The following is a 57671-nucleotide window of genomic DNA, read 5'->3' on the forward strand; positions in this document are numbered from 1 at the left end:
CCGCATCGGCCGGCGGCATTCTGGTCACGCGGCTGATGAAGCGTGGCGTGGCCGGCGTGGTCACGGACGGGGGCTTCCGCGACAGCCCCGACATTGCCAAGCTGGGCTTCCCGGCCTACCACCGCCGCCCGAGCGCGCCGACCAACCTCACGCTGCACCAGGCCATCGACATCAACGTGCCCATCGGCTGCGGCGACGCGCCGGTGTTCCCCGGCGACGTGATCGTGGGCGACGCGGAGGGCGTGATCGTCATTCCGGCCCACATGGCCGACGAGATCGCCGCCGAAGCGACCGAGATGACCGCCTTCGAGGACTTCGTGCAGGAAAAGGTGCTCGAAGGCCGCTCCATCCTCGGCCTGTATCCGCCCACCGAGGAACAAAGCCGCACCGACTTCGCGTCCTGGCGCAGCGCCCGCGGCCGCTGAAGCCCTTTCTCTTTCCCCAATTCCCGAGGAGACAAATCCATGAAATTCATCCGTGGCGCCGCGGCGCTGTTCCTGGCTGCGCTCGCCCCCGTGGCCACCTGGGCCCAGGCCTCCGATTGGCCGGCCGCCAAGCCGATCGTCTACGTCGTGCCCTTCACCGCCGGCGGATCCACCGATATCGTGGCGCGCACGCTGGCCCAGAAGCTGGGCGACAGCCTCAAGCAGTCGGTGGTGGTCGACAACAAGCCCGGCCAGGCCGGCGGCATCGGCGCGGCCTATGTCGCCAAGGCCAAGCCCGACGGCTACACGCTGCTTGGCGGCACCATCAGCACGCACGCCATCAACGCGAGCCTGTACAAGAACCTGCCCTACGACCCAATGAAGGACTTCGAGCCCGTCTCGCTGGTCGCGCGCCTGCCCAACGTGCTGATCGTCAACAGCCAGCTCGGCGTGAACTCGGTGGCCGAACTGGTGGCACTGCTGAAGAAAGACGAGAGCAAGCGCACCTTTGCCTCTTCCGGCGCCGGCACCTCCACCCACCTGGCCGGCGAGATGTTCGGCGACCTCATCGGCGTGAAGCTCACCCACGTGCCGTACAAGGGCACGCCGCCGGCCATGACCGACGTGGCCGCTGGGCTGGTGCCCTTCATGTTCGACCAGGTGACGGCCGCACTGCCGCTGGTGAAGAGCGGCAAGCTCAAGCTGCTGGCCGTGACCACGGGCAAGCGCATCGCCCTGACGCCCGAGCTGCCGACCATGATCGAATCGGGCATTCCCGGCTTCGAGATGTCGTCGTGGCAGGCCGTGTACGCACCCAAGGGCACGCCCAAGCCGATCGTCCAGCGCCTGAATGCCGAAATCGTCAAGGCGCTCAAGCAGCCCGATGTGCAGGCCCGGCTCTCGGACCAGTTGGCGATGGAGATCGTGGGAAGTACGCCGGAAGAACTGCGTGATCACATGGCCAGGGAGATTCCGCGCTGGGCCGCACTGGTGAAGAAATCGGGCGCCGTGGCCGACTGACAGCCCCCTTCCCTCCCCCTCGCGGCGGCCTGCAGCCATGAGCGGGTAGCGCGCGCGGCACTCGCGCACGCCGAGCTGGGCGGGCTCACGCTGGGTACCCGGTTGTGCGCGTAGTCCTCGCTCCGGGCGACGGTTGGCCTGCGCTCACGCAGGTAGTCCGGGTCCTACGGTGTGCCCATCGCCGTCGAACTGGACTTTGCCACCTCTCAGGGCCACTATCAGTCCGTGGCAAGGAGAAGCAAGTTGCAACGTCCTCTGACACCCTTTGGCGCACCTGTTGCGCCCGTGCCGCGAATCGCGCCGGGAAAAAGGTTCACACACACGTTTGATGTGATAAATTCACATTTATAACAATGTGAAACATTTCTAAACGCATCACGATGAACGAGCCTTCGCACGCGCGCAAAACCGGCGGTTTCACCCTGATCGAATTGATGATCACGGTGGCGATCGTGGCCATCCTGGCGGCCATCGCGCTGCCCAGCTACCAGCAGTACGTCATCCGCTCGAAGCGATCGGCGGCACAGGCGCAGATGATGGATATCGCCAACCGGCAGCAGCAGTTCCTGCTGGCGAACCGCAACTATGCCGACAAGGCCGCGCTGACAGCCAGCGGATACGCATTGCCGGCCGAGGTCAGCAGCAACTACAGCTACGACATCACTCTGTCTACAACCGGTGTCCCCGGGTACACGCTGACGCTGACACCGCTCGGCAGCCAGTCGGGCGACGGCGCGCTCACTCTCAACAGCGAAGGCGTGAAGACGCCGCTTGCGAAATGGTGAGAGGCGCCCGCGGCACCCGTCAGGCGCGCAACCAGCGTGGCGTGAGCTTGCTGGAGGTGATGGTCGCCGTCGTCGTGGTGGCCTTCGGGCTGTTCGGCCTCGTGGGACTGCAGGCTCGGCTGCAGGCGTCGGAGATGGAGTCGTACCAGCGCTCGCAGGCACTGGTCATGCTGAACGACATGGCCAACCGCATCGCGATCAATCGCCGGATGGCCTCGAGCTACGTCACCAGTACCCCGCTGGGCAGCGGCAGCACGTGCCCCGCAGCCACCGGCACACGCCAGCAGGTAGACACCGCCGAATGGTGCAACGCGCTGCAGGGCGCGGCCGAAACCTCGGGGAGCAGCAAGCTCGGCACGGTGATCGGCGGGCGCGGCTGCGTGCAGGACATGGGCAACAACGAGTACCTCGTCACCGTCGCATGGCAGGGCCTGGTGCCAATCTCCGCCCCATCCGCCGGCGTGGGCTGCGGCAAGGACCTGTACGACGCCACCGGCACCCGCTGCGTGAACGACCTGTGCCGCAGGACGGTCACCACGCTCGTACGCATCGGAGCCCTTTCATGACGGCCACCGCGTCGCGCCATCGGCAGCGCGGGCTGACGCTGATCGAACTGATGGTGTCGATCACCATCATGCTCATCGTGATGGCAGCCCTGCTCGCGCTGTTCCTCAACGTGAGCGGCACCCAGCGCGAAATGGAACGCGTGAATCGCCAGATCGAAAGCGGGCGGCTCAGCATCTTTGTCCTGGAGAACGAGCTCTCCCACGCCGGGTTCTGGGAAAACTACATGCCCCAGTTCGACGATCTCACGGTCAATGGCGTGCCGGAGCACGTGCCCACCGGCACGCCGCCCGACCCCTGCCTGCCCTACTCCCTGGTCAACTGGACCGACGACTACAAGCGCAAGTTGCTCGATCTGCCGGTGCAGAGCTACGAAACCGTGCCCGCCACCTGCACCGACCTGCTGAAGAACAAGAAGGCCAACACCGACGTCCTGGTGGTGCGGCACGCCGAGACCTGCCTGCCCGGCACGCCCAACTGCGAGGCGGACATCGCCGGCAACCTGTACTTCCAGTCCTCGCTGTGCGGCACGCAGAAGCCCTCGTCGTTCGACCTGTCCACCAGCGGCTTCGGCAACATGTTCATGAAGAACTGCACGACGCCTTCGCCCAAGCGCAAGTTCGTTGCCGACATTTACTACGTGCGCGACTATGCCGAGACAGTGGGCGACGGCGTACCGACGCTGGCGCGCTCGCGTTTCGACTTGGCGGCCGGCGTCCTGGCGCAGCAGCCGCCGGTCCCTCTGATGGAGGGTGTCGAGGGGTTCAGGGTGGAGTTCGGCCTGGACACGATCGGCAAGACCAGCGCCGCCGTGAACTACGCCGCAGCGATCAACTGGGCCGACGCCACCGACCGGATGACCCCTTCCAACCGCGGCGACGGCAGCCCCGATGGCAGTTTCGTGCACTGCAGCGTCGCCGCGCCCTGCACTGCCGACCAACTGGTGAACGTGGTGGCGGTCAAGCTCTATGTGCTCGCGCGCAGCACCGAGGTTTCGCCGGGCCACACCGACACGCGCACCTACAACCTGGGCTCCACCACCCTGGGCCCGTTCAACGACCACTACAAGCGCCACGCGTTCTCCACCACCGTGCGGCTGACCAACGTGACCGGTCGAAGGGAGACGCCATGACCCATACACCGGCCATGCGCCGCCAGCAGGGCGCGGCTCTGCTCATCGGGATGATCATGCTGCTGCTGATCACCCTCACGGTTACCGCGGCGTTCAATCTCAGCAGTTCCGACCTCAAGTCGGTTGGTAACCTGCAGACTCGCAACGAAGCCGTTGCCGCAGCCAACCGCGCCATCGAGGAAGTTGCCAGCAGCCTGCTGGCGCCGGACTCCGACGGCACCCCCTCGCTGACGACGCCCCAGGCTACCGCGAGCCTGGTCGACATCAACAACGACGGCACCCCCGACTACACGGTCTCGGTTGCCCCTCCGGTGTGCGTGCGCGCAACCAAGGCCGTCGACAGCGGCGGCGGCACGGTGACCGGGCCCAGCGGCATCACCGGCGGGGCCTCCAGCAGCGGCTCGGGGCTCTCCACCCTGCCAGATCAATACAACTCGGTCTGGGACATCAGCACCACCGTGACCGACGCCGCCGGCACCCCCATCACCGCCGTGCGCCAAGGAGTGCGAGCGCTGCTCAACAAGGCGCAGTTCGACGCGCTGTGCAATACGACCGGGCCGACACCATGATGACAAAGAAATTCTTCGCGCCGCTGTGCGCCGCCGCCCTGCTGGCCTTGCCTTTGAGCCAGGCGCAAGCCGAGGACATCGACCTTTTCGTGGGCTACAACCAGGCCGCCACCCAGGCGCCCAATGTGTTGTTCGTGCTGGACAACACGGCCAACTGGAACCAGCCGTTCACGGCCGAGATCACTGCACTCGCCAAGGCCTTCGAGAGCTTGCCGTCCAACAAATTCAAGGTCGGCTTGATGATGTTCACCGAGACCGGCGGCGGCAACTCCAACTCCGACGGCGGCTACGTGCGCGCTGCGGTGCGCACGCTGGACGACGGCACCAAGGTCACGTACGGCGCACTCATCCGCAGCCTGGACAAGCTCGCCGACAAGTCCAACGGCGGCAAGGCCGGCAAGACCATGGCCGAGGTCTACCGCTACCTTGCCAGCGGCACCCCAATCGCCGGCAACAACAAGCTGAAGGCCGACTACAGCGGCAGCGTCTACGGCACAGCCGCGTCGAAGGCCGTGTACGCGTTGCCGCGCAACGCGTTGAACGCGGTGAACAGCACCACCTACGTGGGCCCCAGCACCGAAAACTGCATTGGCACGTACGTCATCTACATCAGCAACGGCGCCGCGCAGGACAACACCAGCGACAGTAAGACCTCTTCCGACGCCCTGCTCGCGGCGGGCGGCAGCACCACCCCGATCGTGCTGAGCCCCAGCGGCTCGCAGGACAACACCGCCGACGAATGGGCGCGATTCCTGCAAAGCAGCATGGGCGTCAAGGTCTACGCAGTCGAAGCCGCCAAGGCCACCGGCGGCCAGGGCCCCGGCTGGAGCGCGCTGCTCAAGAGCATGGCCACCCAGAGCAAGGGGGAGTACTACGACATTTCGTCCGATCCCGACCTGGGGGCTTCGCTGGGTGCGGCGCTCGACGACATCTTCAGCAAGATCCAGTCGGTCAACAGCGTGTTTTCTTCGGTGAGCCTGCCGGTGAGCGTGAACACGCAGGGCACCTACCTGAACCAGGTGTTCGTCGGCATGTTCCGCCCTGACCAGGACGCGCTGCCGCGCTGGAACGGCAACCTCAAGCAATACAAGCTGGGCCTGGACAGCAGCAGCCAGCTCGTCCTGCAGGACGCCGCCGGCGCCAACGCGGTGAACAACCAGACCGGCTTCGTCGCGCCCTGCGCGCGCAGCTACTGGACGCCCTTGCCGAGCAACACCGACGCCTACTGGAGCTTCCGCCCCTCCGGCGACTGCCTCGGCAAGGAGGCGGCTGACAGCCCGGACGGCAACGTGGTCGAGAAAGGCGCGCAAGGCTACATGCTGCGCCGCCTCGCGGTGGCCAACCGCAACATGAAGACCTGCGCACCCGGCTCATGCACCGCGCTCACCAGCTTCGCCGATGGCAACGGCAGCATCACCCAGGCGGCCCTGGGCGTTGCGAGCGCCACCGACCGCACCAACCTGATCAACTGGGTCCGCGGCGCAGACAACAAGGGCGACGAACGCACCGACGCCAGTGGCAACCCCCTTACCTCAACCAGCATGCGCCCCTCGGTGCACGGCGACGTGGTGCATTCGCGCCCTGTGGCCATCAACTACGGCACCGATGCTGTGCCTCAGGTGGTGGTTTTCTACGGCGGCAACGACGGCGTGCTGCGCGCCGTCAACGGCAATCGCAGCACGGCCATCGGCTCGGCGGCGGCGGGCGACGAACTGTGGTCCTTCGTGCCGCCAGAGTTCTACGGCAGCCTCAAGCGGCTGTACGACAACAGCACGCGCATCAACTTCCCCGGCCTGCTGGCCACCACCGGCTCCGTGGCACCCAAGCCCTACGGCATGGACGGTGCGGTAGCTGCCTACCGGCAGAGCTCCACCGCCTGGCTGTTCGCGAGCATGCGCCGCGGCGGCCGGCTGATCTATGCCTTCGACGTGTCCAATCCCGCAGCGCCCAGCCTCAAGTGGCGCAAGGGCTGCCCGAACCAGGACAACGACACCGGCTGCGACACAGGCATGAGCGGCATCGGCCAGACCTGGTCGGCGCCCAAGGTCGTCAAGTCGGCCGGCTACGGCGCCGGCAACAGCCCGATGCTGGTGTTCGGCGGCGGCTACGACAAGTGCGAAGACGTCGACACCAACTCGGCCGCCCAGGCTTGCGGCACGGGCACCAAGGGCAACCGCGTCTATGTGCTCGATGCTGCCACCGGCGCGCAGCTCAACAGCTTCGTCACCGACCGCGCGGTGGCGGGCGAAGTCACCATCGTCAGCGACAGCCTTGGCTTGGCACAGATCGCCTACGCGGCCGACCTGGGCGGTAATGTCTACAGGATCACCATCGGCGACGCGACGCCGGGAAGCTGGAGCATGACGAAGATCGCCTCGCTCGGCTGCGATACGGTGAGCACCTGCACGCCGAACCGCAAGTTCATGTTCGGGCCGGACGTGGTCCAGGACAACGGCGTGTACGTGATCCTGCTGGGCTCCGGCGATCGCGAGAAGCCGCTGCGCTACTACAGCGCCGCGCTCAGCGTGGCCAACCGCTTCTACATGCTGGTGGACAAGCCCTCCGACACCGCCTGGCTGAGTTCCGAATCGACAAAATGCAGTAGCACCCCCGTGCTGTGCCATGCCTCCCTGCAGGCCATCACCAGCACGGCAACGCCCACAGCCACCGACCTTGCGAGCAAGAAGGGCTGGTACCTGGCCCTCGCACCCGGCGAGCAGGTGGTGACCGCGTCGGTGACGGCCTACGGCATCACAACCTTCAACACCCACATTCCCACAACGCCGAACACACAGTCCTGCAAAGCCGACCTCGGCACGGCGAATGTCTACAACGTGTCGTATGCCAATGCCGCGCCACCCGACGGCAGCACCGGCCGGTTCCAGAACGTGGTGGGCGGCGGCCTGGCCCCCTCGCCCGTGGTGGGCCGGGTCCAGCTGGACGACGGCAGCATCCGCGACGTGGTGATCGGCGCCAGGCCCGACTCCTTCCTGAGCCCCAAGGGCGCCACCCCGAAGTCGGCGTTCAAGCAGCCCAAGGGCCGGGTCTACTGGTTCATCCAGAAATAGGCGGGCCCGTGATTCCCAAGAGCAGGAGCAACCGCCCCGGCACGGGTTGCCGCCCCCCCCGGCCGCGCGGCTTCACGCTGGTCGAGCTGATGGTCACGCTGGCAGTGATGGTGGTGCTGATCGCCATCGCCGTGCCTTCGTTCGACAGCGTGCGCCTTTCGACACGGCTGAATTCCTACGCCACGGCCCTGGTCGCCAGCGGCCAGCTTGCGCGCAGCGAGGCCATCAAACGCAATGYCGCCGTCACCCTGTGCGTTTCGGCCGACGGCGCCAGCTGCAGCACTTCGGGCCAATGGGAAACCGGATGGATCGTGCTGAGCGGCACGAAGGTGCTGCTGCAGCAGCCCGCCGCTGCCGGCGGCTACCAGCTGCGCGACTCCGGGGGAACGAGTGCCCTTACCTTCCAGGCCACCGGCGTCGGCGCAAGCCCTGCAAGCATCACGATCTGCCGGGCCTCACCCAGCGCCAGCCAGGCCCGCCTCGTCAACATCAGCGCCACGGGCCGGACCAGTGTCAAACGTTTGGCCGACGGCACTTGCGCCGGAAACGGCTAAAAGCGGTCCAAAGATTTCACACGGGTGCTGTTGCGCAGGACAATAGCGCTTACCCGTGGTCGGCAGCCAGCGCTGCCGTCCCTTTTCGAACCGCACCTTCAGGAATAATCGCTCGCCTCCATGGAACACCGGCTGGACTGGGCCCTTGCCGCCTGCGCTCGCATTCTTCGTCCGGTGGTCCGGCTGGCCCTCGCCATGGGGGTCAAGCATCCCCACCTCGAGGAACTGCTGCGCGACCTGCTGATCGAGGAAGCACAGCGAACCTGGCGCAGCCAGGGCGTGCCCAAGCCCAACCTGAGCCAGCTTTCGGTGACCACCGGCCTGAACCGCAAGGCAGTGACCGCCAAGGTCCGGGCCACCGTCGATCCCCTGCCCCACACGGAGCTGTCGGCAGCGGCCAAGACTTTCACGTTGTGGCTGCAGATGCTGACCCAGGACGACTCCTTCCGGCGCCTGCCCATCACCACCGGCAATGCCGCCCCCTCCTTCGAGACCGTGGCGCGCATGAGCAGCCGCGGCAACGTGCACCACCGCACCATCCTCGACGAACTGGTGCGCCTGAACATGGTGACCGAGGAGGAAGGCGTGGTCGAACTCACGACCGACGGCTTCGTGCCCGTGCAGAACCTCCAGTCCATGCTCGCCTTCCTCGGTGACAACGGCCGCGACCATCTGCTGGCGGCCGTCTCAAACACACTGGGCGAGGAGCCCAGGATGCTTGAGCGCGCGGTGTACGCGCGCGGGCTGACGCTGCAGGAATGCGAGCAGATCCAGCGCCTCGCGCGGGAGCGCTGGGCGACCCTGCACCACGAACTGGCGCAGGAAATGACGCGGGCGGTCGACAGCGCCCCCGCCGGTGCCAAGGCGCGCATCCGCGTCGGCATCTACACCTATTACGAAGACGAGAGCGCGCCTGCGCCGCCCCGTCCCCCTGAAAGCGAGCCCACGCGATGAACAACATCAAGAAACCCCGCCGGCTCATGCTCGGTCTTTTGTACGTCGCCCTCGTGGCCCTGCTGCTGTCCTGCGGCGGGGGTGGAGACGGTGCCAGCGGCGGCTCGGTGGCGGGCGTTGGCAGCAGTGCGGCCGGCACGGCGACCGCGGGCGCAGGCGCAGACGCCGCGGCCGGAGCGAGCACCGGAACCGGCACAGGTGCCACCGGCGACGCATCCGGAACCGGCAGCGGCACCGGCGGCGACACGAGCACCGCCAGCAACGGCAGCACCGACGGCTCCGGCGTGGGTTCGGGCGGCACCGGCGTGACTGCCGACGCCGCCGGCATCGGCGCGGCGGACGGCCTGGGCAGCATCATCCTCAACGGGCTGCGCTACAACACTGACAGCGCCGCCATCACCATCGAGGATGCCACCGAACTGCAGATCGGCATCAGCGCACGCGTTGCCGGCAAGGTCGACGCGGACTTCACCAGCGGCGTCGCGACCCAGGTCGTGTCGGCCGCGGAACTGCGCGGTGCGGTCTCGGCCATCGACATCCCCGCCGGCAGCTTCGTCGTGATGGGCACCATCGTGAGCATCGACTCGGCCACCGTCTGGGCCGACGCGAGCGGGCTGGCCGACGTCGTCTCGGGCAGCATCGTGCAGGTGTGGGGCCTGCCCGGTGCGCCGGGCACCCTGCGCGCCACCCGGATTCAGGTCGCTCCAACCCTGAGCGCCCCTCTGGTCACGGGCACCGTGGAGAACATCGATAGCGCGCGCAAGACCTTCATGCTCGGGCAGCTGACGATCGATTTCGGCGCGGCTGCGTTCACGGGCCTGGACGCATCGTCGCTCGCCAACGGGACCATCGTGCGCGTACGGGGCACCGCCGCGCCGTTCGCGAACCTGTTCGTGGCCACGAAGGTGGAGGGCTGGTATGCCGTTCCGGTGAGCAACGGCATCGCTGTCCAGCTGGCGGGCGTCATCACCGACTTCGCTTCGCGCGGCTCGTTCAAGGTTCTGGGCACGCCGGTCGATGCGACCAACGCGCAGATCACGGGCGGACCCGTGGGCTCGCTCGGCAATGGCGTGAAGGTCGAGGTCGACGGCTTCATGTCCGGCGGCGTGCTTGTGGTGAAGAAACTGCGCATCCGCAACATTCCGGGCACCGGCGGCCCGGCCTCGTTCACGCTGATCGGTGCCATTGGCACCTATTTGTCGTCCGCCGATTTCAGGGTGCAAGGCAAGCCCGTGAACGCCGGAGCGCCCGGCGTCGTCTTCGAGAACGGCACCGCCGCGGACCTGGCCAATGGACGGCGCGTTACCGTGGTGGGAGACCGCGTGGTCAACGGCGTGCTGATCGCACAGCGGGTGACGTTCACGCCTTGACCCATCGAGCGCCCGCGACGATGGACGCCCTCTCGATTCACGCCCCGGCCTTCCCGCCTATCGACAAGGCCGGTCGGTTGCTGTACAACAAAACGCCTAAAGTGAAAAAATCACATTTAAGGCGCCAATGCCCTATCTCCGTCGTGACGAACGGCATACATCCAGCCACGGCTTTCCATCCGTGGTTTCGTCACGCGTCCTGAAGGGGTTTGCGGGAGGCGGCGCAGTCCAGGTGCTTCGACGGGGAAACCCGCTCGCATCCCCTCCCCATGTCTCGATGCGCACATCCAGTGCGAACAGGAGCATGTATGCCGCTCACCCTCCTCCTTCGGCTTCTTCACGAGAGATTTCCGGTGACGCTTACAGCCGAGCCGGACATCAGGCACGCCGCGGTTCTGCTTGCGACCGGACTTGTCGAAGCCGAATTCCATCTGGATGACCTTGGCTACCAAAAGTACGAGAGTGCCGTGGTGTTCACCATCACGGACGAAGGGCACGCGGAGATCGCTGGCCTTCGCTCCAGCCGCGCTGCAGCGGCCGACGGTCCGAAGTGGCCCCTCATGCCGCTCGACTACCTGCGCAAGATCGGAAACTCGGTCTTCCCCCTGCGCACCGACGATCCGGCAGAAATCAACTCGGTGGCCGTACTGAATGCTGCCGGCATGGTGGAAGCCACGCTTCCCCCGCCCTGCCGCGCCAGGCAAACCCAGCAGAAGTTCAGGCAGGCAGTCATCCTGCGGGTGACTCCCCTGGGGCAGACAGCGCTGGTCGCGCGGCGGACCTGAATCCGCGCGCTCGACAGCGGCTTCGCTGTTTCGCACGGGAAAGGTACCTGCAATCAGCGAGTTTTTTTGCTGATCGGCGAAGCCGCTCCCCCGGCAGCGGTCTGAAAACCCCTTCAGACCCGCAATTGAAACTATACGTAACAAACGTCACAATGTGACGAAAGGTATCAATTTGCATTGTCTTCGACTACGAAAGTAGTAATGTGAAACCTTCACACACATCGCTTTCCCGCTTTTTCCATGCTCACACGCACCACTGCCCCCGACGTCGACGCGAGCATTGCTGCGGATGCTCTCATGGTGGCCCGCATGCGCCTCGTGCTGTCTTTTGCGGCGCTGCTCGCCGTTGCCGTCGACGCGGGTGACCACCGGCAGCAGGTTTCGGGGGCGGTCTGGTTGGCCTTTTCCGGTTACATCCTGCATAGCCTGCTGGTGTACGGGTGCACCCGCATCGGCCGCCCGTATTTCCAGGGCAAGGCCATCCACTGGTCCGACGTGCTGTGGTTCACGCTGATCGTATTCGTGACCGACGGCGTCCAGAGCCTTTTCTTCCTGTTCTACTTTTTCGCGATCCTGACCTCCTCGTTCCGCTGGGGCTTCGAGGAAGGCGCCCGTGTAACTATTGCATCGGTCGCCTCTTTTGCCGCCTGCGGCCTCGCCACCAGCACTGGCGACGACACGCCGCAGCTGCTGATGCGCGCGACGTTCCTGCTGGCCCTGGGACACATGATCGTGCACTGGGGCGGCTCCAAGCTGGCCCTGCAGCGGCGCCTGGCACTGCTGGGCGATGTCAGCCAGCTGTCCAACCCCCGGTTCGGCGCAGGCCGCACCATCGCCCGCACGATGGAAAAGACGCTGGCCTTCTTCCGGGCGAGCCACTGCATCCTCCTGACGCGCGACACCTCCACCGGCGACTGGATCCTGCGCACGCTGCGCAAGGACGACGCCTGCGAACACGTCAGCGTCGAGACGATCGGGCGCATCGCCGAGTCGCCGCTCATGGCGCTGGCACCGGAGCTCACCGTGGTCAGCAGCCGCATGCCCTGGCCCCTGAACCGCCTGTGGCCACAAAGCCATGCCCTCGAAGCCGGCGCGAGCGGCTGGCGCGTCGAGGACGAGGAAGGCGCGCAGCGCTGCGCCGCCGTGGCCGCCATGCTGGAGGCCCGCAGCTTCATCAGCGCTCCGCTGCCGATGCGGCTGGGCGAGGGCCGGGTCTTCGTGTCATCCGGCGACGGGCTGTTCAACAAGTCCGACGCCCTGTTCCTGGCACACCTCATGGAGCAGATCTTCCCGGTCATCGAGACCATCGAAGTGCTCGACCGGATGGCCTCCGAAGCCGCCTCCGCGGAGCGCTTGAAGATCGCGCTGGACCTGCACGACACGGCCGTGCAGCCCTACATCGGCCTGCGGATGGGCCTGTGCGCACTGCTCAAGAAGGCCACCACCGACAACCCGCTGCGCGAGGATCTCGACAAGCTCGCAAGCGTGGCCGACGGCGTGATCGCGGACCTGCGCCGCTATGCCGGCGCGGTCAAGCACGGTGCGAACAGCCCCTGCGGGCTCGTGCTGCCCCACCTGCATCGCCAGGCCGAGCGCATCAAGGGGCTCTACGGCATAGAGATCGCCGTCGCCGTGGACGGCCAGGTCCTGCTGGACGACCGTATGACTGCGGAAGTCCTGCAAATGGTCGGCGAAGGGCTGAACAACATTTGCAAGCACACCCACGCGCACCACGGCAGCATCCGCCTCGGCTGCAAGAACGGGCGGCTGCACCTGCGCATCGAGAACGAAGCCTGCGAAGAGGGTTTCACGAAATTCCGCCCCCGTTCCATCACCGAACGCGCCGCCGCCCTCGGCGGGCGGGCGCAGGTCCGCCAGTGCATCAGCGGCGGCACCGCGGTGGTGGTGGAAATTCCCATCTGAAAAAAGACAAGACCAGGAGCCCGTCATGCAACCTGCTGCCCATTCCATCGGCGTTCTGCTCGTTGACGACCACAAGACGATGCTGTGGGGCCTGTCCAGGCTGATCGACGGGGAACAACCGCGCATGAAGGTGGTCGGCACCGCCAGCAGCTGCGAAGACGCCGTGGCGACGGCGGCAAGCCTCGCGCCCGATATCGTTGTGCTCGACCTGGACCTGGACGGCCATTGCGCCATCGACATCCTGCCCAGCCTCCTGTCGAACGAGGTGTCGCGCGTCTTCGTGCTCACCGCGGAGCGCGAACAGCGCATGCTCGACCTTGCCGTGCTGCACGGCGCCCGCGGCGTCATGCGCAAGGACGCTTCGGCACAGCAAGTCCTCGAGACCATCGAACGCGTCTACAACGGCGAGCTTTGCGTCGATCCGCAGACCATGGGCCGCGTCTTCTCCCAGTTGACCTCGGCGAAGAAGCCGCCGAAGGCCGACCCCGAAGCCGCCAAGCTGGCCAGCCTGACGCAGAAGGAGCGCGAGATCATCCGCGTCGTGGTGGCGGGCAGCGGCGCCTCGAACAAGGCGCTGGCCGCAAAGCTCTTCGTCACCGAGCACACGCTGCGCAACCATCTCACCTCGATCTACCAGAAGCTCGGCGTGACGAACCGCCTCGAGCTGTACATCCACGCGGTGAAGCATCAGCTCGACGCGACGGCTGTCGCGCACTGAGCGAGCCGCCGCCGCGCCGGGTTGCCCCCGGCACACTCAAGTCGTCCCGTTCAGCATCGGCATGATCATCCGGACGACTCGGATCGCCGCCGGCGTGAGGATCACCAGCGAGATGCACGGAAAGATGCACAGCACCAGCGGCAGCAGCATCTTGGTCGGCACCTTGGCCGCCAACTCTTCAGCGCGGACCTGCCGCTTGTGGCGCAGATCGTCGGAGAACACACGCAGCGATTCGCCGATGCTGGTGCCGAACCGGTCCGATTGGGTCAGCATGGTCGCGAAGGTGCCGATCTCTTCCACGCCTGTGCGCAGCGCCAGGTTGCGCAGCGACTTCTCCCGCGTGCCGCCGGCTCGCATTTCCAGGTTGGTCCAGTGCAGTTCCTGCGCGAGCGCCGCGCTCTTGACCTGGATTTCTTCAGTGACCTTGACCAGGCCGGCGTCAAGCCCCAGCCCCGCTTCGACGCACACGAGCATCAAGTCGGCGGCATCGGGGAAGTTCTCGAATATCTCGCGGCGGCGCGCGCGAATGAGCATGTACAGCACAAGGTTGGGCAGGTAGCACCCGACCAGCGCCGCCACCGCGAGGTACAGCAGCATCTCCGTGCCGTCCGCCGCTCCCGTCGTCCGCATTCCCAGGAACGCGAGCGCTGCAAAGCCCAGCGGCAGCAGCGTCTTCATGCCGAAGTAAACGAGGTAGGCATCCGGGTAGCGGATGCCGGCATTCAGGAAACGCAAGCGCAGCGGCGACAGGTCTACGTCGCTGGTGGGCGAGGACAACTGCGCGAAGGGACCGACGATCCGGACGGCGGTTTCGGTCCAGGCCGACTTGCCGGCCGATGGCGCCACCGCCTGCAGGCGCTGCGCAGTGCGCGTCGGCGACAGCCAGACCGCCAGGCCGCCGATCGCCAGCGACACGGCCAGGAAAACGAGGATGGGAAACAGCATGGTCATGGCCCTTCTCCTTCAAACGCGAATCTTCACGATCTTGCGCAGGAGCACGATGCCCACGAGCATCAGCACCAGCATGTACTTGAGCACCGTCTGTCCGATCGGGTCCGTCCACAGCGGCGCCATGAACTCGGGGTTGAAGACGTTCATGAGCGCCACCATGGCGAACGGCATCAGTCCCAGGATCCAGGCCGACAGGCGCCCTTCCGACGACAGTACCCGCACCCGCGCGAGCAGCTTGAGCCGGTCGCGAATGAGCCGGCTCAGGTTGCCCAGCACCTCGGTCAGGTTGCCGCCGGAATCGCGCTGGATCAGCACCGCCACCACGAAGTAGCGAAGATCGGTGAGCGGCACGCGCTCGCTGAGGTTGGTCAGCGCCTGCTGCAGCGAGACGCCGAAATTCACTTCGTCGGCGACCATGCGGAACTCGCTGGCGATCGGATCGCTCATTTCCTCGCCGATCATCTGCACGCCGCTCGCGAACGAGTGCCCTGCGCGCAGGGCGCGCGTCACCAGGTCCAGCGCGTCCGGCAGCTGCCTTTCCATGCGGGTCAGCCGGCGGCTGCGCTGGCGCTGCAGGTAGATCACTGGAAGCATCGCCGCGCCGATTCCGGCGGCGAGCGCCAGCAGCATTGGTTGGCGCGCCGTCCACGCCGTCACGAAGAACGCGAACACGCCGAGCACGCCGCACACCAGCAGGAAGCTAGAAACTGTCCAGTCCAGCCCCGCCTGCAATATGAAGCGGTCCAACCGGTGCGCCCGCGGCAGCGTCAGCAGCATGCGCTGCATCCACGGCACCTCGCTGAGCATGCGCTCCTTGACCAGGTGGGCCTGCGACGTGCGGTCGATCGCTGCGGAAAACGCCTGCAGCCGCTTCTCGATCTTGCGCGCTTCGGGCCCCTTGTAGGCGCGCCACAGCAGGTACAGACCCTCGATCATGAGCAGCACGGTCACGAAGACCAGCACGGTGACGGTAATGAGGGTGTGCCCCCCCAGGGTGTCGAACATGGCGGCCTCCTATTCGTAATGCTTGCTCGGCTCGAACATGGTGTCGGGCAGGTCCACGCCGTAGGCATGCAGCCGCTCCGCGAATTTCGGCCTGACGCCCGTCGCATGGAAATGGCCACGCACCTGGCCGTCGGGGCCCATGCCGGTCTGGTGGAAGGTAAAGATCTCCTGCATGGTGACCACCTCCCCTTCCATGCCGGTGATCTCCTGGATGCTGGTGACCTTGCGCCGCCCGTCGACCAGCCGCAGGACCTGGACGACCACCGTGATGGCCGAGGCGATCTGCTGGCGCACGGTGCGGTGCGGCAGGTTCAAGTTCGCCATGCCGATCATGTTCTCCAGCCGCGCCAGCGCATCGCGCGGCGTGTTGGCGTGGATGGTGGTGAGCGAGCCTTCGTGACCGGTGTTCATCGCCTGCAGCATGTCGACCGCCTCTGCGCCGCGCACTTCGCCGATGACGATGCGGTCGGGCCGCATGCGCAGCGCATTGCGCACCAGCGCACGCTGCGTGATCTCGCCCTTGCCCTCAATGTTCATTGGCCGCGTCTCCATGCGCGCCACGTGCGGCTGCTGCAGTTGGAGTTCCGCGGCATCCTCGATGGTGATGATGCGTTCGGTCGGCGGAATGAACCCCGAGAGAATGTTCAGCAACGTGGTCTTGCCCGCGCCCGTGCCGCCGGAGATGAGCATGTTCACCTTTGCCTGGGCCAGCCCCTCGAGCATCTGCGCCATCGGCGGCGTCAGCGACTTGAGGTCGTTCACGAGGTTCTCCATGCGCAGCGGGATCTTCGCGAAACGGCGAATCGACATCATCGGCCCGTCGAGCGCCACCGGCGCAATGACCGCATTGACACGCGAGCCGTCGGGCAGCCGCGCATCGACCATCGGGCTGGACTCGTCGATGCGCCGCCCCACCAGCGAGACGATCTTGTCGATGATGCGCAGCAGGTGTTTCTCGTCGGTGAAGCTGACATTGGTCAGCTCCAGCCGGCCCCGGCGCTCCACGTAGACCTTCTCGTGCGAATTGATCAGGATGTCCGAGACCGACGGGTCCGCCATCAGCAGCTCGATCGGCCCGAAACCGAGCATCTCGTGCTGGATGTCGCGGATCAGCGTGCGCCGCTCGATGTCGTTGAGCGCCTCGGGCTCTTCCTGCAGCAGGCGCGTGACCATGGTCGAGATTTCCTGGCGCAGGACTTCTGGCTTCAGGGTTTCGAGCGCGGCCAGGTCGAAGCGCTCCAGCAGCTTCAGGTGCATGCGCTCCTTCAGCAACTTGTAGGCATCCGACGCAAAGGGCGAGGCCGTTAGGTCGGCGGCATGGGCCGCCTGCCCGCGGCCGGGATCGGTCTCGATCGCATTGAGCTGTTCTCTGAATGACATGGGAACCTGCCTTGCTGTTGAAGAATGGATCTGTGATCAGGCGCGGCGGAAGAGCCGCCCGATGAAACCGGGCGCCGCCTCCTGCCGCGGACTGAGCGTGTGGGCGATCTCGGCGAGCCGCTTGGCGAGCGCGCTGCCGCGCGACATCTCCACCAGCGGGACGCCCCGGTTGATGGACGTGTCCACATCCTTGCCGCCGTCCGGCACGATCGAGAGCGTCGCGCCGACCAGCGAGCGCCGCATGTCAGACAGCCCGATCTCGCCGCCGCCTGCGCTGCGGTTCACGAGCAACTCGACCTTGCCGGGCGGGTAGCCCAGCGACTTGAACACCTGCATCAGGCGCGTCACGTTGCGGATATGCGGCAAGCTCGGCTGCAGCACGGGAAAGATGCGGTCCGCACGGTCCAGCACCCGGATCGAGAGCGTGTCGATGCGCGGGCCGAGGTCGAATAGCACAAAGTCGTACATCGGCAGCGCGACCTGCAGAATCGCGTCGATGTGCTCGGCCTTGACGTCCATCGCGCGCGAAAGGTCGTCGGGTGCCGGCAGGATGCTGAAGCCCGGCGCCACGCGCACCACGCTGGCCGTGAGCAGCGACGCGTCGAGGCGACCGATGTCGCGCGCAACGTCCGCCATCGTGGAGGTCGGCCGCATATCGCTGACATACGACAGCGCGTCGCCGAACTGCAGGTTCAGGTCGATCAGCAGCACCGAGCGCTCCCGCGAGAGCTGGTAGCCGATGTTGGTCGAGAGAAAGGTCGAGCCGCTGCCGCCCTTGCAGGGCATGAACGCCACCACCTGGCCGGGGCTGCGCGCCTGCGTGCCGGCCATCTTGAGCGCGATGCGCTCGACGGCGGCTTCGAGCGCGGCGGTGTCGGAAGGCGACGGCAGCACCTCGCGCACGCCCGCGCGCATCGCGTGGATCAGGAACTCCGGGGTCTGCATGGCACACAGCAGCACCACCGCGATCGCCGGGTGCTGCAGCGTGAGCTTTTCCACCAGCACGAGCTCCTGAAGGTCGCAGCACATGCCGTCGACCAGCAGCATCTCGGGCGCTGCCTTCTCGACGACCCACTGCATCCGGCTCTTGCCGCCCTCGAACAGCGACACGTGATGGGAGCGCGCTTCGAGGACCTTGCGCATGTCCTGCAGGTGGTTCGGATTGGGGGAGATGATGGCGATCTTCATGGTCGTGTCCGGTGCGTTGCTAGGAACAGATGGCCGCGCTGTTCGGGTCCTTGCGCATGACCTCGCGCGGCAGGTAGGTCGAGAACCCAGGCATGGGGATCAGCGGCGCGGCGGCGCCCACGATGGGAGAAATCCACTGGTAGTTCAGGCCGGTGACGCTGACGGTGACGCCCTGGCACGTAGCGGCCGTGCAGCCCGAAGGCGCCCACGTCACCGACACGGTGCTGATCTGCGGCAGCAGCGCCTTCATGCGGGCGAGCACCTGGGCCTGGTAGGCGGTGTCGTCGCACACCACCGCATACCGGGCTCCCGCGCGCGTTGCCTCCTGGGCCGCGCTCCACATGAACAGCATGCGCGAGAAGTCGACGATGCCCAGAAGGAGCATCAGGAAGATGAGCAGGCCCAGGGCGAATTCGACGGTCGTCGCGCCTTTGACGTGGTGGTGTCTCATGATGGCGCCCTCATGGTGGCGTTGATTTCGCTGAAGACGATGTTTCCGTTCGCACCGGTGAAGACAACACCCATCACCGAAGGAAACATCGAATGGAAGGTGTAGCTGCTGACGCGCACCGTGACCGTGGTGATGATCGGGTTGGCCCCGGCCGCTTGCCAGGTGCAGCAGCTGCCGGCCGGCACGTTCGCAAGGCTCAGCCCGCGTGCCAGCGGCGTTCCGGTGCCGGCAGTGTTACCGTACACGATCAGATTGCGCGCCTCGGTGACGTGCGTGTTGGGCGTCTGCACCGACAGGTAGCGCACCGCATCGCGGGTTGATTTGACGACCGCGTTGTACTCGTACATCGCACGGCCGAACTCGGTGGTGATGAAGGTCAGCAGCAGCAGCAGCGGCGTGATCAGCGCCAGCTCGATCAGCGCGGCGCCATGCTGGGTGCGATGGGAATTTTTCATGATGCTCGCCTCATCTCACCAGGACCGGAACCAGCGGGCCTGCCGATCCGCCAGCCAATCCGCTGGTGGTACAGGGGCTGCCGACGGCTCCGGCGTTGCCGCGGAATTCCAACTGCACGTTGGTCATCGGAATGCTCAGTGGCTGCAGCATCAGCATGCAGAGGTAGTCGATCACGTGGTTGCCGCCGTCGATGACCGGCACCGTGACGATGCGGCGGTCCAGGCCGTACTGCATGTGGCCTCCGGCAACGTTGCCGGGATTGGCCAGCTTCTGGAAACTGTTGAGCGACAGCCCGGTGATCGATTCGCAACTGTTCGCGCCTTTCACTTTGGTGCCGGTGTCGGCACAGGAAGCAAAGGCGGCCCGCTTGGTCACGAAGTTCTGGCCAGTTCCGGACCCAGGCGCCGGGCCGTTATAGGCATTGAACTGCGCGGGCCAGTTGAGCGAGGTGTAGGCATAGCCGGTGTAGTCGGGCCGATCCACGCTCGGATCGCCGCTGTTCTTGTAGATGCCGAAGCGATAGTTCCAGGTGTCGGCCACCGAGGTCTGCACGCCGGGGGTACCGATCGTGTCGCCCACCTTGGCGCCACAGCGGCCGTTGAGTTCGGCTTCGGTTTCCGAGGCGCTGTTGCTGCCGTCGAGGTTGGCCCAGCCGATCTGGCCGCCCACGGCCGCGTTCTGCGCCATGATCAGCGTCACCCATTCGCCGACAGCAAAGCCGTAGTTCGGCGCCGTGCCGCCCGGCTTTGGCTTCGCCGCGACCGGAATGGGGCACGCGGTCTGTGCACTGGCGCGGGTGGCGACGGCGCTCGCCGCGACACTGCGTGTCGCGGGGTTCCCGGCGGTATCGCCCGAGAAGGCACCCATGGCCTGCAACAGCCACATCTTGATGCTGGGCTGGGTGTGCACGCATTGCGCGTAGACGGCCGCGGTCGGATCGATCGTAGCCGCGTAGGCGCTATCGCGGAACGTGACTTCAGTGGCCACGATCTGGCCCTTCCCGCTCCAGGTGGCCGACTGCATGTTCACCCGGTTCGCGTTGCCGGCCGTCTGGCCGGCGCTCTTGCCCCGCGTGATCGCCGAGCTCGTTTTGTCGAGCTCGCGCGCCGCGGCCAGCGCGCAACTGTCCACCGCCGTCTGCAGTTCGGTCCTGACGACGAACAAGTGACCGAAGTCGAGCGCAATGCCCATGAAGCCCAGCAAGAACAACAGGAACAGCGCGGCAGTGACGATCATCGCGCCACGCTGGCGATGATGACGATGACGACGATGAGTGCAACGGACTTGCATGGTGGGCCTCGCGCGCAGTGACGGTGGTGGTTCGGCACAAAAGGCTCAGGAACAACCCGAACCGTTGAGGCAATTAGTGACGCGGGTAATGAAGGCAGTAAGGCTGCCGTTGGTCACCAGCGGTTGCAACGCGATCACCAGCACGATGGAGACGACGGCAATGATCAGTGCGTACTCGACCACCTGAGCACCGCGCTCTTCCTGCATGAATGACTTGAACATGATGAGAACCTCGCTTCTGTGTTGGGCAGACAGCCTGAATGGCGGGCTGCGAGCCATGGACACGCCGGCCCGCCCCCGCCCTCGCACTGCTTATGGACAGGACACTCCGGTGAGGCAGTTGCTCACATGAGTGATGAAGGTCGAGAAGCTGCCACCGTTGTCGGTGAGCGCTTTCAGCGCAACGATCAGCGCGATAGAGACGACAGCGATGATCAGCGCGTACTCCACGACTTGAGCGCCGCTTTCGTCCTGCAGGAATGACTTGAACATAGTGACTACCTCGATTCTTTGTTGAAGAGGGCAGTGGGAGCGGCGGAAGCGGACATCGGATCGGGCAACAGCCCTGCCCGCCCCGCCCTCTAGCTGCTTATGGGCAGGACACTCCGGTGAGGCAGTTGCTCACATGAGTGATGAAGGTCGAGAAACTGCCACCGTTGTTGGTGAGCGCCTTCAGCGCAACGATCAGCGCGATCGAGACGACCGCGATGATCAGTGCGTACTCGACGACCTGTGCGCCGTCATCGTCGCGGAGAAAGCGACCAGTGGATTGGCCGATGGCCTGGAGAAAGTTTTTCATGGTTCTTTCCTTTCAAGGTTTGAACAGTTGGAAATCAGATTTGAAAAATGCGTGCTGGGGAAAAAAGTTCGTTGCAATTCGTGGCGTTCTCCTTTCCATGTGAAGGCTCGTGTGGAATGAATCCGCGAAACGCGGCTTGTCACTTCGCCGAGCCACCGCCCTGACCACCGATCTGGCCGCCGATGTTGATGACATTGACCGCAGGTGGCGGCGTCTTGTAAGACTCGTGGTACTGATTCATCGACTCGCGTGCCGCACGGCCATCCATACCCACGACCGGGTCGCCGTTCTTTCCGGCCTCCGGGTTCAGCGTCATCTTTCTCTTGGCGTCGCGCACAGCGTCGCCGAAGCGCGCGTCGTAGTTGGGCGTGACATGCGAGCAGCCGGTCGCCAGGAGGCATACGAGCGCAAGGGTGGTCGATCTGATGAACATGGCGGTGCTCCTCACTGGGTGTCGCTGGCCGGGGCGGCCGATGCCGGGGTGGTGCTTTCGAGGGCGCCGTTCAGGTAGACCTCGGCGCGGCTGGGAACGACGTGGTTGTCCGTCGGGACTCGCGGCGACTCGGCCAGCGGCCGGACCAGGCGCGGGGTGATGACGAACATCAATTCGGTCTGGTCGTTCTGGAACTCTGTGCTGCGGAAAAGTGCCCCCATCACCGGCACCTCGCCGAGCCCGGGGTAGCGCTTGATGGTCTCGGTCACGTTGCTCTTGATGAGCCCGGCAATGACGAAGCTCTGGCCGTCGTTGAGCTGCACGGTGGTGTCGGCGCGGCGCACCGTCAGCGAAGGCAGCACGGCAGTGACGCCCGATACGGTGGTGAAGGGCGAACCGGTCTGCGACAGGTCCGACACCTCGGACACCATCTTGAGATTGACCCGGTCGCCGTTGAGCACGGTCGGAGTGAACTTGACCCCGATGCCGAACTCCTTCTCCTCCAGCGTGATGTTCGTCCCTCCGCCGCCGGCGGCACTCTGCGCCACCGGAATGAATATCTTGCCGCCCGACAGGAAGCTGGCCTGCTGGCCGCTGATGGCCATGATGTTGGGCTCCGCGAGGATGCGCACCAGCCCGTCGTCCTTCTGGCCGTCGATGGTCAGCGAGGTGCGGCCGACGCGAAGCGCCTGAACCAGCCCTGCGCCCGTGCTCAGGAAGTTGGAGATCAGCGAGTAGTTGTTCAAGCCGCCGTTGCCCGTGCGCGCAATGCCCACGCGCGAGCCCAACCGGTCGAGCAAGGTCTTGCTGACCTCGGCGATCTTCACTTCGAGCATGACCTGCTGCGGCGCCGTGACACGCAGCAGGTTCACAACCTTCTTGCCGTCGGCGCCGTAGGCCGACGCAAGGCTCATCACGTCGTCGAGCTTGAGCGCATCGCTGATCTCGCCGGTGAGCACAATGGACTTTTCCGCGCTGCGCACCTGGATGCGGCGCTCCTCGGGCATCAGTTCCGCGAGCTTGGACTGCAGCGCTCCCGGATCGATGGTGACGATCACATCCTTGATGTAGCAAGTGCCGTCCGCACTCTGCAGCACGACGTTCATCGAGCCCGCCTGGCGGCCGCGGAAGAACAGGTCGGTCGGGCTCAGCAGCGTCACGTCGACATCGGCAATGCCGTCGCCGGCATTCGCAGCCGCGGCCGGTGCTGGCGGCGCCATCCCCGCCGGCACGGCAGCCGCTGCGGGCGCCCGGCTCGGCGGCTGCCCGCTGACCACGATGCGGACGACGCGGGCCTTCAGCGGGATGACCACCGACTTGCCCAGTACGGCCTGCGTCGGCTGGTCGTCCGGAATGATCGCGGTGCAGCGCCGGGTGGCTGGTGCCGCGGGCGCCGCAACGGCGGCGGTGGCGGCCGCAGCCGCGGCAGGCACCGCGAGTTCGGCGGAGATGGCGGGGGCCGCCATCATCGTGAGTGCCGCCAGCAACCAGGCGGGGGTGGGAGAGAGATAGTGCACTTGGTGTTCCTCCTGGAGGTTTGGATCAGAAGCAGGCGAGAGAGCGAGTGGCGTTCTGGATCACTTCCACGCACTGGGACGCAGGCGCCATGGCAGGGCCGGTGCGCGCCACTCGCGGCCGGGCCGGCGCCGCCGCCGCCACCGTGGTGGCGATCGGCATGATTTCCTTCTCGCCGAACAACTGGCCCTTGGTGATGCCGCCCGTTGCGACGGTGGTCTTGTCCATCTGGTTGCGCAGCACGAGCGACAGGGTTCCCACGCTGCGTGCCAAGTCGAGCTTCTCGGAATCCTCGAGCGAGAGCTCCAGCGTCACGGCGCTCACCACCTTCGGCTTGGTGTCGTCGCGATTGGCCTCTTGTGCAACCGCCAGCACCAGGACCTTCTCCAGCACGGTCTTGCTGATCTGGCTGTTCTGCTCGCCCTTGGCCTTGTCCTTGTCCTGCTGGGCGTTGACCATCACGTCGACGTAGTTGCCCGGCAATGCGAAGCCGGCAACGCCGACCACGTCGTTGACGCGCACCGTCATGGCCCGCTTGCCGCTGGCGATCACCGCCGACAGCCCGCCCTGGGTGCCCACCGGCGCCAGCTTGCCTTCCATGATCGCTTCGCCGCGCAGCACGCCGACCTTCACCACGCGGTCGTTCAGCGCCTTGATGTCGCTGAACGAGCCGCTCGGTATGGAGCCAGCGGGCCAGTCGACCGTTGAGAGCATCTGCGCGTTGACGCGGCTGCCCAGTTCGATGTCGACGGCGGCCACGACCACCTTGTTGGAAGCGATTCCGCCTTGCCGCGATATCCACCCGGTCGCATAGACCGCGGCGGCCAGCCCTGTGAGCAAGGCCAGAAAGATCAGCCCGAGCGCCTTGATGTTCTTCATGTGAACCTCGCGTTGGATGAGAAATTGGTGGATGAATGAAAGGGCTAGACGTAGCCCAGCTGGTGCGCAAGCACGTTGATCACCGTGCCCGCCGCAATGCAGATTCCGTAGGGCAGCTTTCCGACGGACTGCTCCGCCGAAACGTGCCCGGTGGGACGAACTCCCACGATGCTGGAGACCGCCATGCCCTGTGCCGCAGCCTTGACATTGGCCAGCATGTGCCCGAGGCGGCGCCGATGGATCGCGAAGGCCAGGGCCACCACGCCGCCGACGATGAAAGTGCAGAGCACGGCCATCAGCGTCTGCTGGGGCCCGAGGAAGGCACCTGCCATCGCCATCAGCTTGACGTCGCCGGCACCCATGATCCCGATCACATAGAACGTCAGCATTGCGCCGAAGCCCACGGCCAGTCCGCCGAATGCGCTCAATGCGCCCACGGTGGGCGTGCGGGCCGCAAGCGTTCCGGCGATGAGCGCGAAGAGCGCGCCACCGAAGGTCAGCCAGTTGGGAATGCGGTAGAAGCGCCAGTCGCTGACGGCGGCCACGCCGAGCAGCGCGAAGAGCGCGAGCATGCGAACGTCGGAAACCAGCATTCCCAGCAGTTCGAGAACGGCGTTGAATTCCTGCATGGTGGGCTCCGCGGGTTCAGGCGCTGCGCCGGATGGCGAGCCACAGGAGCAGGCACACGACCACCACGAGCGCACCGATCAGTGCGAACTCCATGAGTGACATGCCTGCGTCTTCGCGCAGCAGGTTCATGAAGAGTCTCGGCGGCAGTGCGAGCGTTTGCATGTGTGTTCCCCGGTTGTCGTTGCCGGCCTGAACTGCCTGTTTGCCCGGTATGGGCAGAAGCGTTCGGCCTGGGGATGACTTTAGGAATCACGCCGTTCGCGCACATGAGCGAAGCGCCCTTTCTTGGGGGAGTCAAGCGCCCTGCCCGTGCAGGGCGGGAGCATGACAAAACGCTCTGGTGCAGCGTGACAACCAGTCGATGGCCAGTTGGCAGGAAGGCGCCATTGGCGACCGTGTTGCGAAGGTTCGGCGAATTCAGGGATGCCGCCGAGAGCGCGCCGGGCTCGTCTCGGCGTTGGCACGGGGAGGACATCGACGGCGGGCAGCAAATTCAATTACTTCGCTTTCATCCGGTTTCTATCTACCTGACCGGTCGTCGAATGCCGCATTTCTCTCGCGGCCACCGTATGGCGGGAGTATTTTTCCGCCCCACCGGGAAAGGACTCACCCATGCCTTTCGCCATAGCCTCGTGCTACCCAGCACAGGGCATTCTTCGTCGCTTCCCCGACGCAGAAACTGCACCTCGGTCATGGCGAAAGCACTTAAACCCCGCCACTGATCGACAGCCGATAGCCGGATCGTTCGGTGATCGGGTTCGTTTCACCATCTTTCGAGGAAGCATCATGAAGAAGACTCTCATCGCGATCGCAGTGGTCCTGATTGGAAGCGTTGCCTCGGCAACCAGCACCACGGCGCTTGCTGCGACCAGCACGACGACTGGCTCCTCCAGTTCTGCAGGCTCGGTGGCGGCCAGTTCCGGCACCGGAAGCGCATTCAGCTACAACGCGGCCAATTCCAGCTCATCGGCCACTGCCCATGCGGCAGGCGGCGCGGTCAGCTTCCCGGGCCTGCGTGTCGGCGGCGCATCGGCAAGCGGTTCGGCAACCACCCAGGGCAGCGTGACCAGCGTGGCCGCGACGACCGGCAACGGCCTCGCAGCAGGCGGCGCCAATGCGTCGGCCAACGCAGGCGCGGCTTCCAACGCCAACTACAGCGCGGGCGGATCGAACCCCATCAGCGGCGGTGCAGGCGGCGCAGCCACCTCCTCGACCAACAACACGGCCGCAACGGCCGCAGGCCCTGGCGGCGGCCTTGCCATCGTGACGCGGACCTCGGGCACAACGTCGGGCTACAGCGCCTCCTCCGGCGCCGTCAATGGCTTCGTCAACGGCACGACCACCTCGGCGACGGCGGGCTCGATCGGCGGCTCCTTCGGCGTGACCAACATCGCCTTCGGCAACGCTGGCGGTTTCACCAATGGTGGCGGCACCAACGGGGCAGCTGGCGCAGGCGCAACCGCATCGGCTCCCTGAGCCTCGCTCACATCGGTGCTGAACCTGGAAACGGGGAGGGGCAGATGCCCTTTCCCGGTCCCTCAAAGGAGTCGAAAAATGAAGAGACTGCTTTTTCTCGCGTTGATGACGGTGTCCGCGGCGGCCACCGCCCAACAGACCAACAGCAACAGCGGTGCGTCCAGCACGGCCACGACATCGGCCCAGGGCAACAGCCAGTCGGTGACGTTCGCGAGTCCCGCGAGCGTGACCACCCAGTCGACGATGACCAGCAACCAGAACGTCAACAACACGGGTGCGACGACGAACACCGTCGACTATCGCGGCAGCTACACGATCAAGAACGTGCCGTCGGTCAATGGCCCCAACCTGACGACGAGCAACGACACCTGCATGGGCAGCTCGAGCGCCAGCGCGAACGGCCCGGGCGTCGGACTGAGCTTCGGCACCACCTGGACGGACGAGCACTGCAAGCGCCTCAAGATGAGCCGCGAACTCTGGAACAAGGGCATGAAGGCCGCGTCGCTCGCCATGGACTGCATGGACCCAGCGGCCATGGCAGCGCTGGAGATGACAGGCACCAAGTGCCCGCAGTCGATGACGGCGGACGAGCGCGTGACGGCCTATGGGCCGCAGGCATCGGCAAGCGGGGCACCCGCCGCGCCACCGCGTCCGGTGGCTGTCGTGGTACCGGCGCCCCCTCCCGCGCCAGCACCGATGCCGGTGACTCCACAGCCCGTGGCCGTCATTCCTCCTGCCGCCCCGGCAGCACTGCCCGTGCCCACACCTTCCGCTGCCCCGCTGCCGGCACCGCCCGCGCCTGTCGCGGAAGTCGCGCCTGCCCCGCAGCAACCGCAGGCTGCGGCTGTCCCGGAAGAGTCCGTCGCAGCGGTCACGATGCCCGTCGTCAGCGCCACGGTGACGCCGATCGATCCGGGCGAAGTGGCGTCCATCCGTGCCGCATCGCTCATGCTGGACCAGCGGGTCGACGACATCGCGGCCGCACCGCGTCCGGCATCCGCCGCGCAATGACCGCACGGAGCGCCAAATGACCAGGACCGTACTCCTCCTCTGGCTGGCGGCCTGCTGCGCGGCAAGCTCTGCGGCGCCCGCTGCCGTGCAGCCCACGCTGCGCGTCGAGCGGATGAATATGGGCAGCGGCCTGCAGAACGCACGGGGCACCGAAAACGCGCAGCCGGTCGGCTCCCTCGGCGTGTGGCACGTGCCGCAGTACCTGCCGGGCTTTCCCACGGCGGCGACCATCTGGCCGCGCGTGATCGTCATCCAGTGCACGGAAGACCTGTGTGCGGGCTACACGATCACGCCCGAGCTGGGGCGCGGTGAATATCTTTTCTTCGTGCCGGCGAACAAGTAGCCGGGAGCGCATTCACGGCGTGCCCCCTTTTCCGAGGCCGGCGCGCAGTGATTGCGCCGTGGCGTCTGCCGCTTCGATTCGCCGTTGCAGTTCCTCGTTGACCACGCCCACCAGCGCTGCAAGTTCCTCTCGGCTCGGATAGACCTCCTGCGTATCGCTCACCCCTTGCTGGACGATGAGCTTTTCGAGGCACGCATACGCGCGATGCATCGACTGAAGGCTGCCGATGTCGTCGCACAGCTGCAGCGCGAGCAGCTCAGCGCTCTGTGAGGCGGAAGATTCGGAAGGGGAAGAGGCGCGCGCGGATACAGCCATGAGTGGGCTCCAAGGGTTTCGGTTTGCTGAAACCGACGCACCCGAGTCCAAGCGGGGGCGGCGGCTCGACGGGTTGGACTACCGGGAAACCACTTGCGTGAAACCGGCCGGGCTCGCGCCCGCCCATCGAGCCGCCAAAACTGGAAGCACGAACGACGAAGCCGCAGACCCTGCGGGGTGACTGCGGCTTGCGTCGCAGCGATTTCAACGGGAGTCCAAGCCCGATCACGCCTCTTTTTGACGTGACCGGCGCAGTATAGCCACGCGAACAGCGTGACCCGGCAGCCTCAGGGAATGCTTCGCGCCACCACGCCCAGATCACGCCAGGCGTCGGGGTGACAGCTGAAGACCAGGATCTGGTGCCGCGCCGCCGCGTCGTACAGCACCCGCTTCATTTGCCGCAGACGCTCTTCGTCGGTGTTGACCAGGGCATCGTCGAGGATGAGCAGGGTCGGCTTGCTCGCTTCCTTCAGCAGGTCCGCATAGGCCAGCCGGGCGACGACGCCCATCTGCTCCCGTGCGCCCACGCTGAGTTCCGCGAAGTCCCCGCTCTGGGCGCCGCGCAAGCCCTGCCGCGTGATGCGGCCCGGCGAGAGGTCGTCGCCGACCTCGACCTGTGCACCGGGAAAAAGAATCTGCAGGTAGTGGTCGAGGTGCTTCTGCAGCGGCGCGCGCAGGCGCCGCGCCAGGGCCGAGCGCTTCTCGCGCAACAGCTTCAGCAGGTGGTCCAGCGCCTTCGCACGGCGTTCGAGTTCGGTGCAGCGCCGCGCGGCATGCTCGAGTTCGCGCTGCTTCTCCGACGCTGCTTCTTCCTGGCCCAGCGCGCCCCTGGTTTCCAGTTCGACCTCGAGCCGGGTGATCTCGTTGGCCCGCTGGCTGTGCGTGGCTTCGGCTTGCCTTGCGCTGCGCTCCAGCCGTTCCACGTCCTGCGCGAGCACGGGCAGGTTGACGGTCTGCAACTGCTGTGCGAGTTCGGCGACCTTGTACTGCAGGGCCGATTGCTGTGCCAGCGCATCCGTCAGGGCTGCGCCGGCCTCCGCCTTGCGGGAGGCGCGCATCGGGTCGTCCAGCGTGGCTTTCACCGCCGCGAGTTCATCCCCGGCCGCCCTGACCTGCTCCCGCGCATTGCCGGCAGCGATCTTGGCGTCGTTGAGCGCTGCGGATGCGGCCTCCAGCGCGGCACGCGCGGCGCTCTCTTCCGACTCCGCCTGCGCACTCGGCGGCACCGCCGCGCCGGCCACAGGTGCCGGCGGCATGTTCTGCAGAACCTGCCGCGCTTGCGCGAGCCGGGCTTCGCGCATGGCGATGTCGGCAGCGAGCGCGCTCAATCCCTTGGGGGCGAGCGCAGCCAGCACGGCCTCTGCCGCGCCGGCTTCGCCCTTGCGCAGCGCTTGCAGCCGCACGCGCTCCTCCACGGCCGCCACGCTCTCGGCGCGCAGGCTTTGGAGCAGCGCGGCAATTTCGTCGCGCGCACGGTCCCGCTCGATGGCGAGGCTCTCCAGGTCGGCCCCGCCCGGCAGCACCGTGATGCGGCCGATGCCTTCGATCTCGATGTCGGTCCGCGCGATGACGGTCTGGCGCTTCGAGCCGGAAAGCTCGATGCCGGCGACCCGCACCCTCGCCGCGGGCTGCAGTTCGAACTCCAGGGCCGTCGCGACCGCATCGAGCCTGGCCTGTGCCGTGCGAAGCGCATCGGCGCAACGCTGAAGCCGCTTGAGCTCGCCTTCGGGCACCGCGAGCGCCTGGGCTTCGGCCTGCAGGCGCGAGACCTTGTCCTGCTCGCTCCTTGCCTTCTCGTGGCTCTGTACGAGCGCTGCAAGCTGCTCGGCCAGGCTTTCGACGGCTCTCTCCTGCGCAATGCGCGAAGCTGCCTGCCGCGCCGCGCGCAGATTTTCGCGTGCGGCGGCATCGGCCTGCGCCGCTGCCGCGTGGCGAGGCTCCCACGCCTGCAGTTCGCCCAACGCCTTGGCCAGGCCCTCGTGAACCGCCTGCAGGTTCCTTTGCCGCAGGACGACCGTGGCTTCCTCGCGCTCCATCGCCTGCAGCTGGGTCCGCCAGGAATTCACCTGGGCGGCGACCTGCTTGAGCACGGCGTCCTGCGCGTTCTTCCGGTCGTTCAACCCCTTGGCTTCGTCCAGCCGCTGCTGTGCAACGACGAGCTGCTCGCGCAATGCCGCCCAGGGCCGCGCGGCTTCGTCGCGCTGGTGGTCGCGGCGCAGGCCGGACAGGCGGTCCACGCCGGACCGATAGGCCTCGATGTCGGCGTGCAGCCGTTCGAGTTCGGCCTCGAGATCCGTGCGCAGCCTGATGGCATCGGCGAAGGCGCCACGCGGCGTTCCGGCCGAGGGGGTGAGCAGTTCGTTGCGTTCGCTTTCCACCGCCTTCAGCACCGCATCGCCATGGCTGGAAGCCAGTTCGCCCAGCGATTCGCCGAGCGCGTTGCGCAGGTGGTCGCTGGCGAAGCCCACGGCGCCGGCAATGTCGTGCGAGGTGCCCTGCTTGATCCACAACAGCCCCGGAATGCCCATGTGCTCCGGCGTACTGGCACCCTTGCCCGGAAAGCGAAAGCCGAGCAGCGACGCCAGGTGGTCTTCCGCCACCGCGCCGTCCATGGCCTTGCCGTCGATGATGAGCTCGCAGCGCTTCTTGCCGAGGAAGGCCTTGGTGAGCCGGCACGGCTTGCCGTCGAGTTCGAAGTCGAGCTCGACCGTGGGCGTCACCGAACTTTCTCCCCACGGCCGCAGGTGCTCGACCGCGCTCGAGCGATGCCGCTCGAAGAAGGCGGCGCGAATGGCCTCGGCGACGGTGGACTTGCCCGACTCGTTGGGCGCCGCGAAAAGGTTCAGCCCGTCCGTGAAGCCGTCGATTTCCAGTGGCGCGCGGAACAGCTTGAAGTTCTCGATGCGAAGACGCTGCAGCTTCATGCGCCGGCTCCGGTGCGCGCAGAACCTTGCGCGTCGAGGATGCGGGCCAGCGTGAGCAGTGCATCGCGCGCCAGTTCCGCATCGGCATCGCCCTGCTGCGCGCGCAGTTCCTGCAAGGCCTCGCCGACGAAGCCGTCGGCATGCAGCGCCTGGATGTCTTCTTCCGTCGGCTCCAGCCGCAGGGCCTCGCCGTCCCACACCAGCGCACGCGCGCGGGCACGGGCAGCATCGAGCGCGGCGCCCAGCCTGTTGTGGCCGCCGAGGTCGCAGGCGCCTTGCGCGCGCAGCTGCAGCACGTCGCTGCTGCCGACGCGCTCCAGCTTCTCCACCAGTTCGTCGATGTCGGAAGGCACCGCGAGCCGAGGCTCCAGTTGCTGCCAGGCGAACTGGCCGGTGCGAATCGGCTCCACCGCCGGCACGGCGCCGGCCTCCGCGATGGTCACGAGCAGCGCCTGCCCCGAATCGTTGGCCCTGAAGCGGTCGGTCTCGGGCGTGCCCGCATACCAGGTGCGCTCGTCGATCTGCCGGGTGCCGTGCCAGTCGCCGAGCGCGAGATAGTCGAGCCGCGCCTGCGCGGCGCGCCCTGCCGCGATGGGATTGGCCGAGTCGATGTCCTCCGACAGGATGCCCTGCACGCAGCCGTGCGCCAGCCCGATGCGCGGCAGCCCTTCCTCGCCCTGCGCGGTGGCAAACCAGTCGGTGAGGTCGCCGTAGGTATGGCGCTGCGTGAGCGGCGCCGGCAGCAGCGTGAACTTGCCGGCCACCGTGCGAGGCTTGGGCTCCAGGCAGCAGACGACGTTCGGCGCGATGGCGCCCAGCCGCTGCGCGCGGCTCCAGACCGATTCGCTCAAAGCGGAATCGTGGTTGCCCGGAATCAACAGCCAGGGGCCGGCAAAGCCCTGCATGGCGTTGAACATGCGGCGGATGGTCTTGTCGGACACGGTCTGCAGGTCGAACACGTCGCCCGCGACCAGCACGGCGTCGACCTGGCGTTCGGCGGCGATGCCGGCCAGCAGTTCGACCGCCTTGAAGCGCGCCTCGAACAGCGCCGCGGCGTCGTCGGGTTCGAACTGCGAGAACACGCGGCCGATCTGCCAGTCCGCGGTGTGAAGCAAAGAAATCATGCGCGGCCCTCCCTTGCCTCTCGCGTCTTCAGGTCATCTAAAACAGCGAGCATCTTAGAGGGCCGGGGACGCGTCGAGCTTCGCGCGGCCCTGGGGGGGCAGGCGGGCGGCTAGGGCCTGGAGTCGATCCCCGACGCGCACTCTTCCAGCAGCGCGGCCGATTGAGTGACCTGTTCGGCGATCCGGGCACGCAGCAGCGGCCAGTCGAGACTGAAGGGCGCAAGCAGGAACCATTGCGTGGTCAGCGCCAGCGCGGTGCCAAGAATGAGGAACATCCACTGCACGAGTTCCATTGCCGCTCCAGTTCAGAGTGAGGGCGAGAGTCTGCGCATTCCACCGGCGCCGCGATATCACCAATTCGGGGGATGCCTTTCGCCAGAGGGCCGCCCCGCCGCGGTCACCTCGCAGGCAGGTACTGCCGCGGATCGACCGCGTTGCCGCGGTGGCGGATCTCGAAGTGGAGCCTCGCGCGCCCGCCGTCGGCGCCGCCGATCTCGGCGATCTTCTGGCCCCTTTGCACCTGCTGGCCCTGCTTCACCAGCATCGAGCGCACATTGGTATAGACCGACATGTAGGAGCCGCCGTGATCAACCATGAGCACGCTGCCGTAGCCGCGCAGCGTTTCGGTCACGGCCACCTTGCCCGCGCCGATGGACATCACCGGCTCGCCGAGGCTGCCGCCGATGTCGATGCCCTTGTTGCTGCTGCCGTTGAAGCCCGCGATCACCTGGCCCTGCGCGGGCCAGGTCCAGTCGCTTCGCCGCGATGCGGGTGGTGCGGCCGGTTCCGGCTCCGGCACCGCGACCCGGGGCGGCCTCGAACGCTCCGGGCGCTCGGCGCCTGCGCTCCTTGCGGCGGGCGGCTCCGACGATGCGCCGCCCGGCGGAACCACGCGCAGCACCTGCCCCGCCTCGAGCCGATCGGGGTCCTGCAGGTTGTTCCAGCGCGCAACTTCGCCCGGCGAACGCCCCGCCTTTGACGCAATGCGATAGAGCGTGTCGCCCGGCTGGACGACGTACTCGCCCGGTCCCGCCACCGGCGCCTTTGGTGAGGTGGAGCACGCTGCCACCATCAATGCCGCGGTCAGCGCAATGCCCGCGCGCCAGTTCCTTCCTGTCACAACCACTAGCGGATTCCTTCCTTGATGAGCTGAATCTCGCGCTCCCCGGTGCTCCGGGGACCGCGTTCGAAGAATCCTGGAAGGCTACCAGCAGCCGCGGGGCGTTCAACCCGCCTCCGATTCTTCTCCTGCCGTGCGCCTTGCGATGCACATCAACGACAGCGCGCTCGCAGGGGAAGCCGGATCGCGGCCGGACAGCACATTGCCCATGCGGTATTTCCATTGGGCCCGCCCGAGCTCTCCGGCGAGCGCCTCGGCGCCTATCCGGTGGTTGTGCGGATGCACGCGGACATCGAAGCCCAGCGGCTGCAGCGTGGATTCGAAGAACTCCTTCGTCACGCCGTCGCCGGGCCGGTGATGCACCTCGGTCTTCAGCCCCCACGACTGCTGGCTGCCGGTCTTGTGGAAACCGCGCCCTGTCATGCGGTAGACCCACAGCCGCGCGTCCCACAACAGCCTGGCCAGACCCTTGTAGTCCCATGCCGTCAGCTGGGGATCGTGATCGGTGATCAGGATGCCGTCAGGCTTCACCAGGCGGGCGCCTTCCCGCAGCACCGCCGTCATGTCGTCGCAGTGGTGCAGGGTGGCATTGATGGCCACGATGTCCGCCACGTGCGAGCGGAACGGCGTATGCGCCGCATCCGCCAGCACCGTGGTGTAGCCGAGGCCCGCAGCCAGCTTCAGCGAGCCCGGGGCCACGTCCACGCCGATGAGCAGCCGGGGCTTTCCGCCCAGCGTGGCGAAGACATTGCCAGGCCCGCAACCCAGGTCGATGACGACCTTGTCCGTCCATTCGCCCCCGGCGGCGAGCCAGCGGCTGCGAAAGTGGGCATCGCGGTGACAGAAGTCCAGATATTCCTGCGCCCAGGCCGCATTGCCGAAATATGTGGCATTGGCGGTCAATGCGTCTGAATTGTTCGGGAGAATTGATTTCCAATAGTGTTCGCAAGGCGTCAGGGCAACATCTGGCAATAGGATTTCGTAAAGCATTTTCGACCTTGGAAAGAATTGATTCGCGCGGAATCGGGTGCTTCTTTCAGTCTTTTCAAATCCAAGGTTTTGTACAGTTATTTTTTATCCGGTTACAGACGGGGTGAATTGATAACAGCCGCCGCCGGGAGGATGTTTCATTTTTCGACAGCAAAGGCGCCCCGTTTTTCGCATGACTACAGAGAGCGGACGCGAGACCAACGCGCTCACGCCAGGCCGCCCCATGCAACGCGCTTTGCCCCGGAATTTCGGCATTTCTCCCCAGGAGTACCCCGCTTCAGCCCCGCCTTTTGACCTTCGAAAGTGGCTCGCGCACAGGCTTGCGCCCCCTAAATCCCGCATCAGTTACCTCAAACTGGATGATTCGGGTAGTACGTTTTAGAAATAACCATATCTGTTTGTAACCTAACCATAAAGTACCCACATCGGCCGGTAGAAAGCTCCTAGTATGAAGTCACGAAAAGAACACAACAGATGCTCCCTCATTAATTGGGCAAATGGAAATTCCATTTGCCCAATTGCTTCCATTGTATTGCTTCCGGGATATTCAAATGGAAATTCGAAGTATTTCGCAGCCGCAGGAAAGCTCTCCGGGTCTCGCCCTGGAAGACCTGTTCGGGCCGCGATGCAAGCCGGCAGGACCGGCCGGAGGCTGCACCGGTTCGCTGGCGCTTGAGCCCGGCTTTGCCCGGCGCTGGAGCCAATGGCTCGCCGTCACCGGCCAGCTGCCGGATGCCCTCTTCGCGGGCGCATGGCTGCTGCTGCAGTCGCGCTGGCTCGGAAGCCTCTGGCCCGTGCTGCACGAGGCGGGCGTTGCCCCGGCGCGCTGCACGACCACCGTCGCGTTCGACGCCACCAAGGCCGCGGGTACCTGGCTGGCTGAACTGGACCTCGCCCGCCGCGCAGCGTCGCACTCACCGCAGCCCATTGCGCCACCGGACTCGCTCTGGCTGCGCGAAGAGGTCCACGCCGACGCTCCCGTGCGGCTGCGCTTCGACACCGCTTCGGCATTGCTTCATATAGATGCAGCCGCGGGCTCGATGGACGCCGCCGCAATCGAACAGTTGCTCGCTGCCCTTGCCGACACCGCCCAGGACCTGCTGGAGCATCCCGATGCCGCCCTCGACGACATCCGCACGCTGCCGAGCACCGACCGCGCCGATCAGCTCGCAGCCTGGAACACCGCCCTCGCCCCGGTGGACCCTGTCACCACGGTAACCGGCGTGTTCAGCCGCCAGGCCGCGGCCGCCCCCGATGCCATTGCCATCGCACAAGGCGATGCGCAAATGAGCTACGGCGAACTCGACCGGCAATCCGACGAACTCGCGCGGCGCCTCCAGTGCCTGGGCGTTCGCAGCGGCGACGGGGTCGGCCTGCTGCTCGACCGCTCGATGGCCGCCATCGTGGCCCAGCTCGGCATCCTCAAGGCTGGCGGCGCCTACGTGCCGGTGCCCACCGATTTCCCGCCCGATCGGATCGCCTACATGCTCGGCGAGGCGCGTGCGCAGCACGTGCTCACCATGCAGGCGCACCACCACCTGGTCCCCCCCCACCAGGGCGTTTTGCTGCTCGACGAGTACGAAGACAAGACAAATCGAAGTGCATGGAACCCGCCGGCGATCGACGCCGAATCGGTGGCCTACGTCATGTACACCTCGGGCTCGACGGGCACGCCCAAGGGCATCGAGATCTGCCACCGGTCGATCCTGCGGCTGGTGGTGGGCGTGGACTACGTCGCGCTCGCTCCGGGCCGCGCCATGCTGCACGCGGCGCCGCTGGGCTTCGACGCGGCCACGCTCGAAATATGGGGTCCGCTGCTCAACGGTGGCTGCTGCGTGGTCCACGAAGAGCGCGTGCCCACCGGTGCCGGCCTCGCGCGCACCATCGCGCGCCACGACGTGCACACGGCATGGCTCACCGCCGCGCTGTTCAACGCCGTGATCGACGACGACCCGGCCCATCTCTCGGGCCTGCGGCACCTGTTCACCGGCGGCGAAGCGCTGTCGGTGCCGCACGTGCGGCGCGCGCTGGCGGCCCTGCCCGGCCTCACGCTGAGCAACGGCTACGGCCCCACCGAGTGCACGACCTTCGCGGCCACGCACCGCATCGCGTCGCCGCTGCCGGAAGACCTGCGTTCGATTCCGCTCGGGCGTCCCATCAAGGACACCGTGCTGCGCGTGCTGAGCCCCTCGATGGCACTGCTGCCGACGGGCTTCGTGGGAGAACTGTGCATCGGCGGCCACGGCCTGGCCCGCGGCTACCTGCGGCAGCCCGCGCTCAATGCCGAACGCTTCGTGCCCGACCCCTTCGGCGGTACGGACGAACGGCTCTACCGCACCGGCGACCTCGCGCGCTGGCTGCCCGACGGCACCGTCGAGTTCATCGGACGCCGCGACGGCCAGGTGAAGATCCACGGCCACCGCATCGAGACCGGCGAGGTCGAGGCCGCGATCCTCGCCCACCCGGACATCCAGTCCTGCGCCGTGGTCGCGCGGCCCGACGAGAGCGGCCAGCTACGCCTTGTGGCCTATCTCGTCGCGCGCTCACAGAAGGTTTCGTGGGACGCCCTGCGTGCGCACCTCGCGGCCCGCCTGCCCGCGGCGTTGATTCCCGCCGCCCAGGTATGGCTCGCGCAGTTGCCCGTCACGCCGAATGGCAAGCTCGACCGCAGGGCGCTGCCCGAGCCGGCCGACGAACGCCCCGAACTCGCCCAGCCCTTCGAGGAAGCGCGCGACACCGTCGAACAGCAGGTGTGCGAGGCCTTCGCCCGCGCACTGCACATCTCGAAGGTCGGGCGCAACGACAACTTCTTCGACCTCGGCGGCGATTCGCTGCTGGTGCTGCAGGTGCTCGCCGACCTGCAGCGCGGCACCGGCCTGCCGTTGTCGACCAACCTTTTCTTCCGCAATCCCACGCCAAAAGCGATGGGTGCGCGGATGCAGCAGGCGGGTGATCTGCCCGCCTCGGCCGCTGTGGTCGTCTCGGAGGATCGACCGACCACAGCGGCCACCCTTGCAGCGCGGCCGGACGCCGGCATTCACGACGCCATCGCCCTGGTTGCCACCGCCGGACGCTTTCCCGGCGCGGCCGACGTCGAGCAGTTCTGGGACAACCTCGTTGCCGGGCGCGACACCATCAGCTTCTTCGACGACGCCACGCTCGACGCCGGCGTGAGCGAGGCCCTGCGCAGCGACCCGTCCTACGTTCGCGCACGCGGCGTGATCGACGGCATCGAGGACTTCGACGCTGCCTTCTTCGGCATCAGCCCGAAGGAAGCGCAGCTGATGGACCCGCAGCAGCGCGTGTTCCTCGAGATCTGCTGGGAATGCCTGGAGCGCGCCGGCTACGTGCCCGATGCCGCGCCGGGCCCGGTCGGCGTGTATGCCGGCATGTACAACGCGACCTACTTCCAGCGCCACGTGAGCACCCGGCCCGACCTCGTGGAGCCGGTCGGCGAATTCCAGGTGATGCTGGCCAACGAGAAGGACTACATCACCACGCGGGTGGCGAACCGGCTCAACCTCACCGGCCCGGCCGTCAGCGTGCATACCGCCTGCTCGACCTCGCTCGTGGCCGTAGCCCACGCCTTCCACGCGCTGCGCACGGGCCAGTGCTACATGGCGCTCGCCGGCGGCGCATCGGTCAACTGCCCGCCGCGCAGCGGCTATCTCTACAACGAGGGCTCGATGCTCTCGCCCGACGGCCACACGCGCAGCTTCGACGCACAGGCCCGTGGCACGGTCTTCAGCGACGGCGCGGCCGTGGTGCTGCTCAAGCGGCTGGCCGACGCGCAGGCCGATGGCGACACCATCTACGCCGTGCTGCGCAGCGCCTGCGTGAACAACGACGGCGGCTCCAAGGCCAGCTTCACGGCGCCCAGCGTCGACGGGCAGGCGGCGGTGATCCGCGCCGCGCTCGCGGCGGCCGACGTCGATGCACGCAGCATCTCTTACGTGGAGGCTCACGGCACCGCCACGCCGATGGGCGACCCGATCGAGGTCGAGGCGCTGGCCTGTGCCTATGCCGAGCACACCGACGCGCTCGGCTACTGCACGCTCGGCTCGCTCAAGAGCAACGTCGGCCACATGGTCACGGCGGCCGGCGCTGCCGGTCTCATCAAGACGGCACTGGCGCTGCACTACGAACAGATTCCGCCGACCGTGCATTTCAGCGCGCCGAACCCGGCGATCGACTTCGCGCGCACACCCTTCCACGTCACGGCGAGCCTGCAGCCGTGGCCGCGCGCCGACCAGCCGCGCCGCGCAGGCGTCAGTTCCTTCGGCGTCGGCGGCACCAACGCGCACGTGATAGTCGAAGAAGCGCCACCGCGGCAGGCCTCGCCGGCGGCGGCGGGCGACCACGTGCTGCCGCTGTCGGCGCGCTCCGAGGCCGCGCTCGACACAGCCACCGAGCAGCTCGCGGCGCACCTCGAGGCGCACCCCGAACTGCCGCTGGCAGACGTGGCCCACACCCTCGCGGTCGGCCGCAAGGCCCACACCTTCCGCCGCGCAGTGGTGGCCAGCGGAACGGCCGAAGCCATCGCGGCCCTGCGCAGCGCCGACTCGCCCAGCCGCGCCAGCGGCCGCACCGCCTCGCGTGCACCGCAGCTCGTGCTGATGTTCCCCGGGCAGGGCGCGCAGTACGCAGGCATGGGCAAGAACCTCCGCGCGAACGACCCGGTGTTCGCCGCCGCGTTCGACGACTGCATGGCCGCTTTCGACGGGGCGACCGATTTCGACCTGCGCGAGCGCATGTTCTCCGGCGACGCGCAGTCGCTGGTGCCCACGGCCGTCACGCAGCCCGCGATCTTCACGCTCGAATACGCGCTCGCGCGGCGGCTGCTGGCGCTGGGTGCGCGGCCGCATGCGCTGATCGGCCACAGCGTCGGCGAATTCGTCGCGGCCGTGCTCGCGGGCGTGATGCGGCTCGAAGACGCTGCCCGGCTCGTGGCCCGCCGCGGTGCGCTCATGCAGGCCCAGCCAGCGGGCGCGATGCTGTCGGTGCGCCTGGGCGCGGCCGAACTGGCCGGCCGGCTCGGCCCGCAGCTGTCGCTCGCCGCCGAGAACGGCCCGGCGGCCTGCGTCGCCGCCGGCCCCTTCGATGCCATCGCGGCGCTGCAGGCGGCGCTGGAAGCGGATGGCATTCCGGCCCGTCCGCTTCAGACCTCGCATGCCTTCCACTCCGCCATGATGGACGCGGCCGTCGCGCCCTTCGAGGCACTGGTCGGCAAGGTGGCGCTGCGTGCGCCGCAGACGCCGATCTACTCGACGCTGACCGGCCAACCGCTCGAAGACACCGAAGCCACCAGCCCGGCCTACTGGGCCCGGCACTTGCGCGAAACCGTGCGCTTCTCGCCAGCCGTACGCTGCGCGATGGCGCAGACGGCAAACCCGCTGTTCGTGGAAGCCGGCCCGCGCAACATGCTTTCCACGCTGGTGCGCCAGCACGGCGCGGGCAGCGTCGTACCGCTGCTGCACGGCGAGCCGGCCGAAGAGGCTCGCACCCTGCGGCTGGCGTTGGGCCGCCTGTGGACCTGCGGCGCCGAGGTCGAGCTGTCGCGCCTCGCTGCACGCAACGGCGCCCAGCGCGTGTGCCTGCCCACCACGCCGTTCGAGCGCAAGCGCTTCTGGGTCGACATCGCCGCTCCCACCCTTCTCCCCCTTTCCACCGCGACCGCATCCGTCAGCGCCGCCGTCGCGGCCCCTGCCTCTTTCATTCCATCCATTCCCCTGGAGCCGATCGTGACCGCAGCAGCAACGCCCTCGCCTCTTCCCCCTCCCGCCTCGTCCATGGACGCACGCCTGCGCACCCTGTTCGAGGACATCTCCGGCCTCGACATGGCACAGGCGGAGGGACACGCGCCCTTCGGCGAGCTGGGCCTGGATTCGCTCACGCTGACCCAGGCGGCCACGCAGATCAAGAAGCACTTCAAGGTCAACCTCAGCTTCCGTCAGCTGATGGAGAAATACCGCTGCTTCGACTCGCTCTCGGCCTTCCTGCGCGAGAGCCTGCCGCCTGAGGCAGCGCCTGCGCCGGCCGTTGCACCCGCCGTCGTGGCAGCGCCGGTGGAAAGTGCTGTCGCCGTGCCGCAGGCCGCGCCGCGCCAGCCGATGCCCGTGTACATGCCGATGCAAGGCGGTGCCGCGGGCGACGCACAGTTGTCCCAGCTGATTGCGCAGCAGATGGAACTGATGCGCCAGCAGCTCGCACTGCTGTCGGGTGCGGCGCCGGCCGCGCCGCTGATGACGCTGCAGGCCGTGCCGGTCCAGCCGGTGGCTGCAGTTCCGTCCGAGGAGCCCGCGCAGAAGGAGCCGGTGCGCTACGACGTGTCCAAGGCCTTCGGCGCCATCGCGCGCATCCACACCCAGCGCATGGCCGAACCCAGCGGCCGCCAGAAGGCACGCCTCGCCGCCTTCATCCGGCGCTATGTCGAGCGCACGCGCAAGAGCAAGGACTTCACCGACGCCAACCGCCCCCACATGGCCGACCCGCGCGTGGTCAACGGCTTCCGCCCGATCACGAAGGAGATCACCTACCAGATCGTCATCGAGCGCTCCAAGGGTTCGAAGATGTGGGACCTCGACGGCAACGAATACGTCGACGCGCTCAACGGCTTCGGCATGAACATGTTCGGCTGGCAGCCCGACTTCGTGCAGGAGGCCGTGCGCAGGCAGCTCGACCAGGGCTATGAGATCGGCCCGCAGCACCCGCTGGCGGCCGAGGTCACGGCGCTCATCTGCGAGCTCACGGGCAGCGACCGCGCCGGCCTGTGCAACACCGGCTCCGAAGCCGTGATGGCCGCGCTGCGCATCGCGCGCACCGTCACCGGCCGCAGCACTGTGGTGGTGTTCACCGGCTCCTACCACGGCACCTTCGACGAGGTGCTGGTGCGCGCCGGCAAGGGCGGCAAGGGCCTGTCGGCAGCGCCGGGCGTGATGAGCGGCATGTTCGGCGACATCCGCGTGCTCGACTACGGCACGCCCGAGGCGCTGGCGTTCATCCGCGAGAACGCCGACGACCTGGCCGCCGTGCTGGCCGAGCCGGTGCAAAGCCGCCGCCCCGACTTCCAGCCGCGCGAGTTCCTGCACGAGGTGCGCGACATCACCGCGAAGAGCGGCTGCTGCCTGATCTTCGACGAGGTCATCACCGGTTTTCGCACCGCGCTGGGCGGCGCCCAGGAACTGTTCGGCGTGCGCGCCGACCTTGCCACCTACGGCAAGGTGATCGGCGGGGGCTTCCCGGTCGGTGTGATCGCCGGCAAGCGCGAGTTCATGGACGCGCTCGACGGTGGCGCCTGGCAGTACGGCGACGACTCGATCCCCGGCGTGGGGGTGACCTACTTCGCCGGCACCTTCGTGCGCCATCCGCTCGCGCTCGCCGCGGCCAGGGCCTCGCTCACCCACCTGAAGGAAGCCGGGCCCGCGCTGCAGGCCGGCCTCAATGGCAGCACCGCCGCCATGGCCGCCGAGCTCTCGGGCTGGTGCAGGGAAGTCGGCGCGCCCGTCGAGATCCGCCACTTCGCGTCGCTGTGGCGCGTGAGCTGGCTCGAGGACCACCCGCTGCAGGACCTGTTGTTCGCAATGATGCGCAGCCGCGGCGTGCACATCCTGGACAACTTCCCGTGCTTCCTCACGAGCGCGCACAGCGCCGAGGACATCGCATTCATCCAGAGCGCATTCAAGGAATCGGTCGCCGAGATGCAGGAATCCGGGTTCCTGCCGCGCCGCGCCGTGGCCATCGCCGGCTTCGACGCGCACAAGCCGACCGAGGAAGGCTCGGTGCTGGCCCGCGACATCGACGGCCAGCCCTTCTGGTACGTGCCCGGCGCGCCCACCCCCAGCCAGCACATCTTCAATGGAAAGGCCGCAGCATGAACGCCGTTTTCAAGCCCACCGTCAGCGACGGTGCCATCGAATGCATCATTCCCACGACGGAATCGCAACGCGAAGTCTGGCTCGGCGCAACCCTGAGCACCGAGGCCTCGATGGCCTACAACGAATCGGTCCTGCTGCGCCTGCGCGGCGCGCTGGACGAGGAGGCCCTGGCGCGTGCCATGGACCGGCTGCTCGAACGCCACCAGGCCTTGCGCGCCACGATCTCGCCGGACGGCACCTGCATGCTGGTCAGCCATCCGGGCGGGAACGTCCTGACCCGGCAAGACCTGAGCGGGCTCGAGCCTGAAGCCCGCGCGCAGGCGCTGCGCTCGGCCCATGGCCAAGCGGTGTGCACGCCCTTCTCGCTCGAACATGGCCCGCTGTTTCGCGCCGTGCTGTACCGCCTCGGCAATGCGGAGCACGAACTCGTGATGTCGGCGCACCACGTGGTCTGCGACGGCTGGTCCTGGGGTGTCATCACCGAGCAGCTGGGCCACCTGTATGCCGAGCAGAACGGCACCGGGCTGAAGCTCAGGGCCGCGCCGCTCTTCGCCGACTTCGCCGCCGAGGAAGCCGCCGCGGCCGCGCATCCCGACATGCAGGCGCACGTGGACTACTGGCTCGGGCGCTTCCCCGGCAGCGTGCAGCCGGTGCTCGACCTGCCGCTGGACCGTCCGCGTCCGGCCGCACGCACCTTCAATTCGCGCCGCACCGAGCGCCTGCTCGACAAGCGCCTCGTCGGCACCCTGCGCGTGACGAGCACCAAGGCCGGCGCCAGCCTGTTCACCGGCCTGCTCAGCGGCTTCGTCGCGACGCTGCACCGTCTCACGGGCCAGGAAGACATCGTCGTAGGCGTGCCGGCGTCGGGCCAGCTCGCGCATGACGTGCCCGGACTGGTCGGCCATTGCGTGAACCTGCTGCCGCTGCGCATCGCCACGCACGCCGGCATGCGCTTCGACGCGCTGATGGACGAATGCAACACCGCCGTGCTCGACGCCTTCGACCACCAGGCGCTCACCTATGGCGCGCTGCTGGGCCAGTTGTCGCTCGAGCGCGATCCGAGCCGGCTGCCGCTGGTGAGCGTGGCGTTCAACGTCGACCCCGACGTGGCGAGCAGCGCCGAGGCGTTCACGAGCCTCGACGTGGCACAGGACACCATCCCCCGCCGCTACGAGAACTTCGAACTGTTCCTGAACCTGCGCCCGCTCGATGGCGGCCTGATGGTGGAGGCGCAGTACAACACCGACCTGTTCGACGACGTCAGCGTACAGCGCTGGCTGGACATGTTCGAGTGCGTGCTGCAGTCGGGCTCGCACAAGCCGGACGAAACGGTCGGCCGGCTCGAAGTGCTGTCCGTCGACGCCGCGCGTTCGCTGATCGCGCTGCAGCCCGCGCGCGTTCCGCTGGTCGGCATGCCGCTGGCGCATGCCGGTTTTGTCGCGCGCGTGCCTCGGCAGCCCGATCACCCGGCGGTGCGCGATGGCGCGCGAAGCTGCAGTTACGGCGAACTCGATGCGCTGTCGAACCGCATGGCGCGTGCATTGCACGCGCGCGGCGTGGGCCGCGGCCAGCGCGTGGGGCTGTGCCTGGAGCGCAGCCTGGAAATGGTCGTGGCGATGCTGGGCATCCTGAAGGCGGGCGCGTCCTACGTGCCGCTCGATCCGGCCTTTCCGCAGGCGCGGCTCGACCACTACGCCAGCGACGCCCGGCTCAGCCTGATGCTGACCTCGTCGGACGTCGCCGTGGCGCCGCGCCACTGGTGCGCCGACGCGGGCCAGCGGATCTTCGAGATCGACCGCGACACCTCATGGCGGCAGCTTGCCGGCGAGACCCTGCCGTCGAGCACGGACGACCCGGGGCCCGAAGACGCCTGCTATGTGATCTACACCTCCGGCTCGACCGGCTTGCCCAAGGGCGTCATCGTCCATCATCGGGGCGTGGCGCACCTGCTGCAGTGGATGCAGCGCGAATCGGACGTCGGCCCGGCCGACCGGATCGCCGCCGTCACCACCCTGTCGTTCGACATGGCCATACCCGACCTGCTGCTGCCGCTGGCGGCTGGCGCCGAACTCGTGATGGTGCAGCGCGAGATCGCGATGGACGGCAATCGCCTGGGACAGGCGCTCGACCAGGAGCAGATCACGCTCCTGCAGGCCACGCCCGGCATGTGGCAGCTCCTGCTCGATGCCCAGTGGGCCGGCGGCGCCCCCGGCTTTCGCGGCTGGACCGGTGGCGAGGCGCTGCGTCCGAGCATGGCTCTGGCGCTGTGCGAACGCATGGAGGGCCTGTGGAACGGCTATGGGCCGACCGAGACCACGGTGTACTCCACAGCCTGGCACGTTCGCCCCGAAGAGGTCGCGTCGCGCGGCGTGTCGATCGGCCGGCCGGTCGACAACACCGAGATCTGGATCCTCGATGCCGAACTGCAGCCCTGCCCCATCGGCGTGCCGGGCGAGATCTGCATCGCCGGCGAAGGTGTCTCCCTGGGCTACCTCGATCGTCCAGAGCTGACCGCCGAGCGCTTCGTCACGGTGCGCATCTTCGGCACCGCGAAGAGGGTGTACCGCTCGGGCGACCGCGGCCGCTGGCGCAACGACGGGCTGCTCGACCACCTCGGCCGGCTCGACTTCCAGGTCAAGGTGCGCGGCTACCGCATCGAGCCCGGCGAGATCGAGGTGCGCTGCTGCGAGGTTGCGGGCGTTTCGCGCAGCGTGGTCGTTGCGCGCGAGGACAACCCCGGCGACGTGCGCCTGGTGGCCTACCTTGCCCTGATGCCGGACGCCGGCTTCGACCTCGATGCGCTGATGGTGCACCTGCGCAAGCACCTGCCGGCCTTCATGCTGCCGCAGCACGTGGTGACGCTCGATGCCCTGCCCACGCTGCCGAACGGCAAGGTCGACCGCGTCTCGCTGCCGCCGCCGCAGGCGGCCGCGCGCGAGGAGGTGCGGCGAGGCGCCGGCCCGTGCAACGACCACGAGCGCAAGGTGCTCGCGATCATGGAGAAGGTGCTGAGCCTGCCGGGCCTCGACATGGACGACAACTTCTTCACCGTGGGCGGCCATTCGCTGCTGGCCGCGCGGCTCACCACGCTGTTGAGCCGCGAGTTCCAGGTCACGCTGCCGCTGCGTTCGCTGTTCGAGTCGCCCACGGCCGGGAAGCTGGCCGCGGCGATCCAGGGCCTGCAGGGCGCGGGCGTCGGGCTGCAGGCTCCCATTGCATGCCGCCCGGAGCGCCGTAGCGCGCCGCTGACGCTTTCGCAGGAGCGCATCCGCTTCATGGAGCAGTTGCACCCGGGCCGCTCGGTCTACAACGCGCCTTCGGCGCAGCGGCTGATCGGGCAGCTCGATGCAACGCGCTTCGAAGGCGTGCTGCGCGAAGTGATCCGGCGCCAGCCCTCGCTGCGCACCCGCATGGACATCGACCAGCAAAGCGGCAAGCCGGTGCAGCTGATCGCGGAGTCCGTGGAATTCGCCCTGCCGCTGGTCGACCTGCGCGGCCTGCCGGCCGACCAGCGCGAGGCCGAGCTGGCCGAGCGCATGCAGGAGCTGGCGGACCGGCCGATCGACATCCACAGCGCGCCGATGATGCACGCGACCCTGTTCCAGGTCGACGACAACGAGCACGTCTTCATGTTCGTGCCGCACCACCTGATCTGGGACGGCTGGTCCTTCGACCTGATGCAGCGCGAACTGGCCGCGCTCTACGACGCCGCCGAGCGCGGCCGTCCGCACAACCTGCCCGCACTCGCCACCACCCACGGGGACTATGCCGAGTGGCTGGAGAAGTGGATGACCGAGCCCGCCTGCGAGGAACAGCTCGCGTTCTGGCGCGGCCGGCTCGAAGGCGCGAAGGCCGTGCGGCCGCCCGTGACCGACATGCCGCGCCGCGCGGGCAAGAGCGGCCAGGGCGGCGCGCACTGGATCAGCATCGACCTGCAAAGCACACAGCGGCTGCGCGAGATCGCGCGCGACATGGACGTGACGCTCAGCATGCTGACCTTCGGCGTCTACGCGCTGACCATGGCCCAGGTGACCGGCAACGACGCCATCGTAATCGCCAACCCGGTGCGCGGTCGCCAGCAGGCCGAGACGGAAGACGTCATGGGCTACTTCAACAACGTGCTGCCGGTCTCGCTCGCGGTGGACATGGCGCTGCCGCTGCCCGGCTTCATGCACTACGTGAAGCAGGAGCTGCTGTCGATGATGAACAACCAGCAAGTGCCGTTCGAGCGCCTGATGGCCGAGCCGGGCTATGCGGGGCAGATCAAGACCTCGGGTCCCTACCAGTCGATGTTCTCGTTCCAGGACGCGCGCGAACGCTCGCGCTCCATCGGCAGCCTGCAGACCCGCCAGATGCACGTGATGCAGCATGGCGCCACCGACGACATCGGCGTGTGGCTGATGGACAAGCCGCACGGCCTCGAAGGCGCGCTGATCTACAACGCCGACGTGTACCTGCGCGAGACCGGCGCCCAGATGCGCGAGCGCTACCTCGAGGTGCTGCGCCGCGTCGCGGACCACCCGGGCGCCACGCTCGCGGAGATCGCCAGCACTGAAGGCTCGGCCAGCGCGCTCTACCTGCGCAAGCTGGCCACCGGCGACACGGACAAGGGCGCGCCGGCCGGCGCCGCCAACGGCGACGAGCGCAAGGCCAGGCAAGGCCTGCTCAGCCCCGAGCACGCGCAGCTCGCCCAGATCTGGGCCGGCGTGATCGGCATCGACGTGAGCGAGATCCGCGCCAGCGACAACTTCTTCGACCTCGGCGGCGACTCGCTGCTGGTGCTGCGCGCCGTGCAGCAGGCGGCACAGACGCTGGGGCACCGCGTGGAGCCGCGGCGCTATCTGTTCGAAAACCTCGGGCAGATCGCCTCGTCGGCGCAGGCCGCGCCGCAGGGCGTGCCGTCCGACCTCGCGGAACTGGCCGCCGACACGGCCGGACATGCGCAGCGCGGCGGCCTTTTGGGCGCCCTCGGCAGCTGGCTGCGCAAGGGGTGATCATGGACAACTCCGACTACGCACTTTCCATCGACGCGCCGATCTGCCGGTATGTCGACCTGGACAGCTTCCCTGCGCTTCCTCCCGCGCAGATCCTGTCGGAGGAAGAGTGCGCGCGCGCCGCCAGCTTGCGGTTTCCCATCGACCGCCAGCGTTTCGTGGCCGCGCACGTCGCCCTGCGGCAAGCGCTCTGCGAGTACACCGGCCTGCATCACGCTGCACTGCACCTGGCCACCGGCTCGTTCGGCAAGCCCTCGCTGTCGGGCCATACGCGCACCCAGTTCTCGCTGAGCCACAGCCAGGGCCTGGCGCTGGTGGCCATCGGCGGGCGCGGCCCTCTGGGCGCGGACGTCGAACTGCTGCGCGCGGTGCCCGACGCGGCGGTGCTTGCGGCGGAATATTTCACGCAGCGCGAACAGGAAGCGCTGGCCGCCCTGCCCGCGCACGAGCGCGACAAGGCCTTCCTGACCTGCTGGACCCGCAAGGAAGCCTGCCTGAAGGCCATCGGCGTCGGCCTGCTGGTGTCGTCGCAGAGCTTCGAGGTGGGCATTGAACCGGACTGCCGCAGCGTCGAGCTGCTGGTGGCCGGCCGCATCCTGTGGCTGGTTCTGGGGCCGGCGCCCACGCGGCTCGACTGCGTGGGCTCGCTCGCCGAATGGCGCCAGACCGAAGCCCGCGCCAGCCGTTCGGGGCGGTTGCTGGAGGCGCACGCATGAGCCGCCGAACCGTTCTCAAGGCGAATACCGCAGCGCGTAGCGCGGAGGTTATCCAATGACTCGGTTCACGCCACTCATGTTCGGGCCGGCCTCGCGCCAGATCTTCGGCGTGTTCCATCCGGCCGAGGAAGACCGTGCCGAGAACACCGCCGTGCTCCTGTGTCCACCGTTCGGGCAGGAGGGCCTGCGCACCCATCGCTTCTTCAAGGTGCTGGCCGAGCGTCTCTCGCGAAACGGCATCGCCACGCTGCGCTTCGACTTCTATGGCTCGGGCGATTCGCCGGGCGACGAGAACGAGGGCGAACTCGACGGCTGGCGCCGAGACCTGTGCTCGGCGCACGAGGAACTGCGACGCCGCGCGCCGGGCGCTGCCATCGTGTGGGTCGGCGCCCGGCTCGGCGCCACCCTGGCCGTGCTGGCCGCGCGCGGCGGACGCTGCGACCCGGTGCGGCTGGTGCTGTGGGAGCCGGTGATCGACGGGCGCCGCTATGCGCGGCTGCTGCGCGAACAGCACGTGGCCGCCATCGACACCACCTTCTGCATCCCCGACCGGGCCTGGCACCGCAGCCTGGCGCAGGAGCCCGATGCCGTGCCCGAGGAAGCCCTCGGCACGGTGCTCTCGCCCGCGCTGCGCGCGCAGCTGGCGGCGCTGGTTCCCGAATCGCTGCCGCTCACGGCGCTGCACGACACGCTGGTACTGGCCGAGCCGGACGACGAACGCACCGCGCAATGGGCCGCCGACCAGCAGTCGCGCCACATGCCGGTTCGCCTTGCGTACTTCCGGCACCAGCTCGACTGGACCTCCGACCCCTACCCCAACAGCGCGATGGTTCCGGCCGACGCGCTCAACCGCCTCCAGGGGGCTCTCCATGAATGACGCGACACAGACACCGGTGTGCTTCGGCCCGGGCAACGCGCTGATGGGCATGCTCACCGCGCCCGCGCAGCAGGCGCCGGGCGACGTCGCCTGCCTCATGTTCAACATGGGCGCCAACCACCGCGTCGGGCCGCGCCGCATCAACGTGAAGCTGGCGCATGTGCTGGCCGCGCGCGGCGTGAGCAGCCTGCGCTTCGACCTCGGCGGCATCGGCGACAGCGATGCGCTCGACACTTCGCCCGATCTGCAGGCCCGTGCCGTGCACAGCCTGCGGGCCGCCATGGACGCCAGCGAACGCATGCTGGGCGCCCGGCAGTTCGTGATCGTCGGCATGTGCTCGGGTGTCGAGCATGCGATGCTGGCAGCCGCGGCCGACCCGCGCGTGGTGGCGCTTTCGCTGTTCGACGGCTTCGCCTTCCCGGAGCGGCGCGCCCGCTGGGAGCGCAACGTGCGCCGCGCGCTGGCCGCGCCCGCGCACCCGTCCTTCCCAGGCAAGGCCAAACGCTGGCTCCAGCGCCACCTCCTGCCCAGCCATTCGACGACGCCTCTGCCGGGCTTCTTCGCGGAGAAGCGCACACCCGAGGTCAATGCGGCCTGGTTCGGCGCCACCCTGCGGCGCCTCGTCGAACGCCAGGTGGCGGTGCAGTTGCTGTATTCGGGGTCGCTGCACGTCTGCGACCACGGCCGCGACCAGCTCGGCGCCTTCGCCCGCCAGCCCTTCACGCAGGCGCTGCAGTACGAATTCATCGCCGAAGCCGACCACACCGTCTGCACGGAACAGGGACAGCGGCTGTTCCTCCAGTCCGTCGGCGACTGGGTCGCCGATCGCTGCTTCGGCGCAAGCACCGAGCGCCGCAGCCAGAACCGTCCGATGGCGGCTGGCGCCGACCGGGCCATGCCCGCCACCCTGGCCGCGCCCTGACGCACGGCTCAGCCCCTTTCACCCAGTCGTTCCCCATCCACCCACCGTCAACCGGCCGTCAAGGAGATCACCATGCAACGCCCCGATCCAGCGACGCAGACATGCGGCGCACGCGCCCTTCCAGCCAGAGCCCGCGCTCTGGCACCGGCACAGGTCGATGGCCGGCTGCGATGGCTGGGCCTGTGCCTGCTGCTGTCGCTGGGACTGGTCCTGCTCTCCGGCTGCGCGCCGGGCTTCGGCGGCGTGGGACCGCTCGGCTTCACCAGCACCACGGGCGACAGCACCGCCTCGGCCGACAGCGGCAAGGTCATTCCGATCACGCCCGACCTGATCCGCTCGCAGATGGCGCAAAGGCCCAAGACCACGCCCGACGGCATGAAGCGCCTGCTGGCCGCGCCGCCGGTCTACACCATCGGGCCCGGAGACGTGGTCGGCATCATCGTCTACAACCACCCGGAACTGCTGCCCAACGCCGGCGCGGTGATCGCGCAGCAGACCGACCCGACCGGCGTTGCCGTGGCGCCCGGCTTCATCGTCGACGCCAAGGGTGAGATCAGCTTTCCGTTCATTGGGCGTGTCAAGCTGCAGGGCCTGACCGAAAGCGGCGCGTCCGAGCTGGTCGCGCGGCGCATCGGGACCTACATCAAGGAGCCGCAGGTCTCGGTGCGCATCCAGTCGTTCCGCAGCCAGCGCGCCTACGTGCAGGGCGAGGTGCGCACGCCCGGCCTGCAGATCTTCACCGACGTGCCGATGACGCTGTCCGAAGCCATCGGCCGCGCCGGCAGCTTCACGCAGAGCGGCGACCGTTCGCGGGTCACGCTGACGCGCGGCGGCGTCTCGACGGTGATCGACCTGCCGATGCTCCAGTCCATGGGCCTGGACGGCAACAGCATCGCGCTGCGCAACGGCGATGTGGTGAATGTCGGCTCCCGCGACGACAGCCGGGTCTTCGTGATGGGCGAGGTGCGCGGCCCCGGCGCGCTGCTGATGCGCAACAACGGCCGCCTGAGCCTCAACGAGGCGCTGGGCGATGCCGGCGGCCCCGACTTGCTGTCGGCCAGCACGGGGCAGATCTACGTGGTGCGCAACGCGCCCGACAACCTCGACACGCAGCAGATCTTCAACCTCAACGCGAGGAACCCGGCAGCGCTGGCGCTGGCCGACCGCTTCGAGCTGCAGCCGCGCGACGTGGTGTACGTCGACCACGTGCCGCTGGTCACCTGGAACCGCGTCATCAGCCTGATCCTGCCGTCCGCCCAGGTCGTCAACCTCGGCCGCGACACCGCTCGCCGGTAAGCACGCAGCCTCGCCCTCGCAACACGAAAAGGTGAACCCCATGAACGCGCGCTGGCAACCTTCGCTTCCCGCACCTGCGGCTTCCCCCATGACGGTGATCGAGACCACGGCCTGGCCCCGGGAGTCCCGGTTCCACGAGTACCTCGACATCCTGATCGACAGCCGCTGGCTGATTGCCTCCATCGCCGCGCTGGCGCTGCTGGTGGGCGTGGGCTACGCGCTGTTCGGCCCGCGCATGTACGAGGCCAACATCCTGATCCAGGTGGAAGACCCCGACCGCTCCGGCGGCAACTTTCCCGGTGACGCCAACGGCGGCGGGGGCATCAGCGTGAAGACGCCGACCGCCGGCGAGACCGAGATCCTGAGGTCGCGCATGGTGCTGGGACAGGCGATGGAGAACACGCGGCTGTACATCAGCGCGAAGCCGCGCTACATACCGGTGGTGGGCGAGTTCATCGCCCGGCATTCGAGCCAGCTCTCCAGCCCCGGCGTGTTCGGATATGGCAATTTCGTCTCGGGCACCGAGCGGATCGCCGTCGCGCAGATGGATGTGCCGAGCGCTTTCGAGGGCAAGAAGTTCACGCTGATCGCGGGCAGCGAAGGCAACTACACGCTGACCAACCCGGACCTGGAAACGCCGCTGAAGGGCACGGCCGGCGTGCCGCTGGAGGCCTCCGTGCCCGGCGGCACCCTGCACCTGCTGGTGGGCTCCTTCGAAGCCCGGCCCGGCGGCGCCTTCGAGCTGGTGCGCTACTCGAAGCAGCTCACCCTGCTGGGCCTTCAGAAAGACCTGCGCGTGGTCGAGAAAGGCAAGCAGTCCGGCGTGATTGACGTCAGCCTGCAGGCCCCGAACCGCGCCCAGCTGGCCGACGTGCTCAACGAGATCTCGCGCCTCTACCTGCGCCAGAACATCGACCAGAAGACGGTGCAGGCCGAGCGCGCGCTGGCCTTCCTGGGCACCGAGCTGCCCAAGTTCAAGCAGCAGCTGGAGCAGTCGGAAGACGCCTACAACCAGTACCGCAACCAGAACGGCACCATCAGCCTGGACGACGAGGCCCGCAATGCCCTGTCGCAGAACGTGGACCTGCAGGCCAAGCTGCTCGATGCGAAGCAGAAGCGGCTGGACCTGGCAAGCCGCTTCACCGCCGCGCACCCCGACCTGAAGACGCTGGACGCGCAGATCGCATCGCTCAAGAAGGAGCTCGGCTCGGTTGACGGCCGCATCCGCCGCATGCCCATGCTGCAGCAGAACTCGCTGCGCATGCAGCGCGATATCAAGGTCAACACCGACCTCTACGCCACGCTGCTGAACAGCTCGCTGCAGATGCGGCTGGCCAAGGAAGGCAAGGTTGCCAACGTGCGCGTGCTCGACCTGGCGCTGCTGGCCGAGAAGCCGGTACGGCCGAAGCCGCTGATCGTCGTCGCGCTGGCGCTGGCGGGCGGCCTGTTCCTCGGCGGCGCCGCGGCGATGGCCCGCAAGAACCTGAAGCGCTCCATCGGCAACCCCGGCGACATCGAGGCCGTTACCGGCGTGCAGGTGTACACCTCGATCCCGATGAGCACCCAGCAGCGCGTGCTCGACCGCGCCGTTCGCAAAGGCAAGCCCGGCATCAAGGTGCTGGCGGCGCTGCACGTGGAAGACCCAGCGCTCGAGGGCCTGCGCCGGCTGCGCACTGCGCTGAAGTTCGTGACGATGGGAGCACCCAACAACCGGGTGCTGATATCGAGCGCCACGGCCGGTGCGGGCAAGACCTTCGTGTCGTCGAACTTCGCCACGCTGCTGGCCGCGTCGGGCCAGCGCGTGCTGCTGATCGACGCCGACCTGCGCCGCGGCAAGCTGAGCCAGGAGTTCGGCCTGCAGAGCAAGGAGGGCCTGGCCGACGTCATCGCCGGTGGCGTGCCGCTCGAGGACGCCATTCACCAACATGTGCTGCCGCATCTGGACGTGATGGCCGCGGGCACCCTGCGTCCGGACCCCGCATCCATGATGACCAGCGACGCCTTCGCGCACACGCTGTCGACGCTGTCCGCGCGCTACGACGTCGTGATCGTCGATGGTCCTCCCGTCCTGCTCGCGTCCGAGACCGCCGCGATGGCGCCGAGCATGGGCACGGTGCTGCTCGTGGCCCGCGCCGACGAGAGCGAGCTCGGCGAGCTGGTGGAAAGCGCCAAGCGGCTGGCTCACGTGGGCGCGGCCTTCCACGGCGCGGTGTTCAACGCGGTCGACGCCTCGAAGCGCCACTCCCGTAGCTACAGCTACGGCTACTACGCCTATGCCCCGACCCGCCGCGACCCCCCCTACGCGCTGGACACGGCCGACACCGTCATGCCCAAGCGCATCCAGCCGGAGCACGCAGAATCATGAACACACTGCGATCGACATCCTCCACCGGGCGAAGCGCCGGTGGCACGGCGGCCAACACGGCCGCGTACGGGCCGCTGGGCGGCACGCCCTCGCTGCGCCGCGCCAAGCGTGCGGCCGACATCCTGATGGCCGGCTCGTTCTTCCTGTTCTTCGGCTGGGCCTACGCGCTCATCTGGCTGGGCGTGCTCTACACCTCGGGCGGCCCGGCCATCTACATGCAGCCGCGCTACGGCAAGGATGGCCGCGTCTTCAAGTTCTACAAGTTCCGCTCGATGGTGGCCAATGCCGACGCGGTGCTGGCACGTCACCTGCGCAACAACGAGGCCGCGCGGCGCGAATGGGCCGTGTACCAGAAGCTGCAGAACGACCCGCGCATCACCCGCTTCGGTGCCTTCCTTCGCAAGTACAGCATCGACGAGTTCCCGCAGTTCTGGAACGTGCTCAAGGGCGACATGAGCATGGTGGGACCGCGCCCCTGCATGTTCGCGCAGAAGGACCTGTATGGCGAGTACTGGGACCACTACCGCGCCGTGCGCCCGGGCATCACGGGCCTGTGGCAGATCAGCGGGCGCAACGAGATCAGCTACCGCCGGCGCGCGGCGATGGACGCGGAATACGTGGCCCACCTGTCGCTGTGGCGCGACTTCGTGATCCTGCTGAAGACCTTCGGCGTGGTCGCCGGCGCACGCGGGTCCCGGTAGCCGGCTTCGATTCCGTCTCCCTCGAACTTCATCAACCCCTTCACGAAAGCTCATATGCGAATCTTTGTTGCAGGTCATCGCGGCTTGGTGGGTCAGGCGACGGCAAGGCGGCTGCGCGAACTGGGCCACGACGTGGTGACACGAACCCACAGCGAACTCGACCTCCTCGACCAGGCGGCAGTGGCCCGTTTCTTCGCGACGGAGCAGATCGACCAGGTCTACCTGGCAGCCGCCAAGGTCGGCGGCATCCACGCCAACATGACCTATCCCGCGCAGTTCATCTACGAGAACCTGACGATCGCCACCAACGTCACGCACCAGGCCTTCGTGTCGGGCGTGAAGCGGCTGCTGTTCCTCGGCTCCAGCTGCATCTACCCGCGCATGGCCGAGCAGCCGATCCGCGAGGAGTACCTGCTCAACGGCAAGCTCGAACCCACCAACGAGCCCTATGCGATCGCCAAGATCGCGGGCCTCAAGCTGTGCGAGAGCTACAACCGCCAGTACGGGGCCAGCCACGGCATCGACTACCGCAGCGTGATGCCGACCAACCTGTACGGCCCCGGCGACAACTACCACCTGGAGAACAGCCACGTGGTGCCGGCGCTGATCCAGCGCTTCCACCTGGCCAAGATCAGCAACGCGCCCAGCGTGCTGATCTGGGGCAGCGGGCGCGCACGGCGCGAGTTCCTGTACGTCGACGACATGGTCGAAGGCTGCCTCGAGGTGATGAACCTGTCGCGCGCCGACTACGACCGGCAGACCGACGCGATGCGCGGGCACATCAACCTCGGCACCGGCGAAGACGTCTCGATCGCCGAGCTCACCGAGCTGATCAGCGAAGTCGTGGGCTACACCGGCAGCATCCGCTACGACCTCGCGCAGCCCGACGGCGCGCCGAGAAAGCTGCTGGACGTGTCGCGCGCCGCCAGCCTCGGCTGGCACGCGACCGTGCCGCTGGCAGAGGGGCTTCGCCGCACCTACGCCGACTACCAGAAGGCGCCCCGGCCGCTCGAGGAAAGCAACCCGGTCCAGGCGCACGTGCACGCCTGAACCGCTCCAACCCATCCATCGACCCACCCACGGCAGGCCCGCCATGCGAACCCTCTCCTTCTGGTCCGGCATCGTCTGCGCCATGCTGTGCGGCCTGGTCGATCCGGTGTGGGGCTATGCGGCGGTGTTCGCGCTGTCGCTGATCCAGCTCTCGATGCTGGGTTCCTCCGGCGGCAGCGTGTTCCTGCTGATCCACTACGCGACGATCCTCACCTACTTCTCGATCGCGCCGGCGATGCAGATTTCGCAGGACGTCGAGTTCTGGGAGGCCGGCGTCATGCGCACGGACGCGTACACCCAGGCGCTGATGCTCCTGTTGCTGTACATGGCCGGCGTGGAGGCCGCGCGGCTGGGCGTGCCCGACGCGCCCGAGCACCTGCCGGGGGCCCACGACCGGCGGCTGATCGGCGTGGCCCACCCTCTTCTTCTGTTGCTGAGCTGCTCGCTGGCCGCCTTCGCCTCGCTGTTCATCAGGCCCGAGCTCAACTTCGTGGCGCGCGGCGTCGTGGGCGGTGCCGGCGGCGGTGAAGACAACGTGCCGATCGATTACATCTTCTATTCGACGCTGCCCAAGCTGGTGGTTCTGCTGTGCTTCGTGGCGCTGGTCATCCACGCGGTGCGCCGCCGCACGCTGTGGTCCTGGTGCGCGGCGGGCCTGGCGTTCGGCCTGGCGCTGGCCGCGGCCAACCCGGTGAACACGGCGCGGCAGGTCCTGCTGATCGGGCTGCTGCCGCTGCTCATCCATGGGCTGGGGCGCGGCCGGCGCTGGCTGCTCGCAGGGGTGACCTTCGGCTCCATCGCCGGCCTGGGCCCGGTGCTGAACCTGATCTCGCGCGGCAGCATGTGGGGCGAGGAGCTCACGACCTTCCCGTTCAGCCAGGACTTCGACGCCATGTTCGTTGTCGCGGGCATCCTGGAGCGCGCGCCCATTCCGGACCTCGGCTGGGGCCGCTACCTGCTCTCGGCGTTCTCTTTCTTCCTGCCGCGCGACCTGAAGATGTTTCCCGACTTCGACCCGCTCGGCTGGTCGGCCATCCTCGGCAACTTCTCCCAAAGCAACTTGTCGCTGCCGCCCTTCACCACGGCGTACTTCGACTTCGGCCTGGCGGGGCCGGCGCTGTTCGGCTTTGCGATCTCGGCGGGCTTTCGCATGGTCGACCGCGCCATCGATCCGAACCGGCCGCTGTCGGGCGCCTACCTGTCGGCGCTGGTGCTGCTCGCGGCCTACGTGCCGTTCATGCGCGGCCCGATCCTGGGCTGGGGGCCGTTCGCGGCTTCGGGCCTGATCGCCGCTCTCATTGCCGGCGCCCTGAGTTCCCGCGCCCGTCGCCCGCTTCCGCGCGCCGTGCGGCATGGCCTTCCGAGCGCATGAAGAGGGGCATCGCCATGGCCATCTACCTCTACTACGACACCGTGCGGCTCAACAAGGCGGCCGGCGGCGTGCTCAATGTGTCCGAGGTGCTGCTTCGCCACATGCGGCTGTCGCAGGACGACCGGGTCGAGCCGGTGAGCGAGCGGCATCCGCGCCTGTTCGCCCTGGCGCAGCGCCTGAAGATCAACCGCTTCATCCTCGACACGCTGCTCTACAACTTCCACTGCCTGCGCACGCTGTTGACGGGCGAGCGGCTGTACTCGTTCTTTCCCAACTACTTCCTGCCGGTCACGCTTTTCGGGCGGCACCGCCATTCGATCGTCATCGTCCACGACCTGCAGTACAAGGCCTACCCGCAGTACTTCAAGCGCAGCAAGCGCCTCTTCCTGGACTGGAGCCTGTGGCGCGCGGCACGCAGCGCGGCGGACGTGGTCTTCATCAGCCGCAGCAGCCAGCGCGACTTCGAGCGCCACTTCGGCCGCTGCGAGCATTCGACAGTCATCTTCAACCCGGTGGACGCGCCCCGGGTCGCCGCGACGCCCGCCGCGACACCGAACGAGCGCTACCTCATCGCCGCCTACCACTACTACCCGCACAAGAACTTCGGCGGCATCCTCACGCTGTTCGAGCGCATGCGGCGCGCCGGCCTCGTCGACTACCTCGACATCACCGGCAACGGCGCGGCCGAGGTCGAGCGCATGGTGGCCGCGCTGGCGCCCGAGGTGCGCGGCTTCGTGCGGCACCGGGGGCTGGTGTCGCGCGACGAACTGCTGCGGCTCTACCAGGGCGCCACCGCTTTCATCTCGCTGTCCACCTTCGAGGGCTTCAACCTCTCGGCGGCCGAAGCGGCGACGCTGGGCGTGCCGCTGCTGCTGTCGGACATTCCGGTGCACCGCGAGTTGTTCGAGGGCTACGGCTTCTTCGTGGGGAGCGCTTCCAGCGACCCCTTCCGGCTCGCCAAGCACCTCGCCCACCACGAACGCACGCATCCGGTATGGGCGCATGCCGCCGCCTGCGCGCCCGCCACCATCGCGGGCCGCTACCTGATGCTCAAGCGCGGCACGCTGTCGCTCGCCAGGGCCCTGCCATGACGAAGCGGCCGCTCCGCGCCATGCGATTTCTCGCGGCGCTGCTGTTGTTCCAGCTGGCGGCACTGCCGCTGGCCGGCCGTGCGCAGCCTGCGGGCGGCCCGGTGCCGGGCTTCGGCGTGATGGTGCATTACCTGCCCGACAAGCAGTCGATCAGCGAGATCGGGCGCTTCGACGTCGAAGCCTTCGCGTCGGCTCTGGCGGACATGCGTGCCTCGCACCTGATCCTGACGCTCGGGCAGAACAACGGCCAGTACATCGCGCCCAAT

The 57671-nt window shown here is 67.6% G+C and carries 49 protein-coding genes (2 of these 49 only partly in view); 28 read left to right on the forward strand and 21 right to left on the reverse strand.

Annotated features, from left to right (window positions below; all coding sequences use genetic code 11):
• From AC1DFC_RS08655 to AC1DFC_RS08715, 13 genes are all read left to right on the forward strand, one after another.
• Nucleotides 1-425, forward strand: partial view of a ribonuclease activity regulator RraA gene (locus tag AC1DFC_RS08655; protein WP_007832051.1) — the 3' portion only. The gene continues 286 nt to the left of window position 1, outside the view; 425 of the gene's 711 nt are visible here — the last part of the coding sequence; its start codon lies beyond the left edge, outside the window; it ends in the stop codon at nucleotides 423-425.
• 39 nt (nucleotides 426-464) lie between these two features.
• Nucleotides 465-1445, forward strand: coding sequence for a Bug family tripartite tricarboxylate transporter substrate binding protein (locus AC1DFC_RS08660; protein WP_007832053.1), 981 nt, complete (start codon nucleotides 465-467; stop codon nucleotides 1443-1445).
• A gap of 380 nt (nucleotides 1446-1825) precedes the next feature.
• Complete coding sequence (locus AC1DFC_RS08665; RefSeq protein ID WP_056597027.1) at nucleotides 1826-2230, forward strand: type IV pilin protein; 405 nt, start codon at nucleotides 1826-1828, stop codon at nucleotides 2228-2230.
• A complete protein-coding gene (locus AC1DFC_RS08670) occupies nucleotides 2224-2796 on the forward strand; it encodes a type IV pilus modification PilV family protein (RefSeq protein ID WP_413334985.1) in 573 nt (190 codons plus the stop codon). The genes AC1DFC_RS08665 and AC1DFC_RS08670 overlap by 7 nt, the downstream gene beginning before the upstream one ends.
• Nucleotides 2793-3926 carry a PilW family protein gene (locus AC1DFC_RS08675; RefSeq protein ID WP_413334986.1) on the forward strand — a complete coding sequence of 378 codons (1134 nt, stop codon included), beginning with the start codon at nucleotides 2793-2795 and terminating at the stop codon, nucleotides 3924-3926. The genes AC1DFC_RS08670 and AC1DFC_RS08675 overlap by 4 nt, the downstream gene beginning before the upstream one ends.
• Nucleotides 3923-4495, forward strand: a complete 573-nt coding sequence (locus tag AC1DFC_RS08680) for a hypothetical protein (protein ID WP_478178980.1) — start codon at nucleotides 3923-3925, stop codon at nucleotides 4493-4495. The genes AC1DFC_RS08675 and AC1DFC_RS08680 overlap by 4 nt, the downstream gene beginning before the upstream one ends.
• Entirely contained in the window at nucleotides 4492-7563 is a 3072-nt protein-coding gene (locus AC1DFC_RS08685) for a pilus assembly protein (RefSeq protein ID WP_478178981.1), read from the forward strand. Before AC1DFC_RS08680 ends, AC1DFC_RS08685 begins: the two co-directional genes overlap by 4 nt.
• Before the next feature lie 8 nt (nucleotides 7564-7571).
• Entirely contained in the window at nucleotides 7572-8117 is a 546-nt protein-coding gene (locus tag AC1DFC_RS08690; RefSeq protein ID WP_478178982.1) for a GspH/FimT family pseudopilin, read from the forward strand.
• A 120-nt stretch (nucleotides 8118-8237) separates the two neighbouring features.
• The gene (locus AC1DFC_RS08695; protein WP_478178983.1) at nucleotides 8238-9071 is read left to right on the forward strand and encodes a DUF6502 family protein; all 834 of its coding nucleotides are present in this window, start codon (nucleotides 8238-8240) and stop codon (nucleotides 9069-9071) included.
• Nucleotides 9068-10441, forward strand: coding sequence for a DUF5666 domain-containing protein (locus AC1DFC_RS08700; protein ID WP_478178984.1), 1374 nt, complete (start codon nucleotides 9068-9070; stop codon nucleotides 10439-10441). The genes AC1DFC_RS08695 and AC1DFC_RS08700 overlap by 4 nt, the downstream gene beginning before the upstream one ends.
• 308 nt (nucleotides 10442-10749) lie before the next feature.
• Entirely contained in the window at nucleotides 10750-11226 is a 477-nt protein-coding gene (locus tag AC1DFC_RS08705) for a hypothetical protein (RefSeq protein WP_007832069.1), read from the forward strand.
• Between the two features lie 240 nt (nucleotides 11227-11466).
• Nucleotides 11467-13149 (forward strand): sensor histidine kinase, encoded by a 1683-nt coding sequence (locus tag AC1DFC_RS08710; RefSeq protein WP_478178985.1) that lies wholly within the window; start codon nucleotides 11467-11469, stop codon nucleotides 13147-13149.
• Nucleotides 13150-13174: 25 nt separating this feature from the next.
• Entirely contained in the window at nucleotides 13175-13867 is a 693-nt protein-coding gene (locus AC1DFC_RS08715) for a LuxR C-terminal-related transcriptional regulator (protein ID WP_007832072.1), read from the forward strand.
• Nucleotides 13868-13903: 36 nt separating this feature from the next.
• On the opposite strand, the gene AC1DFC_RS08720 is transcribed toward AC1DFC_RS08715, so the two are convergent.
• The 15 genes from AC1DFC_RS08720 to AC1DFC_RS08790 all read right to left on the reverse strand — a co-directional run bounded on the left by AC1DFC_RS08720 (nucleotide 13904) and on the right by AC1DFC_RS08790 (nucleotide 25006).
• Nucleotides 13904-14818 carry a type II secretion system F family protein gene (locus tag AC1DFC_RS08720; RefSeq protein ID WP_478178986.1) on the reverse strand — a complete coding sequence of 305 codons (915 nt, stop codon included), beginning with the start codon at nucleotides 14816-14818 and terminating at the stop codon, nucleotides 13904-13906.
• Between the two features lie 12 nt (nucleotides 14819-14830).
• Nucleotides 14831-15823, reverse strand: a complete 993-nt coding sequence (locus AC1DFC_RS08725; protein ID WP_478178987.1) for a type II secretion system F family protein — start codon at nucleotides 15821-15823, stop codon at nucleotides 14831-14833.
• Between the two features lie 9 nt (nucleotides 15824-15832).
• Nucleotides 15833-17203, reverse strand: coding sequence for a CpaF family protein (locus tag AC1DFC_RS08730; protein ID WP_478178988.1), 1371 nt, complete (start codon nucleotides 17201-17203; stop codon nucleotides 15833-15835).
• A gap of 36 nt (nucleotides 17204-17239) precedes the next feature.
• Nucleotides 17240-18391 (reverse strand): CpaE/TadZ family protein, encoded by a 1152-nt coding sequence (locus AC1DFC_RS08735; RefSeq protein WP_478178989.1) that lies wholly within the window; start codon nucleotides 18389-18391, stop codon nucleotides 17240-17242.
• A 19-nt stretch (nucleotides 18392-18410) separates the two neighbouring features.
• Nucleotides 18411-18842, reverse strand: a complete 432-nt coding sequence (locus AC1DFC_RS08740; RefSeq protein WP_478178990.1) for a TadE/TadG family type IV pilus assembly protein — start codon at nucleotides 18840-18842, stop codon at nucleotides 18411-18413.
• Nucleotides 18839-19297 carry a TadE/TadG family type IV pilus assembly protein gene (locus tag AC1DFC_RS08745; RefSeq protein ID WP_478178991.1) on the reverse strand — a complete coding sequence of 153 codons (459 nt, stop codon included), beginning with the start codon at nucleotides 19295-19297 and terminating at the stop codon, nucleotides 18839-18841. Before AC1DFC_RS08745 ends, AC1DFC_RS08740 begins: the two co-directional genes overlap by 4 nt.
• 10 nt (nucleotides 19298-19307) lie before the next feature.
• Nucleotides 19308-20534: a pilus assembly protein TadG-related protein gene (locus tag AC1DFC_RS08750; RefSeq protein ID WP_478178992.1), complete on the reverse strand. Its 1227-nt coding sequence runs from the start codon at nucleotides 20532-20534 to the stop codon at nucleotides 19308-19310.
• A gap of 99 nt (nucleotides 20535-20633) precedes the next feature.
• On the reverse strand, nucleotides 20634-20810 hold the full coding sequence (locus AC1DFC_RS08755; RefSeq protein ID WP_478178993.1) for a Flp family type IVb pilin: 177 nt from the start codon (nucleotides 20808-20810) through the stop codon (nucleotides 20634-20636).
• Between the two features lie 90 nt (nucleotides 20811-20900).
• Entirely contained in the window at nucleotides 20901-21080 is a 180-nt protein-coding gene (locus AC1DFC_RS08760; protein WP_478178994.1) for a Flp family type IVb pilin, read from the reverse strand.
• Nucleotides 21081-21177: 97 nt separating this feature from the next.
• Nucleotides 21178-21387 (reverse strand): Flp family type IVb pilin, encoded by a 210-nt coding sequence (locus tag AC1DFC_RS08765; protein ID WP_478178995.1) that lies wholly within the window; start codon nucleotides 21385-21387, stop codon nucleotides 21178-21180.
• A gap of 139 nt (nucleotides 21388-21526) precedes the next feature.
• Nucleotides 21527-21820 carry a hypothetical protein gene (locus tag AC1DFC_RS08770; RefSeq protein ID WP_478178996.1) on the reverse strand — a complete coding sequence of 98 codons (294 nt, stop codon included), beginning with the start codon at nucleotides 21818-21820 and terminating at the stop codon, nucleotides 21527-21529.
• An 11-nt stretch (nucleotides 21821-21831) separates the two neighbouring features.
• Nucleotides 21832-23289, reverse strand: a complete 1458-nt coding sequence (locus tag AC1DFC_RS08775; RefSeq protein WP_478179125.1) for a type II and III secretion system protein family protein — start codon at nucleotides 23287-23289, stop codon at nucleotides 21832-21834.
• Nucleotides 23290-23362: 73 nt separating this feature from the next.
• Nucleotides 23363-24214, reverse strand: a complete 852-nt coding sequence (gene cpaB / locus AC1DFC_RS08780) for a Flp pilus assembly protein CpaB (RefSeq protein WP_478178997.1) — start codon at nucleotides 24212-24214, stop codon at nucleotides 23363-23365.
• A gap of 44 nt (nucleotides 24215-24258) precedes the next feature.
• Nucleotides 24259-24843: an A24 family peptidase gene (locus tag AC1DFC_RS08785; protein WP_478178998.1), complete on the reverse strand. Its 585-nt coding sequence runs from the start codon at nucleotides 24841-24843 to the stop codon at nucleotides 24259-24261.
• Nucleotides 24844-24859: 16 nt separating this feature from the next.
• Nucleotides 24860-25006, reverse strand: coding sequence for a hypothetical protein (locus tag AC1DFC_RS08790; RefSeq protein ID WP_007832100.1), 147 nt, complete (start codon nucleotides 25004-25006; stop codon nucleotides 24860-24862).
• A gap of 624 nt (nucleotides 25007-25630) precedes the next feature.
• Here AC1DFC_RS08790 and AC1DFC_RS08795 point away from each other — a divergent pair.
• From AC1DFC_RS08795 to AC1DFC_RS08805, 3 genes are all read left to right on the forward strand, one after another.
• Nucleotides 25631-26320 (forward strand): hypothetical protein, encoded by a 690-nt coding sequence (locus tag AC1DFC_RS08795; RefSeq protein WP_478178999.1) that lies wholly within the window; start codon nucleotides 25631-25633, stop codon nucleotides 26318-26320.
• Between the two features lie 78 nt (nucleotides 26321-26398).
• Entirely contained in the window at nucleotides 26399-27331 is a 933-nt protein-coding gene (locus tag AC1DFC_RS08800) for a hypothetical protein (RefSeq protein WP_478179000.1), read from the forward strand.
• Between the two features lie 16 nt (nucleotides 27332-27347).
• Complete coding sequence (locus AC1DFC_RS08805; protein WP_478179001.1) at nucleotides 27348-27674, forward strand: hypothetical protein; 327 nt, start codon at nucleotides 27348-27350, stop codon at nucleotides 27672-27674.
• Nucleotides 27675-27686: 12 nt separating this feature from the next.
• Here the strand turns inward: AC1DFC_RS08805 and AC1DFC_RS08810 are convergent, their stop codons facing one another.
• From AC1DFC_RS08810 to AC1DFC_RS08835, 6 genes are all read right to left on the reverse strand, one after another.
• Nucleotides 27687-27989 (reverse strand): hypothetical protein, encoded by a 303-nt coding sequence (locus AC1DFC_RS08810; protein WP_478179002.1) that lies wholly within the window; start codon nucleotides 27987-27989, stop codon nucleotides 27687-27689.
• Nucleotides 27990-28276: 287 nt separating this feature from the next.
• Nucleotides 28277-30913, reverse strand: coding sequence for an AAA family ATPase (locus AC1DFC_RS08815; RefSeq protein ID WP_478179003.1), 2637 nt, complete (start codon nucleotides 30911-30913; stop codon nucleotides 28277-28279).
• On the reverse strand, nucleotides 30910-32037 hold the full coding sequence (locus tag AC1DFC_RS08820; RefSeq protein ID WP_478179004.1) for a metallophosphoesterase family protein: 1128 nt from the start codon (nucleotides 32035-32037) through the stop codon (nucleotides 30910-30912). The genes AC1DFC_RS08815 and AC1DFC_RS08820 overlap by 4 nt, the downstream gene beginning before the upstream one ends.
• A gap of 110 nt (nucleotides 32038-32147) precedes the next feature.
• Complete coding sequence (locus AC1DFC_RS08825) at nucleotides 32148-32330, reverse strand: hypothetical protein (protein ID WP_007832105.1); 183 nt, start codon at nucleotides 32328-32330, stop codon at nucleotides 32148-32150.
• A 104-nt stretch (nucleotides 32331-32434) separates the two neighbouring features.
• On the reverse strand, nucleotides 32435-33163 hold the full coding sequence (locus AC1DFC_RS08830) for a peptidoglycan DD-metalloendopeptidase family protein (RefSeq protein ID WP_413331766.1): 729 nt from the start codon (nucleotides 33161-33163) through the stop codon (nucleotides 32435-32437).
• A gap of 99 nt (nucleotides 33164-33262) precedes the next feature.
• Nucleotides 33263-34060: a class I SAM-dependent methyltransferase gene (locus AC1DFC_RS08835; RefSeq protein ID WP_478179005.1), complete on the reverse strand. Its 798-nt coding sequence runs from the start codon at nucleotides 34058-34060 to the stop codon at nucleotides 33263-33265.
• A 638-nt stretch (nucleotides 34061-34698) separates the two neighbouring features.
• Here AC1DFC_RS08835 and AC1DFC_RS08840 point away from each other — a divergent pair.
• The 12 genes from AC1DFC_RS08840 to AC1DFC_RS08895 form a co-directional block, all read left to right on the forward strand.
• Complete coding sequence (locus AC1DFC_RS08840; protein WP_478179006.1) at nucleotides 34699-42021, forward strand: amino acid adenylation domain-containing protein; 7323 nt, start codon at nucleotides 34699-34701, stop codon at nucleotides 42019-42021.
• A complete protein-coding gene (locus tag AC1DFC_RS08845; RefSeq protein WP_478179007.1) occupies nucleotides 42018-47015 on the forward strand; it encodes an amino acid adenylation domain-containing protein in 4998 nt (1665 codons plus the stop codon). Before AC1DFC_RS08840 ends, AC1DFC_RS08845 begins: the two co-directional genes overlap by 4 nt.
• A 2-nt stretch (nucleotides 47016-47017) precedes the next feature.
• On the forward strand, nucleotides 47018-47731 hold the full coding sequence (locus AC1DFC_RS08850) for a 4'-phosphopantetheinyl transferase family protein (protein WP_007832121.1): 714 nt from the start codon (nucleotides 47018-47020) through the stop codon (nucleotides 47729-47731).
• Nucleotides 47732-47786: 55 nt separating this feature from the next.
• Nucleotides 47787-48608 carry a serine aminopeptidase domain-containing protein gene (locus AC1DFC_RS08855; protein WP_007832123.1) on the forward strand — a complete coding sequence of 274 codons (822 nt, stop codon included), beginning with the start codon at nucleotides 47787-47789 and terminating at the stop codon, nucleotides 48606-48608.
• The gene (locus tag AC1DFC_RS08860) at nucleotides 48601-49530 is read left to right on the forward strand and encodes an alpha/beta hydrolase family protein (RefSeq protein ID WP_478179008.1); all 930 of its coding nucleotides are present in this window, start codon (nucleotides 48601-48603) and stop codon (nucleotides 49528-49530) included. The genes AC1DFC_RS08855 and AC1DFC_RS08860 overlap by 8 nt, the downstream gene beginning before the upstream one ends.
• Nucleotides 49531-49602: 72 nt before the next feature.
• Nucleotides 49603-50826 carry a polysaccharide biosynthesis/export family protein gene (locus AC1DFC_RS08865; RefSeq protein ID WP_007832127.1) on the forward strand — a complete coding sequence of 408 codons (1224 nt, stop codon included), beginning with the start codon at nucleotides 49603-49605 and terminating at the stop codon, nucleotides 50824-50826.
• Between the two features lie 40 nt (nucleotides 50827-50866).
• On the forward strand, nucleotides 50867-53191 hold the full coding sequence (locus AC1DFC_RS08870) for a polysaccharide biosynthesis tyrosine autokinase (protein ID WP_413331761.1): 2325 nt from the start codon (nucleotides 50867-50869) through the stop codon (nucleotides 53189-53191).
• The gene (locus tag AC1DFC_RS08875) at nucleotides 53188-53892 is read left to right on the forward strand and encodes a sugar transferase (protein WP_007832129.1); all 705 of its coding nucleotides are present in this window, start codon (nucleotides 53188-53190) and stop codon (nucleotides 53890-53892) included. Before AC1DFC_RS08870 ends, AC1DFC_RS08875 begins: the two co-directional genes overlap by 4 nt.
• Before the next feature lie 54 nt (nucleotides 53893-53946).
• Nucleotides 53947-54942: a GDP-L-fucose synthase family protein gene (locus AC1DFC_RS08880; RefSeq protein ID WP_042673190.1), complete on the forward strand. Its 996-nt coding sequence runs from the start codon at nucleotides 53947-53949 to the stop codon at nucleotides 54940-54942.
• Nucleotides 54943-54985: 43 nt separating this feature from the next.
• Nucleotides 54986-56314, forward strand: coding sequence for a hypothetical protein (locus AC1DFC_RS08885; protein ID WP_413331760.1), 1329 nt, complete (start codon nucleotides 54986-54988; stop codon nucleotides 56312-56314).
• Nucleotides 56315-56328: 14 nt separating this feature from the next.
• A complete protein-coding gene (locus tag AC1DFC_RS08890; protein ID WP_478179009.1) occupies nucleotides 56329-57405 on the forward strand; it encodes a glycosyltransferase in 1077 nt (358 codons plus the stop codon).
• A 20-nt stretch (nucleotides 57406-57425) separates the two neighbouring features.
• On the forward strand, nucleotides 57426-57671 hold the 5' end (the start) of the coding sequence (locus AC1DFC_RS08895) for a hypothetical protein (protein WP_478179010.1). It continues 684 nt past the right edge of the window; the window shows 246 of its 930 coding nt (coding positions 1-246); the start codon lies at nucleotides 57426-57428; the stop codon falls past the right edge of the window.

Source organism: Variovorax sp. 10L421, from assembly GCF_056395365.1.

Bases quoted from the DNA above. Each gene is read 5' to 3' on its own strand.
- AC1DFC_RS08660 (WP_007832053.1), top strand. From the start codon at position 465: ATGAAATTCATCCGTGGCGCCGCGGCGCTGTTCCTGGCTGCGCTCGCC.
- AC1DFC_RS08665 (WP_056597027.1), top strand. From the start codon at position 1,826: ATGAACGAGCCTTCGCACGCGCGCAAAACCGGCGGTTTCACCCTGATC.
- AC1DFC_RS08670 (WP_413334985.1), top strand. From the start codon at position 2,224: ATGGTGAGAGGCGCCCGCGGCACCCGTCAGGCGCGCAACCAGCGTGGC.
- AC1DFC_RS08675 (WP_413334986.1), top strand. From the start codon at position 2,793: ATGACGGCCACCGCGTCGCGCCATCGGCAGCGCGGGCTGACGCTGATC.
- AC1DFC_RS08680 (WP_478178980.1), top strand. From the start codon at position 3,923: ATGACCCATACACCGGCCATGCGCCGCCAGCAGGGCGCGGCTCTGCTC.
- AC1DFC_RS08685 (WP_478178981.1), top strand. From the start codon at position 4,492: ATGATGACAAAGAAATTCTTCGCGCCGCTGTGCGCCGCCGCCCTGCTG.
- AC1DFC_RS08695 (WP_478178983.1), top strand. From the start codon at position 8,238: ATGGAACACCGGCTGGACTGGGCCCTTGCCGCCTGCGCTCGCATTCTT.
- AC1DFC_RS08700 (WP_478178984.1), top strand. From the start codon at position 9,068: ATGAACAACATCAAGAAACCCCGCCGGCTCATGCTCGGTCTTTTGTAC.
- AC1DFC_RS08705 (WP_007832069.1), top strand. From the start codon at position 10,750: ATGCCGCTCACCCTCCTCCTTCGGCTTCTTCACGAGAGATTTCCGGTG.
- AC1DFC_RS08710 (WP_478178985.1), top strand. From the start codon at position 11,467: ATGCTCACACGCACCACTGCCCCCGACGTCGACGCGAGCATTGCTGCG.
- AC1DFC_RS08715 (WP_007832072.1), top strand. From the start codon at position 13,175: ATGCAACCTGCTGCCCATTCCATCGGCGTTCTGCTCGTTGACGACCAC.
- AC1DFC_RS08720 (WP_478178986.1), bottom strand. From the start codon at position 14,818: ATGACCATGCTGTTTCCCATCCTCGTTTTCCTGGCCGTGTCGCTGGCG.
- AC1DFC_RS08725 (WP_478178987.1), bottom strand. From the start codon at position 15,823: ATGTTCGACACCCTGGGGGGGCACACCCTCATTACCGTCACCGTGCTG.
- AC1DFC_RS08730 (WP_478178988.1), bottom strand. From the start codon at position 17,203: ATGTCATTCAGAGAACAGCTCAATGCGATCGAGACCGATCCCGGCCGC.
- AC1DFC_RS08735 (WP_478178989.1), bottom strand. From the start codon at position 18,391: ATGAAGATCGCCATCATCTCCCCCAATCCGAACCACCTGCAGGACATG.
- AC1DFC_RS08740 (WP_478178990.1), bottom strand. From the start codon at position 18,842: ATGAGACACCACCACGTCAAAGGCGCGACGACCGTCGAATTCGCCCTG.
- AC1DFC_RS08745 (WP_478178991.1), bottom strand. From the start codon at position 19,297: ATGAAAAATTCCCATCGCACCCAGCATGGCGCCGCGCTGATCGAGCTG.
- AC1DFC_RS08750 (WP_478178992.1), bottom strand. From the start codon at position 20,534: ATGATCGTCACTGCCGCGCTGTTCCTGTTGTTCTTGCTGGGCTTCATG.
- AC1DFC_RS08755 (WP_478178993.1), bottom strand. From the start codon at position 20,810: ATGTTCAAGTCATTCATGCAGGAAGAGCGCGGTGCTCAGGTGGTCGAG.
- AC1DFC_RS08760 (WP_478178994.1), bottom strand. From the start codon at position 21,080: ATGTTCAAGTCATTCCTGCAGGACGAAAGCGGCGCTCAAGTCGTGGAG.
- AC1DFC_RS08765 (WP_478178995.1), bottom strand. From the start codon at position 21,387: ATGAAAAACTTTCTCCAGGCCATCGGCCAATCCACTGGTCGCTTTCTC.
- AC1DFC_RS08770 (WP_478178996.1), bottom strand. From the start codon at position 21,820: ATGTTCATCAGATCGACCACCCTTGCGCTCGTATGCCTCCTGGCGACC.
- AC1DFC_RS08775 (WP_478179125.1), bottom strand. From the start codon at position 23,289: ATGATGGCGGCCCCCGCCATCTCCGCCGAACTCGCGGTGCCTGCCGCG.
- cpaB (WP_478178997.1), bottom strand. From the start codon at position 24,214: ATGAAGAACATCAAGGCGCTCGGGCTGATCTTTCTGGCCTTGCTCACA.
- AC1DFC_RS08785 (WP_478178998.1), bottom strand. From the start codon at position 24,843: ATGCAGGAATTCAACGCCGTTCTCGAACTGCTGGGAATGCTGGTTTCC.
- AC1DFC_RS08790 (WP_007832100.1), bottom strand. From the start codon at position 25,006: ATGCAAACGCTCGCACTGCCGCCGAGACTCTTCATGAACCTGCTGCGC.
- AC1DFC_RS08795 (WP_478178999.1), top strand. From the start codon at position 25,631: ATGAAGAAGACTCTCATCGCGATCGCAGTGGTCCTGATTGGAAGCGTT.
- AC1DFC_RS08800 (WP_478179000.1), top strand. From the start codon at position 26,399: ATGAAGAGACTGCTTTTTCTCGCGTTGATGACGGTGTCCGCGGCGGCC.
- AC1DFC_RS08805 (WP_478179001.1), top strand. From the start codon at position 27,348: ATGACCAGGACCGTACTCCTCCTCTGGCTGGCGGCCTGCTGCGCGGCA.
- AC1DFC_RS08810 (WP_478179002.1), bottom strand. From the start codon at position 27,989: ATGGCTGTATCCGCGCGCGCCTCTTCCCCTTCCGAATCTTCCGCCTCA.
- AC1DFC_RS08815 (WP_478179003.1), bottom strand. From the start codon at position 30,913: ATGAAGCTGCAGCGTCTTCGCATCGAGAACTTCAAGCTGTTCCGCGCG.
- AC1DFC_RS08820 (WP_478179004.1), bottom strand. From the start codon at position 32,037: ATGATTTCTTTGCTTCACACCGCGGACTGGCAGATCGGCCGCGTGTTC.
- AC1DFC_RS08825 (WP_007832105.1), bottom strand. From the start codon at position 32,330: ATGGAACTCGTGCAGTGGATGTTCCTCATTCTTGGCACCGCGCTGGCG.
- AC1DFC_RS08840 (WP_478179006.1), top strand. From the start codon at position 34,699: ATGGAAATTCGAAGTATTTCGCAGCCGCAGGAAAGCTCTCCGGGTCTC.
- AC1DFC_RS08845 (WP_478179007.1), top strand. From the start codon at position 42,018: ATGAACGCCGTTTTCAAGCCCACCGTCAGCGACGGTGCCATCGAATGC.
- AC1DFC_RS08850 (WP_007832121.1), top strand. From the start codon at position 47,018: ATGGACAACTCCGACTACGCACTTTCCATCGACGCGCCGATCTGCCGG.
- AC1DFC_RS08855 (WP_007832123.1), top strand. From the start codon at position 47,787: ATGACTCGGTTCACGCCACTCATGTTCGGGCCGGCCTCGCGCCAGATC.
- AC1DFC_RS08860 (WP_478179008.1), top strand. From the start codon at position 48,601: ATGAATGACGCGACACAGACACCGGTGTGCTTCGGCCCGGGCAACGCG.
- AC1DFC_RS08865 (WP_007832127.1), top strand. From the start codon at position 49,603: ATGCAACGCCCCGATCCAGCGACGCAGACATGCGGCGCACGCGCCCTT.
- AC1DFC_RS08870 (WP_413331761.1), top strand. From the start codon at position 50,867: ATGAACGCGCGCTGGCAACCTTCGCTTCCCGCACCTGCGGCTTCCCCC.
- AC1DFC_RS08875 (WP_007832129.1), top strand. From the start codon at position 53,188: ATGAACACACTGCGATCGACATCCTCCACCGGGCGAAGCGCCGGTGGC.
- AC1DFC_RS08880 (WP_042673190.1), top strand. From the start codon at position 53,947: ATGCGAATCTTTGTTGCAGGTCATCGCGGCTTGGTGGGTCAGGCGACG.
- AC1DFC_RS08885 (WP_413331760.1), top strand. From the start codon at position 54,986: ATGCGAACCCTCTCCTTCTGGTCCGGCATCGTCTGCGCCATGCTGTGC.
- AC1DFC_RS08890 (WP_478179009.1), top strand. From the start codon at position 56,329: ATGGCCATCTACCTCTACTACGACACCGTGCGGCTCAACAAGGCGGCC.